Genomic DNA, 57671 nt, shown 5'->3' with positions numbered 1-57671 from the left:
CGTGATCCTGAAATATGTCTGATCAAATGATTGAGCTTCAATATTGCTTCCGAGGTTTCCGGAGCCAGTTCAAAATGAAGTTTTGCGCTGAAACGAATGGCTCGCAGCATCCGTACGGGATCTTCCTTGTAACGTGCGCTTGGTTCGCCAATCATACGCACCAGGCGTTGCCGTACGTCGTTCACACCTCCGGTAAAATCCACAATGGAAGAATCTTCCAGGTTGTAGTAGAGGGAGTTAATAGTGAAATCACGCCGCCACGCGTCTTCGTCCAGGGAGCCATAAATGTTATCCCGCACGAGCATCCCTTGTTCGTTTCTTTGATGATTATTGTCTATAATTTCGCTGGTTTCATTGCCCCGGAACGTTGCGACTTCAACAATATCCCTGTGGAAAATAATGTGAACCAGCTTAAATCGACGGCCAATAATACGGGCGTTACGAAATAATTTTTTGATTTGATTCGGTGTGGCATTGGTAGCCACATCGAAATCCTTGGGTGATTTACCAAGTAAAAGATCCCGTACGCTGCCGCCAACCAGGTACGCCTCAAATCCCGCGCCGTTCAGGCGGTTAAGAACTTTTAGCGCGTTGGCGCTTATGTCTGCCTTGGATAAATTATGGCGGTTGCGTGGAATGATGTAGTTTGCATCAGCAGGAACGTGTCTTGTCCTGTTTTTACGTAACAGCTTTTTGATTAGCTTAATGATTGTCGTCACCCAATATCTGTTGATTACCGCGCGTTATTATAGCTAATATAAAACTCGTTGTGAATCATCCTGATGGAGCCTGTCGTTTCTTGCGGGATATTTATACCAAAATATTTACCTGATTGTCATGATCATGGAAAATGGCGGCTTATTGGAAGGTTGGATATCGTAAAAATGGATATAGTGGATATTATTCTGAGTTTGCTAGCACTCATTATTTTAGAAGTCGTTCTGGGTATAGACAATCTGGTTTTTTTATCTATTCTGACCGAGAAATTACCGGTTGAGCAACGTAAAAGGGCACGCCGTTGGGGCTTGACCTTTGCCTGGATGTCTCGTCTTGCTTTATTGGCTTTTGCCTTCGCCCTGGTTAAATTAACCAGGCCGTTTGTCAGTTACGGTGATTTTTCCTTGTCGGTCAGGGATCTGTTTCTTTTGGCGGGCGGCGCTTTTTTGATTGGCAAGGCCACCCAGGAAATTCATCGTGAAGTTGGTGAGGATGAGACCGAATTAAGGGAAACAGCCGTTAAAGCCGTTTCCTTTAAAGCCGTGGTGACCCAGGTGGCGGTTATGGATATTATTTTTTCACTGGATAGTGTGTTGACCGCGATTGGTTTAACGACTCGATTCTGGGTGATGGCGGTTGCGATAACCTTTGCAATTATCATTATGATTTATGCCAGTGAACCGGTCAGCCATTTTATTGAAAAACATCCTACCGTGAAAATGCTGGCGTTGAGCTTTCTTATTTTAATCGGTATGGTTCTGGTCGCGGATGGTTTTTCATTTCATATCCCCCGCGCCTACGTGTATTTTGCCATGGGTTTTTCCCTTGGTGTCGAGGCGCTCAATATGCTGCGTCGTCATCGGAGCCGGAAAAAAAATTAAGGTTGTTGCATGCTGGTAATCAAAGCGTTTCATATTATTGCCATGGTGGCCTGGTTTGCGGGGTTGTTTTATCTTCCCAGGTTATTTGTCTATCATTCGGGAGCCAGGGACAAAATCAGCCTGGATCGATTTAAAGTCATGGAGAGGAGACTTTATTACGGGATCATGTGGCCTTCAGCCCTGATAACCATACTATTGGGAATCCTTTTATTGCATTATAACTGGCATTATTATTTACATGCCGGATGGATGCACGTCAAAATAACCCTTGTAATTCTGCTGGCCGGGTATCATTTAACCTGTGGGCATTTTGTTAAGACTTTTTCTTGTGATGGCAATACCAGAAGCGACACGTTTTACCGTGTTTTCAATGAAATTCCAACGTTGTTTTTGATTGCGATAGTGTTACTGGTGGTCATAAAACCATTTTAGGATAAGAGGTGACAGGGCGTCTGGTTAAAAGCAAATCAGATTCGTAGCCGCAAGGAGGCCTGCGGCCGTATGGCGGGTTTCATGGTTCAATATTGTTTCAGGGGAGCGGGTGGGCTGTTATCCCGCATTTCGGCTTCGCCTTCATGACGTGCTACAGGAAACACTGCAAAAAAGGGACAAATCACACCCTTTTTTGCAGCCATGCAATGACATATCAACAAGCCCTAATCTATTTCCACCATCTCAAAATCTTCCTTCCCGGCGCCGCAATCCGGGCAGAACCAGTTTTCGGGAACATCTTCCCAGCGAGTTCCGGGTTCTATGCCGTCATCAGGCCAGCCTTCTTCCTCGTCGTAAATAAATCCGCATATCACACAAATGAATCGTTTATAGGGTTGCATGGAAATTGCCTCGATATAAAAAGGAGGTAATTTAACTATTGCAATAGTTAATGTAAAGCCAAATTCTGATACAATTGCCGCCAGTCATTGTAAAAATGACATGGACTGATTTTTTTTGTTTTAGTTCCGGAGTGGTTATGACCAGGTCTCATCATTTATTCAGCGAAGCGCAAGATATTATTCCCGGCGGGGTTAATTCTCCGGTAAGAGCCTTTAGGGGCGTTGGTGGAGACCCTGTTTTTTTCAAGCAGGGGAAAGGCGCTTATCTGGTTGATGTGGATGACAGGCATTATATTGATTATGTAGGTTCCTGGGGGCCTTTGATTCTGGGGCACTGCCATCAGTCCGTGATTGAGGCGGTTGAGCAAGTGTTGCATAGCGGGATGAGCTTTGGCGCTCCTACCGAGCTGGAAGTGCTGCTCGCCAGAAAAATAGCATCTATTATGCCGGCTATTGAAAAAATAAGAATGGTTAACTCAGGGACAGAAGCGACGATGACCGCCATCCGTCTGGCTCGGGGATACACCGGCAAAAATAAAATTATCAAGTTTAATGGTTGTTATCACGGTCACAATGACAGTTTACTGGTTAAAGCCGGTTCCGGTTTGCTGACCCTGGGAATTCCTTCAACGCCCGGTATTCCGGCCAGCATTACCGAGCATACGTTGACGGCTGATTTTAATGATCTTGAGCAAACCGCTCGTCTCATGGAGGAATTTCAGGGAGATGTGGCGGCCATTATCCTGGAGCCTGTCGCGGGAAATATGGGTTTTGTCTTGCCGGAAGCGGAATTTTTACAGGGGTTGCGTGATCTTTGTGATGCTCACGGGTCTTTGTTGATTTTTGATGAGGTCATGACCGGATTTCGGGTCGCTTTGGGTGGTGCTCAGGCGGTATATGGCATCACACCTGATTTAACCACGCTTGGAAAGGTTATAGGCGGTGGCATGCCTGTCGGAGCCGTAGGAGGGAAAGCGGTGATTATGTCTTGTCTGGCACCGGAAGGTCCCGTGTATCAGGCTGGAACCTTGTCCGGTAACCCGTTAGCGATGGCTGCCGGTTTGGCCACTTTAAAGGAACTCGAAGCGCCAGGTTTCTATGAACGGTTGTCATCAATGACCCAGCAATTGATGCAAGGGCTTGACGATATTGCCTCGGAACTGGGGATCCCGTTTTGCAGCGCGTCACTGGGCGGTATGTTCGGATTTTGTTTTAATGATAAGGAACAGGTTTCCAACTATAGTGATGTGGCCTCGTCCAATGAAGCGATGTTCAAACAATTTTTCCACGGCATGCTGCAAAAAGGGATTTATCTCGCCCCTTCCATGTATGAAGCCGGTTTTGTTTCCGATGCCCACGATTGGGAAGAAATACGTCTGACCCATCTTGCTGCTGAAACCGTGTTGGCAAACTGCATGAAAGCGAAAGCCTGATTCCTGTTTTTGTTGATCGGGGGACAACCTGCAACACGCAGGCCGGTTCTCGCTCGACACATTTCAAATCTGTTTTGTGAAAGAGGCGAGTGCGCAGCCCTGGCAGGTAGGGGTTATTTTTGAAGTAACCCGGCAACTTCTTGAGCCATAAAATATTCCTCGTCTCCCTTAATGGTCAACACAGGATGCCCTTGCCTGGTGATGAGACGAATTCTTTGGTCAGAAGGGGCTTCATTTAATTTTTTGTCTATGTGAAATCCCAGGTGTTTTAAAGTAACCAGTACTTTTTCTCTGATAGCCGCTGCATTTTCTCCAACGCCTCCGGTAAAAATCAAGGCATCCAGGTTCCCGGACTGACTTAAATAAGCGCCGATGGTTTTTTGTACGCTATAGACATACATATCGATAGCCAGTGTCGCCTTGCTATCTCCCTCGCCATGGCGTGCCAGGAGATTACGCATGTCGTTATCCTGGGCAACGCCTTTAAGTCCGCTTTTCTTATTGAGCAATTGATCAATGTCACCTGCGCTTATTCCTTGTTCCAGTAAATACAATACAATCGCGGGATCAATATCGCCACAACGTGTGCCCATGATCAAACCGGGCAGAGGCGTCATGCCCATGGTTGTATCAGCGGATTGACCGTTTTTGATCAGGCAGGCACTGGCACCGTTGCCCAGATGCAAAGTGATAAACTGACAGCTATGAAACGGTTTTTTAAGAAATAAAGCGGCTTGCCGGGCGACGTACTCGTGATTTATACCATGGAAGCCATAACGCTTGATCCGGTAGCGGGCCGCAGTATCGGCATCAATGGCGTATTGGCTGGCATGTGGCGGCATAGTGTGGTGAAAACCGCTGTCAAAAATAGCGACCTGAACGGCGTTGGGGTAATGCCGTCTCGCAAAAACAATGCCCTGGGCGTTAATGGGGTTATGGATAGGAGCCAGATCCGCCAGTTGCCGGATGGTATCCAGAACGGAGTCGTCAATGATAGTGGGTTGAAATAACACACTTCCCCCATGTACTACTCGGTGACCTATGCCGTCAATGGGATATTGTTGTAAGTCCTCTTGTAATTTCCGGGCGAGGGCGTGAAAGGCTTGCTCATGATCGGAAAACTGGTATTCACCGGATTCTGAAGCGGTAAAACGGTGGTGCCAGCGCGTGACGGATTCACCTATGCCTTCTATTAATCCCGACAGAACAAGGTCGGGACGATGATTCCGTAAGGTAAAGGCTTTGTATTTTATCGAGGAGCTGCCGGCATTGATGGTCAAAATATTCAATGTTAATCTCCCTCGACCTGAATGGCGGTAATTAAAATGGTATTGATAACATCCTGTGGTGTACAGCCCCGACTCAGATCATTCACAGGTTTGTTTAATCCCAGCAAGACAGGACCAATAGCCATGGCGCCGCTTTCCCTTTGAACCGCTTTATAGGTGTTATTGCCGGTATTGAGATCAGGAAATATCAGAATGTTCGCGTCACCGGCCACTTTGGAGTTGGGGAGTTTTTTTCTGGCCACTTCCGGATCAACGGCCGCGTCGTACTGAATCGGCCCTTCGACAAGTAGATCCGGATGTGCCTGTTTCACCAGCTTCATTGCCTGCACCACCTTGTCCACACTGTCTCCTTTCCCTGAACTGCCGGAGGAGTAGGAAAGCAGCGCAACCTTGGGCTTGAACCCAAGGCGTTTGGCAATGATGACGGCTTGTGTCGTTATTTCTGACAGGGTAGCACTGTCCGGTTCAGGATTAATGGCGCAATCCCCGTAAATAAGAACCCTTGAAGGCAAACACATGATAAAAATGGAAGAAACTCTGGAAACGCCGGGTTTTGTTTTAATAATTTCCAGTGCCGGACGTACGGTATCCGCAGTCGTATGAGCCGCGCCTGAAACCATGCCATCGGCGTCCCCGGAATAGACCATCATGGCCGCATAATAATTGATATCAGTCATGCGTTCCAGCGCGATGGGAAGATTCACGTTTTTGTGTTGACGTAATTGAAAATATTGTTTTGCATATTGTTCCTTGCAGGGGTTGTTTTCAATGTTGATGATTCGGACATTGGGCAATTCCAGCTCCAGGCGTTTAGCCGCAAGGTGGATTTTTTCCGGATTACCTAGCAAGGTAATGTCGACAATATTACGTTTTAGCAAATAATCGGCGGCCACCAGGACACGCTTGTCGAATCCTTCCGGCAGAACGATATGACGTTTTTTCTGGCGGGCTTTGATAGTTAACTCATACAAAAATACGGAAGGACTCAAGCGATGGGAGAATTCGGGTTTCCGGTGCAGCAATTTTGTTATGGCCTGACTTATATAGGGTCGTATACTTTCAATCGCTTCCGTAACTTTGGCCGGATTGTCCTTGCTCAGGTTGTATTTTGCCGAATAAAGAATAGTAGCGGTTTCGTAAGTACCATATTGGGTCAGCAAGACAGGAAAATGGTTTTTGAGACCCCCGATGATTTCGCATATAAATGCACCAGGCATCTCTCCGCCCGTTAATACGATACCTGCAATTTTCGGATAATGGGCCGATTGATCAGCCAGCAGTGAACCAAACAGGATATCAATTCTGTCGGACGGCGTAATAATTAACATACCACTTCTTTCCAGACGTGATTCCAGGAAGTTAGCCACTGTTTTGGCAGCGACCGTCATTTGACGAACCGGTCTGTGTAACTCGTTATGCCCACATATAATTTTCGCGTTCAGTTTTTGCGCAATTTCTCGCACTCTGGGGTTAGCCAATGTTTCAAACTCGGGAACGGTGATAATAAAAGCTAAATGTCCATAGTCGGTTAACAAACGCTGTTGATAGTTATGATCCTCCTGTTCCGGAACGCGGTTGACTATAATTCCCACAATATTGGCATGGTGTTTCTTGCCCGTTTCCAGAGCGTTGTTGACCAGGGATAACGTGTGATTGATGCTGCGCTGATAGGCGGAAATAACCAGAATGACGTCGCAATCCAGTTTGGCGGCCAGGATTAAATTGAACTGATATTCAAAAACATCGTTATCACTTTCAAAATCAGTCCCCTCAAAGTAAGCGATTTCATCCTGGGTTTCGAACGGCGTTTTTTCAAATACCAGCGAAACCAGATCTTCCGGTTGATGTCTCATTAATAACATACCCTGATTGATATCCATTAAGGGCGTTATGGTGGAATGAGATATATCTTCCAGAAGAGGAACCTGATAATTATCGGATTCCGAGAAAAGTTTATGACATGTCATTTTGGAATATTGTTCTTTAAGGGCAGTCAAAATACCAAGCGAAATCAATGATTTGCCACATCTTTTCTCAATTCCGGTTACATAAATTTTTCTTTGCATCAGGATGTCCGGGTTTAGTGGTTAACAACAATGGCGCGTATGGTTGAATTTTGTTTCTGATTTATTATAGAAGATTGGACGCGTGGAATCCGCAAAATTGGAAGTAAAATTTATCACAGAGCCCAGGTTTGTTGACATGAGATTTTAGTGTGGCTTGATTATTGTAGTGTTTGTTTGTATTAAGATCATGTTGTATATTGTGCTGTTCTTACGGGCGGAGGAGAGCCTGGACACTGTAAAAATTGCGTGGCATAGTCGAATTGGGTTTGGTCAAATAAGGAAGACGATTAATGACGATAAAGGATAGCAATAAATCAAAATGGTTTAACGTACCTGAGGGAATTGTTGCCTTATTCTGTATCCAGATTTTTTCGACTTTGAGTTTTAGTGTTCTTTACTCAACCCTGGTGCTGTATATGACCGGTACCCTGGGATTGCCAGCCAAATTAGCCAATAATATTACAGGAATATTCGTCGCATTTAATTTTGCCCTGCATTTACTGGGCGGCTATTGGGGCGGACGCTTTTTTTCATACCGGGCGCTTTTTAGTCTGGGTATGGTTGCTCAAATAATAGGGTGTGTGTTTCTGGCAACGGTTGATAAAGCCTACCTTTACATAGGTCTGGCAGCCTTTCTAACCGGATGCGGCTTGAATGTCACCTGTATTAACTGCATGTTAACCCAACGGTTTAAACCCAATGACAACAGGCGCGAAACGGCCTTTTTATTTAATTATGCCGGTATGAATATCGGTTTCTTTGTCGGCTTCAGTCTAAGCGGCTATTTTCAATTATCGCATAATTATCAACGCCTCTTTCTTTTGAGCAGCCTCGGCAATCTCCTGGCTTTGCTGATTTGCTTATATTATTGGCATGCACTGGGCGATAATGATTCGGCTTACTCCCGATTGGGGAGGAAATCGCAGCGTCGGGCATCCGGTTTCGGTTTGATGATGGTGTGTTTATTGCCGCTGGTTTTAAGTCAGCTGCTGCATTTTGCCGATTTGGCAGGCAAGCTGGTGTTATTTACCGGTATGGTTATACTGGTTGTCGCGTATATGCTAGCCATTCGCCAGAACACCAGGGAAGCCCGCGATAAAATATTCGCTTTTATAGTGCTTATGGTGGTCAGTACGGTCTTTTGGATGTTGTTTCAGATAGGGCCTATGGGCTTGACTCATTTCATTGAGAATAATGTCCAGCGACATTGGCTGCTGATGACCATTCCGCCACAATGGTTTCAAAATATCAATACGATTTCAATAGTGATTGGCGGGCCATTATTAAGTATCGTCCTCAACAGATTGCGTACAAAAGGCGTTAATGTCAACATACCGTGCCAGTTTGCTCTCGCTCTTGTATTAATTGGGCTGGCGTTTGCTTTCCTACCGATAGGAATTACCAGGGCCGATAATCTGGGGCTGGTTTCTCCGGGGTGGGTTGTTTTGAGTTTTGTATTGCAAAGTATCGGTGAATTGCTGATTTCTCCCATTGGTTATGCCATGATCGGAGCTTTGGCACCATCGTCCCTGCAGGGAGTGATGATGGGCATGTGGATGTTGACCACGGGAGTTGGCGCGACTTTGTCCAGCTATAGTTCAAATTTGATGACGGCAAATCAGAATAGCGTGGATCCTTTGATAACAAATGCCGGATACAGCCAGGTGTTTTTATGCCTCGGCCTTATTTCAATTGCGGTCGGGATAATGTTGTATCTACTGGTTCCCGTTCTTAAAAGGTGGATAGGAGATCGTCCGGACGCTGCCGTTGAGCATGGTAATTTGGTAACTGTATAGTCGAGTGAATGATGTGAGTAGTCCTTTTGTTATTGTAAAAACGGCAGACCTGCGGTGGCGTCATGGTCTGCCTTATTCAGGCGACTTTGAAGATGTTTATTTTTCCGGACCGAACGGTTATAACGAGAAAAAACACGTATTTATTGACGGCAACAAGCTTAATGAACGATGGTCTCTCCTACAAAAAGATCGTGCCGAAACATTTGTGATTGCCGAAACCGGATTTGGTACCGGTTTGAATTTCCTCGTAACCTGGGAGTCCTGGCTCCGATCAGCGCCTTGTGATGCCCGACTGTTTTACTACAGCTGCGAGAAGTTTCCTTTAAAAAAAAAGGATTTGATGCAATGCCTCGCATTATGGCCCCAGCTGAATAAACAGGCAGGGAAGCTTCTCGAGCATTATCCTGTATTAACGCCCGGATTTCATTATTTAAAATTTGAGCATGGACGAGTTAACTTAATACTCATGCTCGGTGATGCCGAACAATGCCTGCAACAATTGTTAATCTGCGGAGACAAGGATCTGGAATTTCGCTTACGCCATAAATTTGTGGATGCCTGGTTTCTGGATGGATTTTCACCGACGAAAAATGAAGCGTTGTGGTCCGGGCGATTATTACAAATAATAGGATTGCTCTCTCGATCGGGCACAACACTGGCTACGTATTCCGCTTCTTCCCTGGTTAAAAACGGTTTACGCTCCGCGTCCTTTGCAGTTAAAAAAACAGTGGGCTATGGACAAAAGCGCCATATGGTTATTGCAGAGTGTCAGGGTGTTGAAACTGATCTGCCTAAACGATCCACGCCCTGGCATGTTGCTGTTGGAAAAAAAGTTCTTGAAAAGCACGCGATGATCATCGGCTCGGGGTTAGCGGGGTGTTTTTTGGCAAATGCACTCGCTGAACGGGGATGGCGTATAACGTTACTGGAGGCGGAACCCGCAATGGCAATGGGGGCTTCCGGCAATGAATACGCCATCTTGTACCCGAAACTTTCCGCCTATCGCTCTCCCCTGACGGATTTTATGTTAAGCGCTTATCTTTATGCTTGCCGGTATTACAGAAATCGAGTGGGTGTTTTGTTCGACGGGGAATTACATGGTCTGTTGCAATTGGCTTATGATGAGAAAGAAGCTTTATCACAGGAGAGTATGCGAAAATGGCTCCAGGCGTATCCGGATCTGGGCAGGCTGGTATCTTCCGAGCAAGCGTCACAATTGTCAGGGGTGGCCGTAAAGGATGGTGGTTTGTATATTCCCATGTCCGGATGGATCAACTGCAGGCAATTATGCGCGGCTCTTATTCAACATTCGGGCATAGATCTGATCACGAATACCCATGTTGAGCGGATTGTTTATGATGGAGAATTATGGCAGGCAGGGTCTTTTCGTGCCGACGTCGTGATCCTGGCCAACGGCTATCAGGCGAACAGCTTTGAGCAGACGACCTATTGTCCTTTAAAGCCAATTGGTGGACAGACTACCAGTTTGCAGAGCACAGACGTCAGCCGAATGTTACAAATGCCGCTTTGTGGAGATGGTCATATTTCAGTCGCCGTGGACGGCCATCATTCAGCAGGAGCCACATACCATCTGGGATCGACACAAGCTATCTGTACGCCGCAGGATGACTTGATCAATTTGAATAAAATAAAACCGCTGTCGCAGCAATTACAATTTTCCGAGGAATCGGTATGCGGAAATTGGACAGCCATTCGTGCCGCCACGCCGGATTACTTACCCCTTGCAGGGCCGGTTGTCGACAAAGATGTTTTTATGCGTCAATTTGCCTCACTGGCATCCAATGCGAAACGATATATTCCTTCACCGGCAATGGCTTATCCCGGGCTTTATATTTGTGCCGGATTTGGTTCTCGAGGATTAACGACAATCCCGTTGGCGACGGAATGGCTGGCGTCTCAGATCCATGGTGATCCGGTTTTTCTCCCCTCCGCTATGATTCAATCCCTGACGCCATCGCGGTTTTTGCTGCGAACGATTGTGCGTTCAAGGAATTATCATGCAAAAACAGATCAAGAGTGAGGCATCCATTGCAGGGGCATGTATATCTTGTTCACAGAGCCTGGTGCCTCGCCAACATGAGACAGGTTAAAAACCTAGTACCGTTTTATCCACATTTTCTGTGGATAATGTTGTGTATATACTGAAAATTACCGTGTATATACGTTGCTCTGAACAATGTATGGCAAGCAGACCCTGGCGGAGTAAATATTTTCGTGATGTGGTAATATCGCTGTTTTCAACAGGCCGGGTTTTTATTCACGGAACCTGGTAGTTTGGAATACGTTTCACGACATACATGGTTGTTTTAATCTTGGACTTTTACATGAGGTTTGCTGTGGATAATATAGAAATTTTTCAGATAGACGCGTTTACTGATAAAGTCTTTCATGGCAATCCCGCCGCCGTTTGTCTGCTTGATGAGTGGTTAAACGATGAGTTAATGCAGGCTATAGCGGTTGAAAACAACCTTTCCGAAACGGCGTTTATTATAGAGGATAAACAAGGATTTCATATACGCTGGTTCACGCCTAACGGAGAAATAAATCTGTGTGGGCACGCAACCCTTGCAGCAGGCTTTGTTCTTTGCGAACTTGGCAAAAACAAAGGGAATGTCATTGATTTTACAAGCTTAAGTGGTCAGTTAAAAGTTGTGAAAAAAGATGATTCCTACACCCTGGATTTCCCGTGCCTGTCTTTTCGTGAGTATGAAAAACCAGAGATGCTCGCCGCTCTTGTTGATCAACCGGTTCTGGGCTGTTATGAGAGTGAACTGGATTATCTGATCCAGTTGCCTGATGAACAAGCTGTTTTGAGCGCCCACGTAGATTTGGTCACACTGGAATCGTTGCCTAAAAGAGGATTAATTATAACCGCCGCCAGCAGTGACGCCGATTTTTATTCCCGATGTTTCTATCCCAGGCACAATATTGCGGAAGATCCGGTTACAGGATCGGCTCATTGTGTCCTTACCCCCTTCTGGGCCAGGCAGCTTGGCAAATCAGTGATGCGTGCTATCCAGGGGTCTCTTCGTAAAGGTCAACTCACCTGTGAAATGCGTGACGACAGAGTTTTGATATCAGGGTATTGCAGATGGTATTTGAAAGGGCATTTGGTGATATAAACGATATCAATCAAACAAAATTATTCTGTTAGTTATTGAAAAATAATAAAAAACATAAAATTTTTTAATGCTTGTGGCAAGACGCTGTAAATTGGGCTATTCTTGAAATTACTTAAGATTTCGCTTAAGTATTAATCAAGTTAACTTTTAACAAGGATAGTAATAATGAATAACTGGAATAGCGTTATATTCATGAAAACGGATAAAAAATGGTCTGACTTAATGCCCATGATGAAATGGGATGGTGTAGAAAGAATGTGGTCTACAACCGGTGACTGGGATTGGTGTATCAAATTGGATATGAAGTCATCAACACCGGAAAAAACCGAGGAATTTGTTAAGAAAATGCGTGAAGGCCACTGGGCCAGCGACACCAAAACCAACTGGTGGAAAGAAATGTCTGCCAATTAATCTTTAAGACCCGGGGTAACCCGGGTTGTCACCCGCAATCCTGAAAAAAGGCTCCTCCAGTCACTATTTTCTGCCTCGCATCATACACGGCCATCAGATTGTAATCCCTTGTTTTTCAGTTGATATCCTGTGAATTGCATGATACAAAGGCGAATCATAAGTGTAGGGAGAATTTTATGGCGCCATGCTTCATGGGAAAGAAATTCCGTCACCTGGTTGAGGAACAGGCTCCTTTGCAGATCGTCGGCACCATTAATGCCTATTCTGCCATGCTGGCCAGGGATGCGGGTTGCCAGGCAATCTATCTGTCCGGTGCCGGTGTTGCCAATGCGTCTTACGGGTTGCCTGATCTGGGTATGACCAGCCTGAGAGAGGTTCTTGAAGAAGCCAGGAAAATCACGGACGCCAGTCCGTTACCTATGCTGGTGGATGTGGATACGGGGTGGGGAAACGCCTTTAACATTGCCAGAACGGTACGCTTGATGGAAAGTGCCGGTGTTGCGGCGATTCATATTGAAGATCAGGTTCTTGCCAAGCGATGTGGCCACCGTCCCAACAAAGCCATTGTTTCCATACAGGAAATGGGGGATCGAATCAAAGCGGCAGTGGATGCGCGCCGTAGCCAGGATTTCGTTATTATGGCGCGTACCGATGCCTATGCCGTAGAAGGTATGGAGGCCGCTATTGAGCGTGCGCAGCGGTGTGTCGCATTGGGTGCCGATATGATTTTCCCGGAAGCCATGACAAGCCTTGCGGAATACCGGGAATTCTCCCGTCACGTCAATGTTCCGGTTCTTGCCAATATTACGGAGTTTGGTAAAACACCTTTGTTTACAAAACAGGAATTGGCTGAAGCCGGAGTCCGGCTTATCCTTTATCCGTTGAGTGCTTTTCGTGCCATGTCCCATGCGGCCATGCGTGTATATAAAACAATTATTCAGGAAGGTACGCAACGTGATCTTATTGATACCATGCAAACTCGTAACGAATTATATGACATTCTGGGGTATCACGATTATGAAAAGAAACTCGATCAATTAATGGAGGAAGAGGATGGTCAATAAAACAGCCGGATTGGCCGGTGTAGTAGCAGGTCAATCAGCCATTGCCACTGTCGGACAGGAAGGGGCAGGACTTAACTATCGTGGATATTCCATAGACGATCTGGCCCGTGACGCCACTTTTGAAGAAGTTGCTTATTTATTGCACTATGAACATTTGCCCACTCAAAATGAGCTTGAAAATTATACTGAAAAATTATCAAGTCTGCGCACCTTGCCTGCGCAGTTAAAAACCGTTTTAAAACTGATACCTAAAACGGCGCATCCTATGGATGTACTGCGTACGGCCTGCTCTTTATTGGGAACACTGGAGCCGGAGGATGATTTTTCCAGGCAGTATGAGATTGCCGATCGATTACTGGCTTTGTTTCCCGGGATAATGTGTTACTGGTACGCCTATCACTTTGAAGGCAGGGAAATTAGTGAGCATAGCAATGAAATGTCTGTCGGCGGGCATTTTCTGGCGCTTTTACATGGCCGTGAACCCGACGCGATGGAAAGGGATATGATGAATGTCTCGCTTATCTTGTATGCGGAGCATGAATTTAACGCGTCGACGTTTGCCGCACGGGTCACAGCCGCCACATTATCCGATTTTTATTCCGCCATCACCACGGCAATTGGCACGTTACGCGGTCCTTTGCATGGCGGAGCCAATGAAGCGGCTATGGAGTTAATTGAACAATTTACCGATCCGGACGATGCGGAACGGCAATTAGTGTCCATGCTGGCTAATAAAGCCAAAATCATGGGATTCGGTCATCGGGTATATAAAGATTGTGACCCACGTTCCGATATTATCAAATCCTGGTCAAAAAAACTGGCTGAAGCTAAAAACGACACTCGTTTATACCAGGTTTCAGAACGGATAGAAGCAGTCATGCGCCGCGAGAAAAAGCTGTTCCCAAATCTTGATTTTTACAGTGCGTCGGCTTACCACTTTTGTAATATTCCCACCATGCTGTTTACTCCGATATTTGTAATGTCACGGGTAACCGGATGGTCGGCACACGTCTTTGAACAGCGCGCCGATAATCGCCTGATCCGGCCGATGTCGGAATACATTGGGCCTCAACCCCAATCCTACATCCCAATTGCAGAAAGAGGTTAGTCAAGATGAGTTCTTATGTCGAAGATAATATCAAGCCTGATTATGATCAGGTTATGGTAGATATAGCCGATTACGTGTTGAACAAGGATATTTCCAGTCCGAAGGCGTATGAGACGGCACGGCTTTGCCTTATGGATACATTGGGTTGCGGTATGCTTGCCCTGAATTTTCCGGAGTGTACGAAATTACTTGGCCCCGTGGTTCCCGGAGCCACACTTGCAGAAGGCGCCAGAGTTCCCGGTACACCATACGAGCTGGATCCGGTGCAGGCGGCTTTTAACATTGGTACCATGGTAAGATGGCTTGATTTCAATGATACCTGGCTTGCCGCCGAGTGGGGGCATCCGTCGGATAACCTGGGTGCCATATTGGCGGTGGCTGATTACATCAGTCGACAAAATATCAAGAATGGTAAACCACCTCTTTCCATGCAGAGCGTACTTACGGCAATGATTAAAGCCCATGAAATTCAGGGCTGCCTGGCTTTGGAAAACAGCTTTAATCGTGTTGGACTGGATCATGTGCTTCTGGTTAAGGTGGCGAGCAGCGCCGTTGCGGCTTTGTTATTGTCTGCGGATCATGATCAGATGTTAAGAACGTTGTCCCAGGTTTTTGTCGATGGCCAAAGTTTGCGTACTTATCGCCACGCGCCTAATGCGGGTTCCCGAAAGTCATGGGCAGCCGGTGATGCGACAGCCAGGGCTGTACGTCTGGCGTTCATTGCGGCAAGTGGCGAAATGGGTTATCCCAGCGCTCTGAGCGCACCCGGGTGGGGGTTTTATGATGTATTGTTTAAAGGCAACCCGTTCCGGTTTCAAAGACCCTACGGCAGTTATGTGATGGAAAACGTGTTGTTTAAATTGTCCTATCCTGCGGAATTTCATGCTCAGACCGCGGTAGAGTGCGCGGTAAAACTTCATCCGCTCGTTATTGAAAGATATGATGATATTACACGAATTGAGCTTGTTACTCATGAGTCCGCGATACGAATTATCAGTAAACAAGGTGCGTTACACAATCCCGCAGACAGGGATCATTGTTTGCAATACATGGTGGCTATCGGATTGTTACATGGTGATTTGCGAGCTGAGCATTATGAAAATGACGTGGCCGGAGATCCACGTATTGATGAGTTACGATCAAAAATGTATGTGAGTGAGAACCGCCAGTTTTCGAAAGATTATCTTGATCCGGAAAAACGCTCTATTGCCAATAGCATCAGACTGGTGTTTAAAGATGGCAGTCAAAGTGATCTGTTTACGGTGGAATATCCTATCGGCCACCAACGCCGGCGTGAAGAGGGTATTCCTGTCCTGCTTGCAAAGTTTGAGCGTAATATCAAAACACGGTTTCACGATGAAAGGGCAGATGCCATATTGCAGGCTATGAATGACACCAATTCACTGGAGGCCATGAGCGTGACCGATTTTATGTCGCTTTGGCAAGTTTGACCTTGAAAATGTGGTTGTAGCCCGATCCTGTGCACGTAACGTTTTCGCCTTAACATGTAGCCCGTCATGAAGGCGAAGCCGAAATGCGGGGATCCGGTACAATTATTCCGCCATGAAACCCGCAATACGGCCGCAGGCCTCCTTACGGGCTACCACTCTGTTATTTACGGAACCTAGAATTTACGTTTTATGTTGGCTATGGCTAGAATTTTGGTGGCGATTTCTTCAATGGAGTAGCGAGTGGTATTTAAAAAAGGAATATTTTCACGTTTGTACATGGCTTCTACTTCAGATACTTCAAGTCGACATTGCTCCATAGAGGAATACTTGCTATCAGGGCGTCGTTCGGTACGAATTTGCTGTAACCGTTCAGTATCAATGGTTAAGCCAAATAATTTACTTTTGTAGGGCCGGAGAATATCCGGTAACCGGTAAGACGATAAATCCTCTTCGGTAAAGGGATAATTGGCGGCGAGTATGCCAAAATGAAGCGCCATATATAAACAACTTGGCGTTTTACCACAGCGGGATACGCCAATCAGGATAATATCCGCTTTGTCATAGCCGCGAATTTTTATGCCGTCATCATGAGCAAGGGCATAATCAACGGCTTCGATACGATGACTGTAGGATTGACTGTTGGAAACACCATGGGCGCGGCCTACGGTGTAGGATGATTTGATATTGAGCGCCTTTTCAAGAGGGCCGAGGAACGTATTGAACAGGTCGAAGACATTGGCGTTGGAGAGTGAAATTTTCTTCGCGATTTCCGTGTTAATCAGTGTCATAAAAACCAGCGGTTTCAGTCCGGTTTCTGTAAAACTGTCATTAATGCGCCGGATTGCCGCTTCCGCTTTTTCAAGATTATCGATATAGGGTATTGTCAGTTTTTCAAAATCAATGGCGCCAAATTGCGTGAGCAGGGTATTACCAAGGTTTTCCGCAGTAATGCCGGTACCGTCGGAGATCATAAATACATATTGTTTCATGGGTTGTCCATATGTCTTTAGGTAGGTTCTGTGCACTTATCTTTTATCGGCTGCAAATTGCGATTAATTTGCTCAAAATTCCGCTTGAATTCGTCAAATAGGGCTGGCTATTCTCCTCATTCAAACGAAATTTTGAGCTAAATTACCTCAATTTTCGCTTCGATAAAAGATAAGTGCACAGAACCTAGGTTAACAGGCCAATTTTTGCTTTAAAAACAAACACTGAAAAAACAATTACTTTTGCTTAAATCTCATTACCTTCTTATAATCATAATGCTACAGGTAAATAACCTGAAAATATAATCATTTATTTAACAGTACAGGGATAATATGGAACAGGATAGATTTAGTCAGAACAAAGGGCTTTTTATCTTTGGTATGGTTTCACTTGCCGCCTGTTGGGGACTGGTTGCGTTTGCCCTCTATATTCTGCCAATGCTGATATGGCAATGGAACTATGATGTGCCCGAATTTCTTTTTACCTGGCGTGAAAGCCTTCGGGAATCTTATGCTATTTCGGAAGCGGCGGCGGGAGGATTCATTGTTTCACTACTATTATTCCTCGCTATTGTTACGGGTTATATTGCCCACTACATTTCCAATTATATAGACAAACAGATCGTTGGGATAGTTGAGGAGGAAACACCTGAAAATACGGAGAATATCAGCAAAGAGGTAAAAGAGACATTCAGTTTTGGAGGGCAATTGTTTATTCTGCTTGTGCTGGTTATCGTTGCCGTATTGTTTATTCACTGGCTGGTCGCTATTCCTGAACCCCAATAACAGGAGTTATCATGATTATTTTTAAAGGTTTCAAAATTAAATCACTGACTAAAAAAATAAAGGCAATGCAACAAAATCGCGTGCATAACCAACCGTCTGATGATCAGATCGCCAGGGAAAAAGCCATGTATCATCAATTGTCTGATTTGTACAAGCAGTTAAAAGGTAAAAAGAAGTACCCGTTTGCTGAAGAAATGGTATGGGAAACACTCCGGGCGGCAACCAGTCTTGATGATTCTGAAGCGCAATATCAATTAGGCAGCCACTTGCTGGAAGAGGCGAAATTCAGGGAGCAACTGCAACAAGGCGGTGTTTTTGGAAGTACAAGCAATGAACGTCAGATGCGGCAATATTATGAAGAGGCACTGGCTTACCTTCAGGCGGCTGAAAATCTGGGCCATGTTTTAGCAAAACGTTTGCATGGTCTTTGTTATATCAATGGATGGGGTGTGGAACAGGATCGTGATAAAGGGTTTGAACTGGTTGTTGCCAGTATCGAGCAGGAAAACAGCTGGGAGAGAGTACCCCAGATTTTTGCCTCTATTGGATTAAACAAGCCGGAGTTTTTCTCCGCGCTGACCAAACACAGGAGTGGGAAGTAGTCCCTTGTGACGTTTTAAGGCCGGAACCATAGGGCCCAGTACCAATCAATGATATTTTGTCCGAAGAACAGTGAAATCAGGCTGGCCATGCATAAAAATGGTCCAAACGCAATGGGTGTATCTTTATGTTTTTTCTGAAATTTAAGGTAAATCAGGCCACTGATGGCTCCGGTAAAAGAAGCCAGCAACAAAATTAATGGTAATTGTGACCAGCCAAACCAGGCACCAAAGGCGGCAAATAATTTAAAATCGCCATTACCCATACCTATTTTTCCGGTAATGAGGTAAAAGAGTTTAATAAATAACCATAAAAACAAATAAGCCCCGGCAGCGCTAAGTACGGCATTGGGTAATGTTGTGAAGATATTTTGAGTGTTTGCGATTAATCCCATCCAGAGCAGGCTGAGAGTAAGGCAATCCGGTAATAATTGTTGATCGAGATCAATAAAAAATAATGGGATAATCAGCCAAAGATAGAGCAGCACGAAAACAAGCGGCAAGGTGAGTCCAAAATGCCATGTTGCCAGTAAGGAAAGAAGACAGGTCAGCGCTTCAACGAGCGGATAACGCAAGGATATGGCTGATCCGCAATAAGCGCAGCGCCCACGTAAAAACAGGTAACTGATAATCGGAATATTATGAAAAGCCTTAACCATTTTCCCGCATGATGGGCAGAAAGAACGTGGAACAAACAAATTTATACTGGCAGGTTCTTCTGATATTTTTATATTTAATAAACTACGACATTCATTAAGCCAGTCGGAACGCAGCATTAAAGGCAGACGATGGATCACGACATTTAAAAAACTTCCTGTTATGAGAGAAAATAAGCCGATAAACAGGTAGATATATACTATCGGCATGTCAAAAAATTCCATTTCCATTCCTGTGTCAGGTTAATACCACAGAATAAAATATCATTTTACCCTGTTTATACGGCGGAACCCAGTTTGAAAATAGGCAGATACATTGCAACTACCAATCCCCCGACCAGGATACCCAAAATTGACATGATAATAGGTTCCAGCAAACTACTTAAAGAGTCAACCGCATTATCCACTTCTTCCTCATAAAAATCAGCTACTTTACCAAGCATTTGTTCCAGGGCTCCGGACTCCTCGCCGATAGCGACCATTTGAATGACCATGTTGGGAAACAAATGAGTGTTGTCCATAGCAACCTGCATTTGCTGGCCTGTAGATACATCCTCCCTGATTTTATCAGTGGCCTTGGCGTAGAGAATGTTACCTGTAGCGCCGGATACCGATTTCAGGGCGTCAACCAGAGGCAAACCCGCTGCAAAGGTAATGGATAAGGTACGGGAAAAGCGTGCGATAGCCGCTTTTTCAAGAATGGGGCCAATAACCGGAAATTTAAGCATCGAGCGGTCAATCGTTTGCGCAAAATTTGGCGAATGATTTTTGGCATAGACAAATGAATAAATGAGGCCGCCCAGCACGCCGAATATAAGATACCAATACGCCTGGAAAAAGTGAGACAATTCCACAACCGCTTTGGTCATGGCTGGAAGATCCGCTCCGAATCCTTCAAATAACGATTGAAATTGTGGTACTACAAAGATTAATAACGCGGCTGTTACAATGAATGCCACAACCAGTACGGCCATGGGATATGTGAGCGCTTTTTTAATTTTTTTCTTGATGGTTTCAATTTTTTCCTTATAGGTGGCGACCTTATCAAGCATAATTTCCAGAGAACCTGATTTTTCACCGGCATCGACCAGATTACAAAACAGATCGTTAAAGTATTCGGGGTGTTTTTGCAACGCTTCCGCTAAAGTCAGCCCTGTTTCCACATCTTTTTTTACGCCATCAATCAAGTCGCGCATACGGTTATTACTCTGTCCCTTGGAAACAATATCGAACGATTGTACCAGGGGAATACCCGCCTCGATCATGGTAGCCATCTGTCGGCTAAAGACAGTGATGTCGCCCTGGGTTATTTTTTTGTTTTTTTTGTCAAACAGGGGTTTTCTTTTTTTAATCACTTTTTTAGTAATGATGCCTTGTTTACGCAAGTCCGCTTTTGCCAATGCCAGGCTTCTGGCATCAATGATGCCATTGACTTTTTCACCCGTTTTGTTGACGCCCTCCCATTGGTAGCTGATTATGGCGTTGGCATTTTTATTTTTATCCATGATCTCTTAATCAACGGTTACCCGATTGACCTCCTCAATAGTGGTCATGCCTTCCTGAATTTTTTTTAAGCCGGATTCGTGTATGGTTAACATCCCCTCGGATTGGGCTTGCTTAAGAATGTCCAGAGAGTTGCCGCCTTTCATGATCAATTCCCCTATGGCTTTTGACATGGGGAGAACTTCAAACAAACCGATACGCCCTCGATATCCGTTAGTGCACTGGCTGCATCCAACCGCTTTATAGGGTTTTAATGATTTTGCCTCTTCATTGCTGTACCCCAGCTCCATCAGGCTTTCAATGGTGAAATCATCACGTGGTGCCTTGCAACTTTCGCATAATCGCCTTGCCAGTCGTTGTGCTATGAGCAGAGTAACCGAGCTGGCAATGTTAAAGGAAGGAACGCCCATATTCAGCAGGCGGGTCAGGGTTTCAGCCGCGCTGTTGGTATGTAGTGTTGACAGAACCAAATGTCCGGTCTGTGCCGCTTTAACGGCGATTTCTGCCGTCTCAAGATCACGAATTTCCCCAACCATAATAATGTCCGGATCCTGGCGTAAAAATGATCGAAGTGCACCGGAAAATGTTAATCCCGCTTTAGGGTTAATATTCACTTGATTAATTCCGGGAACTTTTATCTCTACCGGATCTTCCGCCGTAGAGATGTTGGCTTCCTTGGTATTCAGGATATTGAGCGCCGTGTAAAGCGTTACGGTTTTTCCGCTCCCTGTCGGGCCGGTTACTAAAATCATTCCCTGGGGTTTTTCTATGGCGTGCAGGAAGTGTTTCCTTTGATCAGGATTAAATCCTAACGCTTCGATGCCGAGTTTGGTTGAACCCGGATCCAGTATACGCATTACTACTTTTTCTCCACCGACAGTAGGGCAGGTACTAACGCGAAAGTCTATGGCTCTGGTTCGCGATAACTTCATTTTAAAGCGCCCGTCCTGAGGGATGCGTCGTTCGGAAATATCAAGATTTGACATGATTTTGATGCGTGATGTAATCCGGCTGGACAGACTTACGGGAGGGGTGGCGACTTCCGTAAGAATGCCGTCTTGACGGTATCGTATACGATATTCTTTCTCATAAGGCTCAAAATGAATATCTGAAACGCCGTTTTTAATGGCTTCCACCAGAATCTTGTTGACGAATTTTACGACGGGTGCATCGTCGTTGGCCGAAGATGAGGCATCCATGTCCTGTTCTTCATCTTCCGCACTGATTTCAAGCCCTTCAAGATCACTGGAATCATCCACATAATCGGTTAAACCCTGACTTTCCTTTTCATTCAGCAGTTTGTCTATCAGTTTGCTTAGTTTGTTCGTCTCTACAACGATCGCATTGGAATGAAGACCCGTATGAAACTGGATTTCCTTTAACGAGGCTTGTTTGCTGGGATCGTCGGTAGCAAGATAAAGATGATTGCCCCGGGTGAATAGGGGAATAATGGCATGACGCCGTATTAATTTTTCATTCACGAGGGTGGTTGGCAAAGTATCCGGTTCTATGCAATCCAGGTCGATGAGCGGTACACCAAAATTATTTGCGACACTGAGCGCAATTTTTTCAGCGGACAAGACTTCGTTTGCCACAAGATATTGCAGCAAACTCTGTTTATTGGCTTGAGCCTGATTCTGGTATTCCATAGCCATCTCCTTATCCAGGAGATTCTCGTGGACCATGAGCTGGGCAATACCTTGTAAACGTTGTTCTTCTGCAGCAGTAGCCATCTTAAGGATATACCTTTATATTTTATGTAAAATATAGTCAAAAATTATGATTGTTGCACTATTGCGCGTCATCCCTGGTTTTTCTGACTGCAAAATATATCCATTTGTGCTAAGTGCTCCCGGGTTGAAGTTTTGCATAAACCTCACTATTGAATGGAGTGGACAAGCTTTGCTGATTGCCTATATATTGGGCTGTTGCTTGCTGTTGGGTTGAGCTCGTGGTAAAAAATAGATATTTTATCTAAATGCCCGGGGCGAAGATTTGTCTTACCAAGTGCAAATAAACAGTTTTTCCGCACTGGATGAATGGTTTGTGACCCCGTTGGGCAGAAATGTTGCCAAAGCGTTTGCAACGGAACTATCTCATCTCGGCCTGTTGTTACATGGTGATATCCTGTTGCAGTTGGGAAGCGGTGGTGAGAATTTGTGGCTGGAAAACCTGCTTTTCCAGCATAAATGGCTGGCGACGCCCCAATGGAATAGCCAGGTTACGACTGTTGCCTGCAAATTGAATCAGTTACCTCTGGACAGAAACAGTGTGGACTGTGTTGTGGCACCATTAACCATGGAGGCATTTCCCGCGTTTCAAAAACCATTGGATGAAATTGATCGCGTTTTAAAGCCTATGGGGCATATTGTATTTTTAGGTATTAACCCGATCAGTCTGTGGGGCGTATGGCTCAGGTACGCGCGAACTCATTGTTATGGGTTTGCTCATGGATATCCAAAATCCGTATTTTCCCTGAAGCGAGCCTTGTTGCATCGTGGATATATTCAGTGCCATTTAAACTCGTTTTTTTACATCCCACCGTTTAAAAATGAACGTCTGCTTGCCAGATTGGAAATTCTCAATGAAATCGGGAAAATGGTTTCGCTCATGCCGGCCGGATTCTATTGCCTGGTCGTGCAAAAATTTGTGGAACAGCATCCTGATTTCCTGTTACAGAGCAAGCAGGACATGTTGCCGGAGCCTGCATCAGCATTGTTTAAGCCAATATGTCGAGAAAAACATCATGACAGGCAATCGGATCGGTAAAAGATAAACAACGATATTTTTTATACAATGACCCACGGCAAAGCTATACTCAATTTACAGCCAAATAATCCCATGACGACAGCCTTTAGTTTCGGTATAATCTCCCCAAGCTGGATTTCCGGACATTGTTTATGTCAAAAAAACAAATATATCGAATTACGTTTGCCAATCAAGACGCGGTTTATGAGATTTACGCACGTAAAGTGAGTGAAAGTGAGATGTTTGGTTTTCTTGAAATTGAAGAGTTTGTTTTTGGAGAAAATACGTCGCTTGTTGTTGATCCGTCGGAAGAGCGTCTCAAGCTGGAATTCAGCCATGTAAAGCGTACGTTTATACCCATGCATTCTGTTTTCAGGATTGACGAAGTGGACAAACAAGGTGTCGCGAAGGTGAGAGATATGGCAGGAAACGATAGTAAGGTAAGTATGTTCCCTGTATCCGGAAAACGTAAAGAGAGAGAGTAGCCTTATCCTGTCTTGCATTACGGCTTCACCTTCATGACGGGCTACTGAGCGTCAGTATACTGACTTAATTAAATAACCCACACAGGATCTTCGATGGATGATATACCAGAAAAGATAAAAGATGTTTATCAAAAATCCACACTTCTCTTTACAACCAAAGAAGTTGAGGCCGCTCTTGATCGCATGGCGATTAATATACAGGAGCAATTACATGACAAAAATCCGATTATTTTATGCGTCATGATCGGAGGGCTTGTGCCCATGGGAAACTTGTTGCCGCGCCTGGATTTTCCTCTCGAAGTGGATTATGTTCACGCTACCCGATACCGGGGAGAAATTGCCGGCGGTGAGCTGGTTTGGAAAGTAAAGCCCAGTGTGGATATGACCAACCGAACGGTTCTGGTTGTGGATGATATCCTTGACGGTGGTGTGACGCTCGCGGCCATTATTGAAGAGATTAAAAAAATGGGTGCTGGTGATGTCTATTGCGCAGTATTGGTTGACAAACATCATAAACGAGTGCCGAACGGGCTTAAACAGGCTGATTTTGTCGGCTTACAGGTCGATGATCATTATATTTTCGGCTATGGAATGGATTATAAGGAGTATCTTCGCAACGCGCCCGGAATATTTGTTGTGGCACCCGAACATGAGTAGCGTGGTCATTTGATCATAACACATTCGAATCATTCAACGCATACGTGTCAGGTTGTCACATTGGCAGCCCTGACACGTAAAGATACTAGCGTTCGCGTAAGGCCGTCTGTTTGGCTTTGAGGATGGGTTTTAGGAGATAGTCAAGAACTGATTTATGTCCGGTCAGAATATCAACCGTAGCCAACATACCCGGAATGATATAGAGCGGTCTGGCTGGAGTGCCAAGGTAGTTTTTTTCGGTGCGTACCCGGATTATATAATAAGTCTCTTCTTTGCCATTGCTGTCGTCGGTGATGGTGTCCGCGCTGATTTGCTCTACATTTCCTTTCATTCCGCCATAAATGGAAAAGTCGTACGCGGTTATTTTAACCATAGCGGATTGCCCGGGTTTGATAAATCCTATATCCGCAGGTTTGATCCTTGCTTCAATGAGCAGGGTGTCATCAAGAGGAACGATTTCAATAATATCCATACCGGGCTGGATAACACCACCCAGGGTATTAATTTTTATCCGTTTTACAATGCCTTTGACAGGGGAACGCACTGTTGTACGATGCAATCTATCTTTATTCGCAATTTGTGTTTCCATTAATGCCGCCAGTTCTCCTTTCGCCTTATTCAGTTTTTCCAGCGCCTCTGATTTGAACTGGGAAATTTTACCTTTGATTTCGTTCACAGTACGCTGCAGCCTTAATATTTCAACTTTAGATACCGCGCCTTTGCTGATAAGCGGTCTGGATAAGTCAAGTTCCTGCTGTGCCAGATCCAGTGCGTTATTCAATTGTATTAATTCCTCCTTTTTTGAATGGTAAAGTTGTTCTTCCGCATGAACGAGCGTTTCATTACCTGGCAATAACGTTTCCGGAATCTGAAAGGGTTGATCTTTCATTTGAGCGTTTATACGCAATATTTCCAATTGCAATAAAATAATCTTTTTCTGATTTTCCTCAAAAGTGGACTTGAATCGTGTGTTATCTATTTGCATAAGTATTTGATTGGCTTTGACAATATCTCCTTCCTTTACAAACAGTTTTTCTACAATACCTCCTTCAAGGTTCTGGATAATTTGAATTTGACTGGATGGAATGACTTTTCCAGTACCGACGGTGACCTCATCCAATATGGCATAATGAGACCAAATCAGGGCGATTATTAAAAAAAGGGCGGTACTCCACAATATGAGGTGTGCGAATATACGCGGTTTTTCTCTGTATTTCACGTCGATTCCTTTTTAACAGGCAGGCCGGAACGTAATGCTGACAACACAGCGTCTTTTTTACCATCGGCAATAAGCAGGCCGTCGTCTAATACAATAATCCTGTCGACAAGTTCCAGCATGGAGATCTTATGTGTAATCAGGATGAGTGTGTGTTGATCGGTTAAGTGTTTGGTTAATTGTTGCTTGAACCGCTTTTCACTGTTGTCATCCATGGATGAAGTTGGTTCGTCAAGTATCAGAAGTTGAGGATTGCGTAATAATGCCCTGGCTATAGCCACAGCCTGCCTTTGTCCTCCCGATAATTCACCGCCTCTTTCACCCACCTGCCGGTCAAAACCATCCGGGTGTTTGTTGGTAAATGCACCGATACCTGCAATATTGGCCGCTTTAATCAACGACGCGTCATCAATAAAAGGTGCCCCGATGGAAATATTTTCCCGGACGCTGCCATAAAAAAGCGATACATCCTGAGGTACATAGCCAATCTGTTGACGCAGATCGTCGGGGTTAATCTGGCGATAATCCGTGCCATCCAGCAGGATTGTTCCCTCCGTGGGCAAGAACAATTTAAGAAGCAGGCGGGCAAGAGTGGATTTCCCCGAGCCGATACGTCCGATAATCGCTACTCGCTCACCGGGGTGCATTTTAAAATTAATGTTTTTGAGAACCTGTACCTGTTTGTCATCGTATGAAAACGAAACGTGTTGAAATTCAACATTGCCTTTCAGGGCGGGTCTGTGCAAAAAATGATTTTCTTCATTAACATCCAAAGGTAATTGCATAACTCGATTGAGAGATTTTAAGGCATTGACGGATTGGTAATATCTGGTAAACAGTGAGGCGACCTGAGTCATAGGGGCTAATGCCCGTCCTGTCAATATCGTACTGGCTATCAAAGCACCCATGGTGATGTCCCCGGAACTGATTAAATACACACCTGCGATAATGGTAAATATTGTTCCTGCTTGTTGGGCAAAAACACTTAAATGAATGCTTGAATTGGCAATCATCCGTAGTTTAATCCCATTTTTTGCAGCCAAATCAATCAATTGCTCCCAACGTGATTGCAAGCCGGATTCCGCACCAGTTGTTTTAATTGTTTCTATATTAGACAATGATTCATAAAGAGTAGCCTGTTTTTCAGCTGCGAACTGATACGATTGTCTTGTTAATTTTATTAATGGCAGTTGTAAAATAAACCCGATTACGAAAATTACAGGGATGATTGCCAGAGGGATCCAGAATAAGTTTCCTGCAATCAAATAAATAACAAAAATAAAAATAAGTGAAAAAGGCAAGTCAATCAACACGGTTATGGTGCTCGACGTTATAAAATCGCGAAATACTTCAAAAGATTGAACAGTATTAGCCAGGGCGCCAACTGATTTTGGTCGTTGAATCATGTTAATGCCGAGGATCTGTTGAAAAATGGAAGCGGATAATTCCTTATCACAATGCTTACTGGCAATATCGATAAAATACGCCCTGAGAGTTTTCAGTACGAGATCGAAGAAAAACACCAAAGCGACGCCACTGGCAAGAACCCACATCGTGCTGATAGCATGATTGGGAACGACACGGTCGTAAACATTCATGGTGAATAATGGTATAACCAAAGCGAAGAGATTAACGAGAAGCGAGGCAACCAGAACTTCGGAATAAGTAGGCCAGGCGTTGAAAATAACTTTCCAAAACCAGTTTTTAGGCGGTTGATTCAGCGTTTCCTCGGATCGGGTTGTGAACTGGTATTCCGGCTTCAGGTATATACTTTGTCCGCTGTATTCCTTTTCAATGGATATCCATTCTGACAGAGTGTCAGAGGATAATGGATTAATGATTTTTCGCGAGCCGTCCTTATCCTGTATGAGCAGACAGGCTTCCTTGTTTTTGAGTAATAAAATAACAGGAAGATCCTGGTCGCTAATTTGATCCGCCGGTATTTCTTTTATTTCCGTATGTAAAGAGGCTCGTGCGGCGGCACGAGATACTAATTCTGGTGTTAATTTGTTTGCGTGCAAGGGCAATCGGGCTGACAATGCTTTGGGTGAAAACGGATTACGGTAATATCGGGTCATAAGAACCAGGCATGCCAGCAGGGAATCATGCTGCGGCAAGGTAGTCAAATCAATAGTAGACCAGGATTGATTTTTGAAGTTGGACATAACTCGTTTTATGTTATTGTTTAATAACAGTATAGTTCTTATTTCTCAGAGTAAGGCAATAAGCGCGGATGAAAATCCTGTTTTTGTTCGATTACTTCAAGTTGATGTCATCCAACGCGAGGCGGGGGATAAAGTACGGCATTACAACAAAGCTGATTGGAGATCATTTAGACGACGCGTTTTTTTACGGGAAACGGTCGAAGAGCCGTTTCAATTTGCTTGTATAATTCGGGCAACCAGCGTGGTTGGGCAAAATTAGTGGTTGCCGGTTTTTCCTTGCGTAAATCATTAGGCGCGATAATTAATTTAATGTTATTAAGTCCGACTCGTCTGGACAGTAAAAAAAGTTGATCAATAGCGTGATTACCGACGGCCAGACAACCTACGGATAACGATTTGCCATGAATGAATATATTATTTCCCAATCTGCGCCGTCCGTCTTTACTGGCTTGCAACTTGTCGAAGTTGTTAGGGTAATCGATCATCATGGATAAGTGCATGGAACTAAAAGGATTAAAATTAACCAACCGGTAGATCCCTTCGGGGATTTGGCCGTCTCTTTCCTTTAATTTAGGTCCCAGACGTCCACTAAACGCCGTCAGAGGATATTTGTGAACAAGTCGCCATGGTTGATTATTGTCTTTAGCCCACATTTCAATATATCGTTCTTTTTTAAAGGCCAATAAAGCCACTTCCTTTGGTGGATAGGCCACCTTTGCCTTGTCAAACATTCGTACAAGCTCCGGTTCAGTACGGAGTCCGTAACGGATAATGGCATTGTCAACTGCTTTATTCCAATTTAACTTCGGTGCCATCCCGTAAGACAGGCAACAGATTAAAGAGAAAACGGCAAGGCAAATAGTACGCATAGAACCCATAAAATAAAAATTTTCACCATGTTATCAAAAAATATACAGTAGTACAAATTATCTACAAAAGCGTTTTTTTCTCCAGGCTTCAGGATTTATTATTCGTATTCGCCGCTTTCCGTTTACCGGATGACGGCAACTGTTTAATGACATAGAGCGGCGCTTTTTCCATAAGACCCTGTGAAGGTAATAAGCCATAACGGTTAGGGCACATATAATAAATTTTTCCCTGGTTATTGATCTTGTAGAAGACATATTTGTAGTTGCAATAATCAAGCTTTTGAAATGTTGCAACCTGTAATAAGGGCGTATCAGGCTTTTTGTCTGCCAGAAAATGAGCATTGAACCAAATATTGAATAATAATAAAAAGCCACCGGTTACAAGTGTTGCAGAGAATAACCCGATTATAAAGCGGGAACTCCTGCTAATAGTATCCGCTTCCAGCGTCAGGATTATGTAAAGAAGGGAGGTGAGCAATACTGCCAGATTAATGGAATAAATGGTTGCCTGGCCATAGTTAAAATAACTGCCCAGAATTTCACCGTTGGCTATCTGGTACTGAAATATAATAACTATCAGGCTGATCCACAACGCGGCTAATATCAAATTTTTACGACGTGAAAAAAGGCCGGCAACCAGCAAAAGTACTGTAAGAACCGGGAAGATAATTTGAAGATAATTGATGTAGTAGTACATTCTTATCCCTATTGAGATTGATATTTTCAATTAGTTTATCTGAGAGAAGCGGTATTGTCTCAGGTTCTGTGAACAAAATTTATTACCGAATGAAAAATAGTTGCCTGTAGCCTGTCATGAAGGCGAAGCCGAAATGCGGGACAACGTTCACTGAGGCGCTCACCTGTTTCCCTGCTGCAATATTGGATCATGAAACCCGCAATACAGACGCAGGCCTCTTTATGGGCTACCGGCTATGTTTAAAAAGTCCTGCAAATAAAATTTTTAGATGGGTCAGTTACACCGAACCTAGGCTCTGTGAACAAATTTTTTCCGATCGAAAACAAGGCAACTATTGTTGCGCAACAAATAATAATGTCTTGTAGCCCGTCATGAAGGCGAAGCCGTAATGCGGGAAAACGTTCATAAGGTGCACATCAAACCCGCAATACGGCCGCAGGCCTCCTTACGGGCTACTGTTTTTTCGCAAAAAATGGTGCGAAGAAAATTTTTGTTCACGGAACCTAGTGGTCTCTGGGAGATACCGCGGAGACATTCATTAATTCCTTTCCTGGAATTTCCTTGATTAATAATAATGTCGGCTCGACATTAAGAGGTATTTTCCCGATGTCATGAACAGGTAGTTTTAATTCACGCAGCATAAATTCTGACAGCGCCATTCGTACGTAAAAAAGCGAGGAGTGTGTTTCTTTTTTAGCGGTATGTTGCTGTTTTACGAGATGTTGTTCAATATTGCCGGGCGTTCCGGAATGTACGCTGCCAATCCAGACCGGTTGGCGATAATGTTTTAAATGATAATTGGAGCGCCAAAGCCGTAAAATCAATCGGGTTGAACCATTTTCAAGCTCGTAAGTCATGACCAGAACAGGTTTTCTGTTCAAATATAGTTGAGCCATTAATGGCAATCCCTGATAGTCGGGGCGCCCGCTTAAGCGACCGAGAATGGATTCATAGAAAGATTGATTTTGTTTATACCAGCCGAATGCGCGTAATGATGATTCCAGTCTGCTAATGGAACCTGCGTACTGGATATTAAACAGACTGATTGGGCGTCCAAAACGGTTGACCCTGTATATTGGTAATAAAGGTTTTTTTTGGTTCCACCATAGTTGATCAGTGAATACGTATTGAGCGAAATAGGGTTGGTGACTGCGAACAACCTGGTTAAAATTTAAAAAATTGCTTATCAGCCCGGCTGCGAAAAACGTGGTAGCAAAAACAATTACAAGACTGGCGGGAACAATTTTCTCTGCTTGATCACGACGGTAGAATAGCCAAAAAATCAGGCAGATACTCAAGCCGGCCAGGTAGGCGCCCAGGACATCACTTAACCAATATTCACCCAGGTATACTGCTGCAAAGCCTGCCAGAACAAGAGATATGAGAAAAAACAGATTAATTAGTATTTTGAATCGGGTAGCGGGGTGACTATTAAAATAAAACAGGATGGCTGTGAAAATAGACGTCGCATAAGTCAGTGTGATGGCCGGATACGAATTGCCAGGTTTGATATTCAGTATATCTGTTGGTCTTGGACTGGTAATCAACCAGTGAGTGGCAACCAGCATCAGGGTACAGCTTGCCATTAAGCCGCACCAGAAATACAGTGTGCGCCAATCCCTGTGATACAGGGCAAGAGAAATAACAATGATATTTAACAGAACAAGGATAATGGGGCTGCAAAACAGGGAAACCGCGGCAAAAAAGGCATCGAAAGCATCCGTTCTTATACTTTGTAAAACAAAATGAATGGGAAGATTAACATTATCGGCAATGAACGAATGCGAAATGGTCAACAGGGTGATGACCAGAAATCCGGACAGGCATAATAAAAATGATAATAACAAGCCGGCGGTAGCGTAGTGACTGGTTTCATTGCGAGGGGTGATTGCGGTGAACCATTTTGACAAGTGTGGGTGTTTGCTAGACCAAAACCAGAAATCATGAAGATGGGTTCGTAAAAAGGCGTTTAATTTAAGAAGCAGCCATTTGACGACAAGGGTGGCTAACCAGACTGCTCCAAGAATAATCAATACTAGAACGAACAGGCGTGTGGCAGTTTCAGGGGATAATTCATTACTGGCCGCTCCAATCAGGAAGCCGGGTAGTACATATAGAAATGACCAGGCAATAGCGGACACGACGTTGGCAAAATAAAAATGGAGATGTTTCATATGCATCATGCCGGCTATTACTGGAATAATAGAACGCAAAGGGCCAACGAAGCGGCCAATAAGAACACTTTTCCCGCCATGTTTGGCGAAAAATTCCTTACCATAACGTAACCAGTGAGGATAACGGCTAAATGGCCAGATATTAACCATTCTGTCGCTGAACATATATCCAATCATATAACTGGTGCTGTCGCCCGCTATCGCGCCCAGTGTGGAGGCAATCAGAGTCAAATCAATTCGCATAACGCCGGAGCCGGCCAGGATTCCAATGGCAGTCATCGTTACCGAGCCGGGGATAATGCTTCCGACTATGGCCAGTGACTCGGTATAGGCAATAATAAATGTTAAAAATAATGCCCAATGCGGATGAGTATGGAGCCAAAGAGTAACCGGTTGAATATAGTCGGAAAATAAATGCATGATCTGTTATGTGTTAAAATGTTCTAGGAAATATTTTTCAATCCTCCGCGATACTTCGCAAACCGTGGGGTTGTCGACATAGTCGCTGATCTGCGTCATTTCCAGTTTGGCAAATCCGCATGGATTAATATCATGGAATGGCAACAAATCCATATCCACATTAAGTGCTATTCCATGATAGGTGCAACCGTTTTTTACACGCAAGCCTATAGATGCGATTTTTTTGTCCTGCACGTATACGCCCGGAGCACCACAGCGAGTAGTGGCGGTAATATGGTACTCCCGTAACAGGTTTATTAAAATGGCTTCGAGAAGGCCGACCAGGGTTCGGATCCCCATGTTTCTACGCCGAATGTCCAGTAAGAGATAAGCGACGAGTTGTCCGGGACCATGGTAAGTGATTTGTCCTCCCCTGTCCGATTGAATAACCGGAATGGCGTTCGGATTTAACAGGTGTTCCGGTTTACCGGCTTGTCCCTGGGTGTAGACGGGCGGGTGTTCGAGTAACCATAACTCATCTTTTGAAAGCGGGTCTCTTTGCATGGTATACCGCTTCATGTCATCCCACACGGATTGATACGGTTGTTGTCCTAAATGTTTTATCGTAATCATCAGAGCACCATTTTGGTGGCGGGATGTTGAGTTAACTCGTGATAAAGCGCGTCCAGTGATGGTTTATCGACGACATAGACCGTAGCGGTGATGGAAAGATAGTTGCCATTTTGACTATCCTTGCAGGCGATGGCATCCTCTTTTGTCGCCGGAAAATGCTTGTTGATAATAGTCGTAATTTCAACTTTGAATTGAACGGTATTGGTTCCAATTATTTTTATGGGAAAATGGCAGGGGAATTCAATATACGTTTGTTTTTCAGTCATGATAGGTCAAAAACCAGTTGTTGATAATGATTATTAAGATGTTGCCAGACCGATCCGCCTGTTCCCTCTCCTATGATTTGATGATTGATGCGGGTTACGGGGCAAATTTCCTTGGTTGTGCTGGTAATCCATACCTCTCTGGCGGCAAGCAGGGCGTCGACAGGTATTGCTTCCTCGCTAAATGGCAAGCGTAGGGATTGGATCAGTTCAATGGTAATTTCCCGGGTGATTCCAGGCAGGCAAAATGTTCCCAGGGGCGGTGTTTTAATCAATCCTGAGGAGTCAACAAGAAACACGTTGCTGGAACTTCCCTCGGTTATAAAATCATTGCGTGACAAAATCGCCGTGTTTGCCCCTTGAGAGACGGCTTCATCATTAACCAGTACATGACCTAACATGGACGTGGTTTTAATGTCACAACGCTGCCAGCGTATGTCTTCCACGATGCAGGCACTGATGCCCTGATGTTTTTCCGGGAGGGTCGGGTAACGGTTATGCAGTAAAAAAGCGATAACCGTAGGCTCCAGACCGGCGGTAATGTCGTGTTTTCGTATACCCTGGTTACCACGGGTAATTTGTAAATATATTTGTATATCACCGTCACTATCGTTTTGCGCAATCAGTTCGGCAAATAATCCGGGCCAGTCCACGTCCGGATCAGGAATCCCGGCTTTTTTCAAACTGCTTTCCAGACGATGTAAATGTCTGGCAACTAAAAATGGCTGGCCATGGTAGACGGGGATGACTTCATAAACGGAATCTCCGAATAGCAAACCACGATCAAACACGGATATGCGGGCATCCCCGGACTTATAAAAATGACCATTGATATAAATCATGTCCATGATTAATCTTGCCTAGGAACCAAACCAGCGTTTTACCGTCAATCGCAAGGAGTCTTTCGTACGTTTGAAAAAACCGCCTTTTTCCACTGTATCCAGGGCATAAAGCGGGTGGGTGGCAATGATATTGTTGTCAAATTGAATAACAAGTTCGCCGATTTTATCCCCTTTCCGGATCGGCGCAATCAGGTTTTTGGGTATTTTGGTATTAACGCTCAGGCGCTGATATTGGCCGCTTGGGATGGTGATATATTGATCCCGAATGACTCCTACGCCTATTTTATTAGTCTGGCCCTTGTAGACAGACATTTCAGTAATGGCTTTGCCCGCTTTATAGAGTTCGTGCGTTTCAAAGAAGCGGAAGCCGTAATTCAGTAATCGTTCGCTGTCATCAGCCCGCGCCGATTCGCTGGGTGAACCAAGAACAACCGCAAGCAAACGCATGTCATCACGTTTGGCGGAAGAAACCAGACAGTATCCCGCATCCGAGGTATGCCCCGTTTTTATCCCGTCTACCTGACTATTTCGCCATAATAATCGATTACGGTTGGGTTGACGGATCCCGTTGAATGTAAACCATTTTTGTTTGTACCAATGATAATATTGAGGAAAATCCTTGACCAGCGCACTTCCCAGAATAGCCAGATCTTTCGCTGTGGTGTAGAGATTCGGATCCGGAAGACCGGTGCTGTCCGTAAAATGGCTGTTTTCCATACCCAAACTTTGTGCCTGCTGATTCATAATATCGGCAAATCCGGCTTCGCTTCCCCCAAGATGCTCAGCCATAGCGACACAGGCGTCGTTGCCTGAATCCACAATGATGCCTTTAAGTAAATCCTGAACGCTCACATCCTGTCCTTCCTTGACAAACATGCGCGAGCCACCTGTTTTCCAGGCTTGTCGGCTAATCCTGACCTGGTCGGTCAAATGGATCTGGTTGTTATGCAGAGCGTTTGATATGACATATAACGTCATCATTTTTGTCAGGCTGGCGGGAGCCAGTTTTTTATCGCTGTCTTTTTCGGCGATAATTTTACCGCTGTCCACATCGATGAGGATAAAGGCTTTGGCGTTGAGAGAGGGCGGTGACGGTGTAACCAGAGGTTTGTTATTTATTGATGCTGCGCGGGAAGCGCCATTGGTTAACAGGGATTCGGCATAAGCAGGTGAGTGAATACTTAATGCAATCAGTATCATTACCTTGAAAAAGATTCGAGCTATCGTCATGATTAATCTACTTTTGCTTTCAAAATGGCATCATCTTACCATGCTTGAATCACTCATCCAAATATCTGTGAGGTATTTTAATCAAACCGGGCATTGTATATATTAGGGCTTGTCGGGTTTTCATCTTGCGGTTGCAAAAAACAACTGACACAGATTGAGACTCTGGATAATAAATATCGGATATCATAATGCGTTTCGTATATCTCTTGCTGATGTTCGCGCTGACCGGCTGCTCCGAAAATGAGGCAGCCAGGGAGCGTGTACATGATGGTTATGCCACTTATCACTCTCGTTGGAAGTCTCCCGGAAACAGGGGTAATACCGATGTTAAAGACGGTGCTCCTGTAGGGCCTGTCCCCACTTCATTTAAAACGGTAGAGCCCAAATACGAACCATTAAGTCGTTATGGTAATCCGGAATCCTATGCCGTTGATGGTAAAAAATATCAGGTTATGCGTTCGGCAACCGGTTACAAGACCAAAGGCATTGCGTCGTGGTATGGTACCAAGTTTCATAAAAAGCGAACGTCCAGCGGTGATGAATATGACATGTATGCCATGACGGCGGCGCATAAAACATTGCCTTTGCCGTCGTATGTACGGGTTAGAAATCTGAGCAATGGCCGTGAAACGGTTGTGAAAGTGAATGACCGTGGTCCGTTTCATGCTGATCGAGTCATTGATTTATCCTATGCTGCGGCGAGCAAGCTGGGATTGTTGCCCAGAGGAACCGCGCCTGTGGAAATCGAAGCGCTAACCATCGATATACCCGGTAAAAAACAATTAGCCCGTTATTACATACAGGCCGGCGCTTTTAATTCTCGGGAGTTAGCCAGTCTGTTGCGGGATAAGCTGATGAAACTGACATCTTCACCGGTGCTCATCGAGAAAGAGCAACAGCGGTATCTGGTACGGGTTGGTCCCTTTGCGGATAAGACCATGACTGATAATCTGAAACGGCAATTAGCGGCGATTGGTGTCGATGGTTCTTTTTCTTACTTAAAATAGGGTAGACCCCGGGCTCTGCACACCAATTTTTTTGCAAAGCGAAAATGTGGATAATTTGAGCCCGACGTTATTGAATATTATCGATGACAACTCTTGTGCCTCTTAACCCGCCTCCCGGGACGTCCACAAACTCTTCATTGAGCCAGCGCGCATCTTCCGTAAACATTCTGACACAACCATGACTGGCCCGGTATCCCGGTACTTCCTCACTGCCATGCAAGGCGTATCCACGGTAGAAATGCATACAAAAAGGCATTTCGGCCCCCCCGTGTTCACCATTGGCCCGTCTGGGAAAAGCCGTTGAGACGCAATCGATATCCTGTTTGCGAATGACGCGATAGGAACCTGTGGGCGTGTTACATCCGCCATTGCTTCTGCAGTGATCTTTTCCTGACGATATAGGCCCCCACCATAGTAACTCACCATCCTCATCGTAGGCGGCCCAGGCTAATTTTCTTTGGCTCACATAGATGGTTTTTTCGCCGTTTGATTCAATATATCGTGGAAAAGGCGAAACATCGTAGATGGTTAATCGGTCGATGTTTTTAGGAATTGCTATGATCATTCCGGATTTCAGGCGAATATTCATGCGATTGATTCGTCTGACAATGTCATTTTCCTCCGGATTGGGAAACAGTTTGCTCCATGTTTCTCCTCGCTTGATTTTAATGCAAAAATAATCGGGATTATTGCATAGCGTTTCGCCATAACGTTGCTGGGCGCTCCAGGCTTGATTGACCAGGAGAAGCAAGAGACCTGTCATTAATATAGGTAATCTACTCATGATCACCTCAATTATAGTTATTGATATCCAATCTAGCGGCAAACAGAAATAAAACTTAACATCATGAGTTAAAAAAATACGTTTTTGGGTTCACGAAACCGGATTAATGGTCATCTGTTTTCATCTCCTGCCAGGCCTGATGAATATCGGCAAGCAGTAAATTCGCCTGACTGAGCAAATCGATATCGTTATCGAGGTTTGCCTTTAGCAACAGATGCTGTATGTATTCGTATAATTTATCCAGATTACTTGCTATTTCGCCACCTTGTTCATGATTGAGGCTTGTTCTCAAGCCTTCGATAATACTGATGGCTTTCCCGATATGCTCGCCTTTCTCACTGATTTGCTTGCGCTGAATATTACCCTGGGCGCTGGCAATGTGGGATCGGGCGCCTTGCAAAAGCAAATCAATTAACTGATGAGGCGAGGCCGATTCAATCCGGGTCTGTAACTCTATGGATTTATATTGTTGTACGGCTTGCTGATAGGGATTTTTCATAGCCTTGTCTCTTTAGTTAGGATTGCCTGTTATAATTTTGTAAGCTGGAAAGCTGTGTCGTTAAAAACTCACTGATGGTTTGCATGGAAGCGAGTAGGGCATCGAGTTTGGTAAATTGATTGGAAAAACGACGTTCGAGGCTCTCTGAACGGCTTTGTAATTGCAGGCGCTGTTCGGAAACATCCGTGATTTGTTCATTCAAACTTTTGCTGCGAGCGGTCAACTCACCCTGGTCGCCCAGATAGCTGGTGAGAATGTCGTTGAACCTGGTCGCCAGCCCGTCTCTTACAACAATATTACCTCGGGCGCCGGTGCCCCCGCCCAATATGTCCACCGACAGATTTTTAAATTCTCCGCTGCCTTTAAGCGTAAGACCATCCGTGGAAGTGGCAATAATGCCTCCGATGGAGCCGGTCAACGTGTCGCCGGGTATAAAACTGTCTACCACAAGACTATAAGTACCCGCTTTGACATCCGAACCAACGGTATTAATGCGTACGTTGCTGTCTGAAGCCGTTGCGGTTTTGGCAAACAGTGCGCCAATATCGTTGTAATGCTCATCGATGGCCTTGGTTAATTTATCATTGTCCAGGGTTAACAAGCCCTGTGAGTTGGTTTTAATCCCGATATCCGCCAGACTCTTTAGTGGAGACGCACTGTCGGATGCAGGTTGGCTGATGAGTTGGCTAAGGCTGAATTTCAGGTTTCTGATACCACTGTCACTTTGCAGGATACCTCCCTGTTTGGTGTCTTTATTATATCCGGTCAGGCTGTTGAGGGTGGCCATGGTATCGTTATATTGTTTAATAAAATCATTGATCTGGCCGGTTAACTGTGCCTGGTTGTTCTCGATTGAAAGATTAACAATAGTATCGGGATCAGCTTTTTTTAAATCAATCGTTACGCCTTCAATAGCATTTTTATATTGATTGCCGCTTTCCGTCAGGGTTAATCCGTTAATTTTTATTTCACTGTCCGAGGCTGCTACGGTTTGTTGCAGATTATTAATACCCCCGGTGGGATCATAAGCCAGGGCGGATAAGCCTGCGGAGTCTGAATCATTGGCGTCGTTATCATCAACGGTAATTTTCATGGCAAAATTTTTACCTGTTTCAGGACTGGACAAAGTCAGTCTGGCTCCCTGACTATCCTGAACAATCGATGCCTGTACGCCGGAATCGCTATTGTTAATAGCGTCTCTTATCGCAAGCAGACTATCTTGCCCGGGTCCTATATTAATGGTAACGGATTCTTTATCCGGATTTTGTGTAAACACGGAAAAATCCCCGTTATAGGAACCGAAATCAATAGTGATACTGCCTTGACCCACGGTATCACTTGACGAACCGAACGCGTTTGAAGCAAGGTTTTGTTTTGTTGCGAGCTGGCGAACATCGATCTGATAATTGCCTGCTGAGGCACCTTCTCCCGCGGTTGCTGAAAACGCGTTGGGATCACTGACTGTTGCCTTATAAGTATAGAATTTATTAATATCCGTCAGTTTTTCCATGGCTGATTGCAGTTTTGCCAGCGCACTGTTTACCAGACCAATTGCGGACAGTTCGGTGGAAATACTGGACTCCAGTCTGTCAAGGCGGTTTTTTGCCGGAGCGGTTTCAGCGGTAACCAGCGCGTCTACGATAGATTGTATGTCTAACCCTGAACCGACACCTGGAGATGAGATACCTGGCATGTGCTTTTCCTTAAAATGGCTGTTATTAAAATACGGCGTTTACAGAAAACGTACTGACATGCAAAACTCATACCCGATTATCTATGGTGCCGCTTATCATTTCATCCAGTAGGGATAGCAGCTTTAAATATTCGTCAGGAGGCATTTTACGAATCACATCCTGCGATAATTTATCGGTCACTACGGATTGCAACAGTCCGGTTATTTTATCAAAGGCGATACTGGCTTCCGTGTTGGGTTCAGCCGACGCTTTCGGAGTGATGTTATTGACTTGCTCCGCATTGTCGCCCGATAGTTTGTTTGCGGGTTCTACCGATGTGGATCGGATATTTTTTGTTCCTTCGATATTCATTATCTTTACTCCTTATGCCCTCCGGAAAATAAAAAATAAAGCGTGGGCATATGCAACAAACCATGCGGGTTACCCCGCATGGTTTTTATAGTGTTATCTACCAAGGAGAGACAGTACAGACTGCGGCAAGCTGTTTGCCTGGGCTAACATCGCTGTTCCAGCTTGTTGCAGAATCTGAGCCTTGGTTAAATCTGCCGTTTCCGCAGCAAAATCCGCATCCCGTATCCGGCTACGCGCGGCAGAGAGGTTTTCTCCCACGTTTTGCAGGTTGGAAATAGTAGACTCGAAGCGGTTTTGTATAGCACCCATTGCGGCGCGGCTGGAGTTGACTGAACTTAGTGCGGCGTCCAGTCGCAAAATAGCCGCTTGCGCGCCTGCGGCGGTGCTGACATCGATGGTATCAACCCCTTGTGTATCTTTGGCAATCGTGGCAGACAAACCGACGGTTGCTACGGTACCGCCGATAGCGATAGATTCTGTGGCGCTGATTGTCAGATTACCGCGTAATACACCATCAAAATCACCGCCTGTTACGGTAAGACCATCGGTACCGGCCGTGAAGCCTGTTCCACTTTCCGCCACATCAATGTTACGGCCATCACTGGCAGTCAAGGTCATATCGCCGCCATTCAAACTTGCGATAACACCGGTTTGATTACTGACCAGGTTGATAGCGTCACGTAATTGCGTATTGGTTAGGGCGGTAGCCACATCAGCGCCGGAAAACACACCAACACCATTGATGGTCAGCGTATAGGTATCACCCGCGGTACCACCGATAGGACCAACCGTTTGCGTACCGGATGTGGAGGCAGTGACCGACAGGCCGGTTATGCCGGCGTCATTGATAGCGGCGGCCTTGGCGTAGGCGGAAGTCGCATCTTGCTGGGCGTTACCGGTAAAGCTGGCACTGGATGTAATGGAAACCGCACTGGCGCCACCAAGGGCTATGGTGATGTCTGTTGCAGCGGCTGCGGTCACTTCCGTACCGGTTTCCGTGGCAATGTTACCGATTGCGGAACCCTTCACACTGTTAATGGCGAAATCAATAGTTTGATTTGCGTTGGCTCCAACCTGAAAGCTCGCTCCGGAGAAAGAACCGTCCAGAATGTTCTGACCGTTGAATTGGGTATTGCCGGCGATACGATCAATTTCATCCTGCAACTGGGTAATCTCTTCCTGAATAGCCTGGCGATCCCCATTGTTGTTCGTTGAGTTTGCAGCCTGCAGGGACAGCTCGCGCATCCGTTGCAGAATGTTGGTTGTTTCCTGCATGGCACCTTCCGCAGTTTGCGTCAGAGATATACCATCATTCGCGTTACGAACCGCCTGATTCATACCTCTGATTTGTGCCGTCATACGCTCGGAGATGGCCAGACCCGCGGCATCGTCTTTCGCGCCGTTAATTCTCAAACCGGAAGACAAACGCTGTATCGCGGTTTGCATCATTTTTTGTGAGCCGTTTAAGTTGCGCTGGGCATTAAGCGACATCACATTGGTATTTATTGTTTGTGGCATAATTGACTCCTCACCTGAATCCCTGGAAGCGGGATCTGCTTTATTATCGGTAAATTCTGTTATTGTTATTGAATTCACCGCACCCATTGCAGTTATCGGAGGCGGAGAAAAAAACTTTAGTTTTTACTGCTTTTTTCTTGAAAAAATAAAGGTTTTGTTCTAAGAATTTTTTCTGGGTGAAAGCAAGGAGACATTTGTTCAGCAATAAATTATCGCTTCCTGTAGCGCGTCATGAAGGCTTCGCTGTAATGCGGGAAAACCTGGGCGTTCTCCTGTTTTCCTGGTACCATATTGGGACATAAAAGTCGCAATACGGTCGCAGGCCCCCTTGCGGGCTACCAGAATTGCACGATCAGACCTGAAACGGTTGAGACTTCATTTTATAGTTACAAATCGAGATTAATTTGTTTATTTCTGTGAAAGATAAAGGAAGCCCTTCCGTTATTTTCAGGTTATACTATGCCTCGTTAAAACCATCATGGATTTTCGTTTATGAGTTGGCTTAAAAAATTACTACCATCGAAAGTCAGAACCGAATCGTCCCAAAAGAAGGGCGTTCCCGAGGGGTTGTGGGTAAAATGTCAGGGGTGTAATTCGGTTTTATATCGCTCCGAGCTGGAGAAAAATTTTTCTGTTTGCACCAATTGCAATCATCATCATCGTTTAAGTGCGCGAGCCAGACTTGCCCAGATTCTTGATGAGGACAATCAGGAAGAAATTGCTGAAAATCTGGAACCTGTGGATAGATTAAAATTCAAGGATTCCAAAAAATACAAAGACAGAATCAGTCAGGCACAAAAAGCCACCGGTGAGAAAGAAGCGCTCATCGTGGTTAAAGGAACTTTAAAAAAACAACCGGTCGTGATAAGCGCCTTTGAATTTAGTTTTATGGGCGGTTCCATGGGAGCAACCGTAGGAGATAAATTTGTCAGGGCGGTGAACGTGGCAACCTCCGAAAAGAGACCCTATATCTGTTTTACCGCCAGCGGCGGCGCCCGTATGCAGGAAGGGTTGTTTTCCTTAATGCAAATGGCTAAGACATCAGCGGCCCTTGCGAAATTTTCCGAAACGGGATTGCCGTTTATTGTGGTGTTGACCGATCCCACTATGGGAGGGGTTTCCGCAAGCTTCGCAAGTCTCGGCGACATTATTATCGCCGAACCCAATGCCCTGATTGGCTTTGCCGGCCCAAGAGTTATCGAACAAACCGTACGTCAGACTCTGCCTGAAGGTTTTCAGCGTAGTGAGTTTTTATTGGAGCATGGTCATATCGATATGATTGTTGAACGGAAACATCTGCGTGGGACACTTGCAGAATTAATTGCGAAATTGTCAAATCGTGTCTCACCAAATTGAATCATGTCGCCGGGAGTATCGAAACTGGCCGCTTGAAGTCTGGTTGCATGAGCTGGAGATCAGGCATAAAGAGGAAATACAGTTAGGGTTGTCCCGAATTACTGCGGTCGCCAGGCGGCTCTCGCTGCTTCAGCCCGAAGCCAGGATTATAACCGTTGCAGGTACCAACGGCAAAGGCTCAACCGTAGCGGCTCTCCAGTACATGTATCTCTGTGCCGGCTACCAGGTTGGCACATACACGTCACCCCATCTGGAGATTTTTAACGAACGCATTACTGTTAATGGCGTTCCGGTAAGCGATCATGCGCTGGTTGAGGCGTTTTCCGTCATTGAGGAAGCAAGGGCGGATGTTCACCTGACCTATTTTGAAGTGGCGACGCTCGCGGCGCTGTACCATTTTAACCATTATCCCCTGGATGTCATCATTCTGGAGGTTGGACTGGGCGGGCGACTTGACGCGACCAACATCATTGATAATGATTTGGCTATTATTACTACCATTGATTTTGATCATCAAAACTATCTGGGACATACGCTGGACCAGATAGGCCATGAAAAGGCTGGAATTTTAAGGCCGGGGAAACCATTCATTTACGCTGATAAAAATCCACCGGCGAGTGTCATGGAAAAGGCTCGGCAGTTGAAATGTCTGACGTTTATCAATGGGGAGCATTACCAATATCAAGACCGATCCGGCCAATTTGAGTTGATCTTCGGGCAGAGCATCACGGAGCTTGATTCTCCGAGTCTGCATGGGAATGCCGTAGGCGCTGCGATAATGGCTGCAAAAATTCTGCACCATGATTTGCCAGTAGCGCCCGGGCAACTCAGAGAGGGCTTGTCTATGGCGAAATTGCCAGGGCGATTGCAACTTATCGATAATATGCCGCATTCCGTGTTGCTTGATGTAGCCCATAATGCTCAGGCAGCAGAAAATCTGGCCAAATATATTGCAAAAACGTTTCCGGGCAGAACGATTCATGCGGTTTTTTCCGCCTTGAGCGACAAAAATATTCCTGCACTCATTGCTCCTCTGAAACCACTGGTCAATGCCTGGTATGCCGCACAATTACAAAATCAACGTGCATCAACTGTAAAACAACTTGAACTGGCTTTTGCCACCAATGAAATTTATAATGTTTTCTGTCATAATACGCCATTGGCTGCCTATCAGGCTGCCTGTGAACAATTAAACGAGGGTGATTTAATCGTTATTTATGGTTCATTTTTCACGGTAAGTAGTGTTTTACCTGCCATACGGGTCACCTTGAGTGAAAGGAATTAATATGAAATTAATTACAGACGAACGAGTGAAACACAGACTTATAGGTTTGGCGGTGATACTGTCTATCGCAGCTATTTTTACACCGGCAATAATGAAGAAATCGAGTCAGCGTTTTGATGAGAATGTCAGCATTTCCGTGAAATTACCTCCCAAACCAATCCCTCCTAAAGTCGTTATCCCTGAACAGAAGAAACTGTTTGAATCCGTTAAAGTGGCTCATGTGGACATTCCAGCGGTAGATGACGAGCCTCAGCCTGCTCCAACCATTGCCAGAGCGGAACCTTTAAGCCAGATGAATAAAGCTCGTATCACCACGACTATCTCAAGAGAAGTTCCCGCGACTATGCCGGCTTCTGCTTCAAATACGTCGACAGTTAAAGAAGCGTCAGCAAAAAAAGTCAGTGTTGCCAAGCCTGTGGCTGTTAAAACCAAGTCCGTACCAACCAGGAGTGTAACCGATAAAAAGATAGCCGCCACTAAAAAAACGGCTGCTTTTGCAAAGCCAATGGCTAAAGGCAAAAATAAATATACTGTTCAGGTAGCAACGTTCTCCAAACAGAATAATGCACTGGCTCTGATAGCAAAGTTGAAAAAGAAAGGTTATCACGCCAACATGAATAAAGTGTCCGATGAACATGGTACATTTTACAAGATTACGGTAGGCCGGGCGGATGAAAAACTGCAGGCGCAGAAGCTGCAGCAACAGTTAATCAATAGTATGCAGCTTCGGGGATTTATTGTCACAACCGAGGTTAGTTAATCATGCAATGGTATTGGGTTGATCTGGCCATTGCGGCAATCATTGCGCTCTCGGTTCTTACCGGATTGATTCGCGGATTTGTTAAGGAATTGATTGCCCTGTGCATATGGATATTGGCGTTATGGCTGGCTTATCGCTGCAATGATATGTTAAATCCCTGGCTGCAGCCCTATATTCAGGATAATACCGTCCGTAAAGGCGCCGGATTTGTTCTTATTTTGATGGCCACATTACTGGTTGGCGCTATCATCAACGCTATTTTCAGTTTTATCATGAAACGTACCGGATTAAGTGGTACGGATCGTATGTTAGGTATGGCGTTCGGATTTATTCGCGGTGTCTTTATCGTTTCCCTGATTATTCTCGTTGTTCAAATGACTTCCATGCCTCATGAGGAGTATTCACGTAATTCCCGTTTGTATTCCAGCTTTAATCCTGTTGTACACTGGCTAAATGGCCTGGTGCCTGAATTTATTAAACAGGCACAAATTATTGATAAACAAAACGGTATTATTGATATTTCAGACCAAAATGATCTGGAGTTGTCTTAAGTGTCATCACAGGAGCAAGATGAGATTGCGCGTCAATGAAAAATAAAAAGGCAAGGATTGCGAGGCATGTTGCCCTGTATGATGGATATCTGCAACTCGACAGGTACGATCTGGAGGTTCCTGGTCTGGATTCTGATCATCGTATACGAACATTGACCAACCAGGAAATGGTTCATAGCCCGGATTCCGTCCTTGTCCTTATTTATGCTGCTGATGTGGACTCCTTTGTGCTTGGTCGGGAGTTTCGAACCGGCGTATTTTGTAATCAGAACCATCATGATGATCCGGTTATCCTGGAATGTGTATCAGGGACAATTGAGACAAATGAAACACCGCAGGATGCGGCTAAAAGAGAAGTATATGAGGAAGCGGGGCTTAAGATTGATTGTTTGCAGACGATTGCACAAATATATAAAAGTCCCGGTATTTTAACGGAAAAAGCCTATATATTTTATACGCGGGTTGCGGGTTCTCCTCAAAGCGGCTTGTATGGTATCGATACGGAAGAAATAGTGACTCAAATTGAAAAACGCGAAAAAGTTTATGAATTAATGGATGCGATGAACATTATCGATTCTGCCTCGCTTCTGGCACTGAACTGGTTTCGTGCCCATGAAAAGAGTTTGACGAACTAGGCTCTATTTATGGCTGCAAAAGGGTGTGATTTGTCTCTTTTTGTAGTGTTTCCTGTAGCCTGTCATGAAGGCTTCGCTGTAATGCGGGAAAACGTTCACCCAGGCGCTCGCCCGTTATCCTGGAACAATGTTGTTCACGGTGCTCGGAACTTTATAGATAACCACTACCATTCTGATACAAGTTGTTTTGCCGGATGTAGTTTATAACGGAGTCTGGTGTTTTACCGTCAATGGACTCACCCTTGGCAAGCTGTTCTCGAATACAGGTAGACGAGATACGAAAATGTCCGGCGTTAAAGCGATGAATAATGCCGTGTGTCCGGGAACACAATGCTTTTTCTTCCCGATGCTCGTGCTTTTTGACAATCATCTGAAGCGTTTCCGGCATAACAATATTCGAGTGTTCCTCACGGTCAATAACCAGAAGATTGGCCAATTCAAAAAGACGTTGCCACTGATGCCATTTGGGTAACTGGGAAAAGGTATCCAGACCAAGCAATAGTGTGATGGACGTCTGCCAACCCAGTTTTTTCCGAAAATTTTCAAGTGTGGTTACCATATACGAAGGTGTCCGGCGGCGTAACTCACTGTAATCCAGATGAAAATTCCGGTTGGAAGGAAGCGAGTCAATAACCAGTTGAATCATATTGGCCCTATGCTGAGAGGAGGCATGGGTGCTGCCTTTTAAAACCGGAATCCTGCAAGGCAGAAAATAAAATGCTTGAAAATTAAAATGCTGCTGTACATTGAGCGCTGTGTTGATATGCCCATAATGGATGGGATCAAAGGAACCGCCGTAGATAATCAAGTTATTCAAGCGGACCTACCTGTTTGCCTGTGGCTAATGATAAAACAAGTAAGTCGAAAGAACGCCACAATTGTTCCTGTTGGCCGGTTTTAATCATACTATCCATCGTCTGGCAGATATTGAGCAGCGTTTTCAATCGTTTCTCATCGTGTTTTTTTAATGCCGTTTGATACAGTTTATTGCGCTGAGGCCAGATTTTTAATTGGGACAGGGCTGTTTGAAAACTGATATTTTGTTTGATAAATGTTTTAAGTTGCAATAAATTACGTATTTCCTGAGTAATGACCCACAATATGAGCGTAGGTTCCACCCCTTGTTGTGCCGCGTAACGTAACGTCAATAATGCCAGGTGGCTGTCGCCGTTGAGACAGGCGTCGCTCAATTCAAACAATTGATATTGCGATTGATCAAATAATTGTTGTTTCACGTCAGATGGTGATAATAGTTTGTCATCCCCATGTAACAAGGTGATTTTTTCTATGGCTTGTGAGCAGGCCAGCAAATTACCACAGGTGTATTGCTCTATCAAGTCTGGCACCAGGGGGTCAAATGGTATGCGATGATCACGCAACGTCTGTGCTATCCATCGCTTGATAGCCTGGCGAGCGGGTTGCTTTAACTGTATAACAAGCGCCTGTTCATCACGAATTAAAAATTGCAGCTGCTTGTGAGCAAGATTAGGAGCTCGAACAATCACCAGACAATCCTTCTGATCATTCTTGAGATAATCCTCAAAAAATAATTTTCCATGGGGATCCAGAGATTTTTTGTCGTAACGAACATCAAGGAGCATGGATTGTGAAAACAATGAATAGCTATGGGCTTCCGATATCAGTATGGACCAATGATTCGGAGTATCAATATCGATGATCTTCTCATCTAAATCGTCACTCCTTGTCTTCTGCCACGAATGCCTGATAGATCTGTAGGCAAGATCAAGCATAAATGGCTCCTGTCCGGTAAGGAGAACAAGCCCGGGAATATGACCGGGCGGTTTTATAGTCAAATCCTGATACTTTATCAGCATGGTTTGCTGCTCTGGTTAAGATTTACGGTTCAGTCTGTAAATGATCTGCATGGCGGCATCACGACGCATTTCCCTATGGATAGTTATTTCTTCAGAATCCGATCCTAGAATCCTGTCATTGTTTACCGTTAATTGCCTGGTTACCGTGACTTGTGAGCTTGGAATAATGACATTGCCATTATTGCTGACCAAACGAAACCATACCCGATAAAAAAGCTGGTATTGCCTGGGTGTTGTGCTGGCACTAACGCTGGTTATCTGTTGCTGGTTTTCATCCTTTTCGATAATCAGCAAATAACTGGCTTTGGCGGCTGAGGGCGATATGGTAACATTGTAAGCCTGCAGTTGATCTTTCAGTGTGGGCTCCAGATCGCGGTGGGCACTCTCAATAATTAAAGCCACATTTTTTAGCCAGGTTGGCATTTCTGCCACACCACGTAAATGAAAACCGCATCCAATCAATAGGCTGAACAGGCAAAAAAACAGGCTTTTTTTTATCATTAGCCTATACAACCAGATTGATTAACTGACGATGTCCAACGACTATGGCCTTTTTGACAGCTTTGTCCTTGATGTGTTCCTGGGCATGTTGCCTGGCAAGAGCTATTAATTCATCTTCTGCCAAATCACTGCTTGCACTGAATTGGGCTCTTAGTTTTCCGTTAACCTGAACCACATAGTCGAGTTCATCACTTTTAAGAGCGCTTTTATCCACTTTGGGCCAGGGTGCGTCGATAATAACTTTATCGTATTCCAGATGTTGCCAGAGATGATGGCAGATATGGGGAGTAACGGGAGCCAGAAGACGTAAAAGAATGCTCATGGCAGAGTTGGCAAAATATTTGTCATCTTCCGTTTCAATGGCATATGCGGATAACTCATTAAATAATTTCATACATCCTGATACGACCGTATTATACTGTTGTCGCTCGTAATCGTTTGATGCCTGGGCCAGTATTTGATGAACAATCATACGAGATTTTTTCAGACGATTTTCTGCAGCCTGCCAATCAACGTTTCCGTTACCGTCGAAAATCGCGGCGTTGGTTTCTTTAAATATATCCTGATGTTCATACGCGTAAGACCATATACGTTTCAGAAAACGATGCGCGCCTTCAACAGCGCTATCGGACCATTCCAGCGATTGTTCCGGAGGAGAGGCGAACATAATGAATAATCTGGCTGTGTCCGCACCATAAGTATCAATCAGGTGATTGGGATCCACGATATTGCCTAATGATTTTGACATTTTATGTCCATCTTTAAGCACCATACCCTGGGTCAGCAGTGATTTGAACGGTTCATCCGAGTTAACCAGGCCTTCATCCCGCATTAGCTTATGGAAAAAACGGGCGTACAGCAGATGCATGACAGCATGCTCAATGCCCCCGACGTATTGGTCGACAGGTGTCCAATATTTGGCACGATCATCAAGCATGGCATTATCCTGACCCTTACAGGCAAATCGCGCATAATACCATGAGGATTCAACAAAGGTATCGAACGTATCCGTTTCTCGCGTGGCATCCTGTCCGCATTTAGGGCATTGGGTTTGCAGAAATTCAATGTTTTTTTCCAATGCCGTTCCCTCGCCGGTCAACTCGATATTTTCCGGTAATGTGACGGGCAGTTGATCGTCCGGAACCGGAACAATGCCGCACTCGTCGCAATAGATCATCGGAATGGGTGTACCCCAGTATCGTTGTCTTGAAACGCCCCAGTCTCTTAAACGGTAATTGACAGTCATTTTACCGTGTTCCTGTTCCTCGAGAAACTGGCCTATGATTTTGATGGCGACCTGGGAATGCAAACCGTCAAATTGATAGGAATTAATCAGTTCACCTTCCCCGGTAAATGCCGATTTGGAAAAATCATGCGACTCATCACCGACAGGTTTGACAACTTCTTTTATTGGCAAGTGATATTTTCGGGCAAATTCCCAGTCACGCTGATCGTGACCCGGAACGGCCATGACGGCTCCAAAACCGTACTGCATGACGACAAAATTAGCTATCCAGACCGGGATTTCCTCTTCTGTCACCGGGTGTGTCGCCATAAAACCACTCGCAATCCCGCGCTTTTCCATCGTTGCCAGATCGGCTTCCGCCATGCGGATCCCCTGGCAATCGTTGATAAAAGCGGCAATTTCAGGATTATCTTTGGCCGCCTCTCTGGCGAGCGGATGATCAGGAGATACGGCCAGATAGGTTACACCCATTAATGTATCGGGTCTGGTCGTGTAAATTTTTAATTTTTTCGGATAATCCTTTACCTTAAAATAGATATCGCAGCCCTCGGAACGTCCGATCCAGTTGCGTTGCATTTGCTTGACCTGGGAGGGCCATTGATCCAGAGTGTCCAGATCTTCCAGTAATTCATCGGCGTAAGCGGTAATTTTTATAAACCACTGTGGTATTTCCCTTCGCTCGACAATGGCTCCTGAACGCCAACCGCGGCCATCGACAACCTGTTCATTGGCCAGCACGGTTTTATCAACCGGATCCCAGTTTACCAGGGCATTTTTTTTATAAACCAGTCCTTTTTCATATAATTTGATGAAAAACCATTGTTCCCAGCGATAATAATCGGGTTCGCAGGTTGTAATTTCACGTTTCCAGTCGTAGGCATTACCCAAACGTAAAAATTGCTCCTTCATGGAGGCAATATTTTTTTTTGTCCATTCGGCGGGGTGGATACCATGCTTGATAGCGGCATTTTCTGCAGGCAGACCAAACGCGTCCCATCCGATGGGTTGCAGTACGTTTTTCCCTAAGGCTCTCTGGTATCGGGCAATTACATCGCCAATGGTGTAGTTGCGAACATGCCCCATATGCAAGGTTCCGCTCGGATATGGAAACATGGACAGACAATAAAATTTTTCTTTATTTAAATCTTCTGTGACATTAAATGATTGTTTTTTTAACCAATATTGTTGAGCTTGTTCTTCAACGTCTCTTGGTTTATAGCTAATATCCATAGTCATTAAGTTATATTTCAGACAGGTTGGTAAGGATAACGCCTCTTATCCTCCGCAGCAATAGTTTCAATCGCCTCATTACTGTCTGGTTGTTTAATTAAAAAGCACATGAGACCGATTAATACTGAAAAAATCAGGATTGGCGTATCTCCCAGAGTAACCCACAATGTTGTTCCTTTCATGGGGTACAGGGATGTTTTCAGTATGCCGGAACGAAAGGCGGGTACGGATGAAATAATTTCCCCATGATTATCAATAATGGAGGACAGGCCGTCATTGTTTGCCATGACCTGGTAACGAGACGTTTGCAGGGAGCGTACCTGAGCCATTTGTTGTTGTTGATAAATGGCCAGGGAATGTCCAAACCAACCGTCGTCGCTGATGGAAACGAGCCATTCGGCTCGTGGAAGCTGGTTGCGCAAGAGATTGCCATACGCCAGTTCATAACAGATTAAACTGGCGACAGGCCTGTTCTGTATATGAATCAGTGGCTGATTTTTTTTACCGGACTGCATATTGGCGTCAGGTATTCCCAGCCATTCTACAAGTGAAACAAATGGCCCTGGTATGTATTCACCAAAAGGCACCAGATGTTGTTTCAGATAAGAGCCTTTTCCTTTTCCGAGCGTAATCAGGGCATTATAATAACGTTCTTCATCCATGTTTACAGGTTTGGGGATCCCCAATAATATCGCGCTTCCGGTCTGCCGGGCCTTCTTGCGTAACCTGTTTAAAAAATCACTGACGTAGGAAGAAGGTAATGGAATAGCGGATTCGGGCATAACAATCAGTTGTGTTCCGAGCAATTGTTCAGTCTGATGTTGATAGTAGTTCAATAATTGCTCGAATAACGACTCATCCCATTTATCCCGCATGGACAAGTTGGCTTGAATGATACCTACGCTGATTGCGCCGGCACTTTCCGTACTCCATGTTTTCGATTTCATTAAGGAGGGCGCCAACAGTAATGCCATACAAAAAACAAGGTATTTAACACGCTGCAAACCGTAATGTTTTAAACCGATAACCAGCAAGGAGGCCGAGAAGCAGGTCAGAAACCCCAGGCCATAGACACCTAAAACGGGCAAAAGATATCGGCTTGGTGCGTCAAACTGACCAAAACCGACCAACAGCCAGGGGAACCCGGTCAGAAAGGTTGCCCGGACAAATTCGCTGATAATCCACATGGCGCTGAACGCCAACCCTGAACGCACTGTAAACGGTTTCACCGGCAGGCGTCTGAAGACGAGGGCCATCAACGCCGGAAACAGTGAAAGGTATAAGATAAAAAACAGGGTAATAATCGTGGAAATCGCGGTATTCAGGTGTCCATATTGATGAATGCTGTTAAAAACCCAGGATACTCCAAATCCAAAAAAACCAAGGCCGAAGGCCAGGCCGTATCGGAAAGCCCTGTTTTGGGGAACAATCTGTAAAAAACAATAAAAAAGGGCTAGCGACAGAATGGCCATACCGGGTAAATGGAAGGGCGCAAAACCTAACGGAAGCAAAAGACCGGTTAAAAGGAAACGAAAAAACAATCGAACCGGTTTTTCATCCTCAGAAAATCGCAATATGGTTTTGATAGACGGCTTAACGGCTCTGCTCCGGTTTCCACTCATGGAATCCAACAATAAATCACTGGAAAATAAAGGTCAACAGACGAACGTGACGACCCTTGATGGATTAAAATAATATCATTTTGATGGGGTTTTGTCATCTTTGGTAAATTTATCATCCTGAAGGCGTCATTCAGGGCGGTGACATACAGGATTTCAGAATGACATCGACCTGAATTGATATCCTGATTTTCAGGAGTATTCAAGTAATCGGGTATTTGGTGTACGATGACGGCTCGATTTACAATGGAGATGGAATGTATGTATAACGTTATGATAACCGGAGCCGGGAAAATTGGCAGCCTGATCGCCTGTCTTCTGGCTGAAAGTAATGATTATCAGGTTCACCTGGCCGACTTGGAGTTTTCAGGAAGTGATGTAACCAGGTTGATGCAAAACATGCCTCAGATAAAAACCGTTGCAATTGATGTGACGGATGAAGAATCCACGATAGCTTATCTTAAGAATAATAATATTATCGCCGTTATTTCGAGTCTGCCTTATTTTCTTAACACTCACGTGGCAAAAGCGGCGAAATCAGCCCGGGCGCATTATTTTGATTTGACGGAAGACACATCCGTAACTGCGGCGGTCAAGGCCATCGCCGAAAATGCGGAAACCGCTTTTGTACCTCAATGCGGATTGGCACCTGGATTTATAAGTATTGCAGCGAACAGCCTCATGCAGGAGTTTGATGAATGTTATCATGCCAAACTGCGGGTAGGGGCTTTACCTCAAAGGGCCAGTAACGCACTGCATTACTCTTTAACCTGGTCAACCGACGGTGTTATTAATGAGTACGGCAATCCTTGCTACGGCATTGAAAATGGTGAAGCAGCGGTCATGAAGCCTCTGGAAGGGCTGGAAGCCATTCAAATTGACGGATGTGAATACGAGGCGTTTAACACCTCCGGTGGGGTGGGGAGCCTGGCTGAATTGTACGATGGGAAAATCCGATCGTTGAATTATAAAACCATGCGTTACCCGGGTCATTGTGAAAAAATGCGTTTATTGATGAATGACCTTAAATTGAACGAAGATCGAGACACTCTCAAACGTATACTGGAAAGGGCGATACCTAAAACGTATCAGGATATCGTAATTGTCTATGTAACCGTTGAAGGCATCAGGCAAGGTGAGTTAACGGAAAAAAGTTATGTTCGCAAGGTTTATCCCGAAACCATCTGCGGGCTGGAGTGGTCAGCTATTCAAGTCAGTACGGCTTCGGGTGTTTGTGCCGTCGTCGATTTGGTGTTAGGACAGGCCAATGAATATAAGGGACTTGTTTTACAGGAAAATTTCAATCTCACCGATGTTTTAGCCAATCGCTTCGGCCGACATTACGCTTAGGAGAAACAATATGGATTTATTAAGCAGACTCGGTATTTCAGAAACCAATCCGGGGGCTTTTAGCGGGCAGGGCTGGCGTAGCGAACTACACGCCAATCGTTTGACTTCTTACAATCCTGCCAGCGGTGAAAAGCTGGCGGAAGTGGCCACTTGTACCTGGGACGACTATCAGACCGTTATGGCCAGGGCTGAAAAAGCGGCGGATGAATGGCGTCAGGTTCCAGCCCCCAGACGAGGGGAAATCATCAGGCAAATGGGACAGGCTCTGCGTGATCATAAAGACTGGCTGGGTAGCCTCGTCTCTCTTGAAATGGGAAAATCCAAACAGGAAGGCGACGGTGAAGTCCAGGAAATGATAGATATCGCCGATTTTGCCGTAGGGCAATCGCGAATGTTGTATGGTAAAACCATGCACTCGGAGCGTCCAAACCATCGCATGTATGAACAATGGCATCCCTATGGCATTGTCGGGGTCATTTCGGCTTTTAATTTTCCGGTCGCTGTTTGGTCCTGGAACGCTTTTATCGCCGCGATATGCGGTAATGTCACTATTTGGAAACCTTCCGCAAAAACGCCGCTTTGCGCAATTGCCGTGCAACATATCTGCAACAAGGTATTGAAGGCTAATCATTGTCCGGAAATTTTCAGTCTGATTATCCCGGAATCGCACGATGTGGCGGAAGCTATGGTCAACGACGTCAAAATTCCATTGATTTCCTTTACCGGTTCGACGGCCGTAGGCAAGAAAGTGGCTGCCCAGGTTGCGTCACGTTTAGGGCATACCATTCTGGAATTGGGTGGTAATAACGCTATCATTCTGGATGAACACGCCGATTTGAATCTGGCGGTTCCCGGTATTGTGTTTGGTGCCGTCGGTACAGCCGGCCAGCGTTGTACGTCCACCAGACGTCTTTTTGTCCATCACACGATGTATCAGGATGTCATCAAGCGCCTGCAACATGCTTATGAACAAATTACCATCGGTGATCCCCTCGATACTAAAAATCTGATGGGCCCGTTAATCGATGAAGCTGCGGTACATCAATTCAAATCGGCTATAACCCATATAAGGGAAGCCGGAGGACAAATCGTCTTTGGCGGCGAGATCGTTCAAAAACCAGGTTATTTCGTTCAGCCTACACTGGTAACGGATGTGAAAAATGATTGGGATATTGTGCAGGAAGAGACATTTGCTCCTATTCTGTATGTGATGTCCTACACAACCCTTGATGAAGCCATTGCCTTGCAAAATGGTGTTCCCCAGGGATTGTCTTCCGCAATCTTTACCCAAAACCTCAAACATGCGGAACGTTTTTTAAGCGCGTTAGGCAGTGATTGTGGTATTGCCAATGTCAATATTGGTACGTCCGGTGCTGAAATTGGCGGGGCCTTTGGTGGAGAAAAGGAAACCGGCGGCGGTCGTGAATCGGGTTCGGATGCGTGGAAAGCCTACATGCGCCGGCAAACGAACACGATCAACTGGGGAGATGACTTGCCTTTGGCACAAGGAATACGCTTTAACTTGTCTTAAAGACTGTTGCACCGGCTGTTAACCGGTGCCTCTCTAAATTATAACTTTAAGGTGTGTCGTCAATTCGTATTTTCAGTTGCAAACCGCGCTGATTTCTTGCCTTTCCTCTCTGAAAGGGGATTGACGACACACCCTAGTACATAGGGAACCGTATCATGCAGGGAGATTTTTTCATTAAAAAAATCGCGGTACTGGGTGCTGGTGTTATGGGCGCGCAGATTGCGGCACATTGCGTTAACGCAGGCATAGAAACATTATTGTATGATCTTGCCGCCAGGGAAGGAGAACCCAATTCACTGGTTAATAAGGCGATTGGCCATTTAACCAAGCTGAAACCAAGCCCGATAGCGACACCCGATATCCCGGCTTTATTACAAGCTAAAAATTACGAGAACCATTTATCCGAATTAGGTCAATGCGATTTGATCATTGAAGCTATCGGGGAACGTATGGATTGGAAAACGGATCTTTACAATCGTATCAGCCCGGTTCTTCGCAAGGATTCCATTTTGGTCAGTAACACGTCCGGATTAAGCATTAATGAACTTGCCAACACGTTGCCTGAAGCGCATCGCGGCCATTTTTGCGGGGTTCATTTTTTTAATCCTCCCCGTTACATGCATCTGGCTGAATTAATTCCTGCCTCGACAACACATCCCGAGTTGCTGGATTATCTGGAAACCTGGTTAACCGGCACGTTGGGTAAAGGGGTTGTGATTGCGAAAGATACCCCTAATTTCATTGCCAACCGGATGGGTGTGTTTTCACTCATTGCGACCATGTATCATGCCCAGGCTATGAATATGGGACTGGATGAAGTGGATGCCTTAACCGGACCGCTGATCGGCAGACCCAAATCGGCGACCTTCCGTACTATGGATGTCGTTGGTCTTGATACCATGGAACATGTTATTGATACCATGCAAGAGCAGTTGACACAGGATCCATGGCATGCGTCGTTCCACTTACCGGATTGGCTGGGTCAATTAATCAAAGACGGCCATCTTGGGCAAAAATCGGGTCAGGGTATTTATCGCAAGAGAGGGAAGGATATAGAGGTCTATGATCTTGAGACCGGTGCTTATCGTAAAGCGGCAGGCACCGTGGATGATGAAGTGAAAGCTATTTTAAAAATACCGGATATACGGGAACGGATGACTCGATTAAGCCAGTCCGGACATAAACAAGCGAAATTCCTGATGGCTTGTTTTCGGGATCTGTTTCATTACTGCGCCTTTCATCTTGCTGATATTGCCTCGAATGTCCGTGACGTTGATTTGGCTATCCGTTGGGGATTTGGCTGGCAACAAGGGCCTTTTGAAACCTGGCAAAGTGCCGGTGTAGCCCCAATGCTGGCTATTATCAAGCAAGGCATCGCTCATAACGAAACAATGAGTAACACCGCCTTGCCGCAGTGGTTGACGGACGATTTGCTTTTTTATAAGGAAGAGGGGGCATTTCAGCCACAAACCAGACAATTTCAGCCGCGCAGCAAACTGGCCGTGTATGAGCGTCAGTTTTTCCCTGATCTGGTTTTAAAGGAAAAATGGCCCGATCTGATTGTCATTTACGAGAATGATGGTGTTCGCCTATCCCATCTGAAAGACGATGTGGCCATGCTTTCGTTCAAAAGCAAGGCGAATACGGTAGGGCAGGCGGTTCTTGACGGTTTGTCCGAGGCGATTGCCTTGACTGAAAAGCAATGTCGCGGTCTTGTTATTTATCAACAGGATGAAGGTAATTTCAGTTCAGGTGCGGATTTGCGTGGCGTGGCCTCTCTGATTCAGGCCAACCGTATGGATGCGCTTGAGCATATGATCGTACAGTTCCAGCAGGTTGCCATGCAATTAAAATACTGTTCGATACCCACGGTCGCAGCTTTGAGAGGCCGTGCTTTGGGCGGTGGTTGTGAGCTTATGATGCACTGCGACGCAGTGATCGCGGCTTTTGAATCCTACCCGGGACTGGTTGAGGCGGGTGTCGGATTAATTCCGGCCGGAGGCGGTTGCAAGGAAATGGCTGTGAGGGCGGCTCAACAGGCAGGTAACGCCGATTTGATGCTGTTTATCGAACCTTATTTCAGGCAAATAGCCACGGCGGTCGTGGCGGGTTGTGCGCCTGATGCCGCTCGCATTGGCTATCTCCGCAACACGGACCGTTGGGTCATGCATAAAAATGAGGTGTTGTACGCCGCCCTGGCCAAAATCAATGAGATGCAGGCGTTGAATTACCAACCGCCGCTTAAGAGGTTGTTTAAAGTGGCTGGTCGTGAAGGAAGTGCCCGATTACAGGCCGGGCTGGTCAACTGGCTGGAAGGCGGCTTTATTTCACAACACGACTATTATCTGGCTACAGAGCTGGCACAAACCATTTGCGGTGGTGATATTAATCAGGGAACACTGGTTGATGAATCATGGGTCTTAACAAGGGAAAGAGAAGCGTTTATGACTTTGGCGGCAACACCTTTGACGCAAGAAAGAATTGCTCATCTGTTAGAAACCGGTAAACCATTACGCAACTAAGCAAGGAATTTCAAAATGACTAATGTCTACATTGTTGATGTATTGCGAACCCCTGTCGGGAAAGCCCCCAGGGGGGTATTCAAACATACGTTACCAGATGATTTGCTGGCCCATACCATAAAGTCGATAAAAAACAGGAACGAGGGAGTGGATTGGGGGGCTATAGGCGATGTGGTTGTCGGTTGCGCCATGCCGGAAGCCGAGCAGGGCATGAATGTGGCGCGAATTGCCTCATTACTTGCCGGCATGCCCCAATCGGTTCCAGCTATGACCATCAACCGTTTCTGTTCCTCCGGA

At 45.2% G+C, this 57671-nt stretch carries 52 protein-coding genes (2 of these 52 cut by a window edge); 25 read left to right on the top strand and 27 right to left on the bottom strand.

Annotated features, from left to right (window positions below; genetic code table 11):
• Window positions 1-689, bottom strand: the 5' portion of a protein-coding gene (gene pcnB / locus CKW05_RS08130; RefSeq protein ID WP_058484496.1) for a polynucleotide adenylyltransferase PcnB. It extends 637 nt beyond the left edge of the window; the window shows 689 of its 1326 coding nt (coding positions 1-689); the start codon lies at window positions 687-689; its stop codon lies off the left edge, out of view.
• A gap of 195 nt (window positions 690-884) precedes the next feature.
• Between pcnB and CKW05_RS08125 the strand changes: the two genes are divergently transcribed.
• Window positions 885-1598, top strand: coding sequence for a TerC family protein (locus CKW05_RS08125; RefSeq protein WP_058484310.1), 714 nt, complete (start codon window positions 885-887; stop codon window positions 1596-1598).
• Window positions 1599-1607: 9 nt separating this feature from the next.
• On the top strand, window positions 1608-2030 hold the full coding sequence (gene hemJ / locus CKW05_RS08120; protein ID WP_058484311.1) for a protoporphyrinogen oxidase HemJ: 423 nt from the start codon (window positions 1608-1610) through the stop codon (window positions 2028-2030).
• 224 nt (window positions 2031-2254) lie between these two features.
• On the opposite strand, the gene CKW05_RS08115 is transcribed toward hemJ, so the two are convergent.
• The gene (locus CKW05_RS08115) at window positions 2255-2431 is read right to left on the bottom strand and encodes a rubredoxin (protein WP_058484312.1); all 177 of its coding nucleotides are present in this window, start codon (window positions 2429-2431) and stop codon (window positions 2255-2257) included.
• Window positions 2432-2568: 137 nt separating this feature from the next.
• Between CKW05_RS08115 and hemL the strand changes: the two genes are divergently transcribed.
• A complete protein-coding gene (gene hemL, locus CKW05_RS08110) occupies window positions 2569-3864 on the top strand; it encodes a glutamate-1-semialdehyde 2,1-aminomutase (RefSeq protein WP_058484313.1) in 1296 nt (431 codons plus the stop codon).
• A gap of 113 nt (window positions 3865-3977) precedes the next feature.
• On the opposite strand, the gene CKW05_RS08105 is transcribed toward hemL, so the two are convergent.
• Window positions 3978-5153, bottom strand: a complete 1176-nt coding sequence (locus CKW05_RS08105; RefSeq protein WP_058484314.1) for an acetate/propionate family kinase — start codon at window positions 5151-5153, stop codon at window positions 3978-3980.
• A gap of 2 nt (window positions 5154-5155) precedes the next feature.
• Entirely contained in the window at window positions 5156-7219 is a 2064-nt protein-coding gene (pta, locus tag CKW05_RS08100) for a phosphate acetyltransferase (RefSeq protein WP_058484315.1), read from the bottom strand.
• A gap of 290 nt (window positions 7220-7509) precedes the next feature.
• Here pta and CKW05_RS08095 point away from each other — a divergent pair, with 290 nt between their 5' ends.
• The 7 genes from CKW05_RS08095 (at window position 7510) to CKW05_RS08065 (ending at window position 16192) form a co-directional block, all read left to right on the top strand.
• Entirely contained in the window at window positions 7510-9015 is a 1506-nt protein-coding gene (locus CKW05_RS08095) for a peptide MFS transporter (protein WP_058484316.1), read from the top strand.
• A 13-nt stretch (window positions 9016-9028) separates the two neighbouring features.
• The gene (gene mnmC / locus CKW05_RS08090; protein ID WP_058484497.1) at window positions 9029-11056 is read left to right on the top strand and encodes a bifunctional tRNA (5-methylaminomethyl-2-thiouridine)(34)-methyltransferase MnmD/FAD-dependent 5-carboxymethylaminomethyl-2-thiouridine(34) oxidoreductase MnmC; all 2028 of its coding nucleotides are present in this window, start codon (window positions 9029-9031) and stop codon (window positions 11054-11056) included.
• Between the two features lie 316 nt (window positions 11057-11372).
• Window positions 11373-12158 carry a PhzF family phenazine biosynthesis protein gene (locus CKW05_RS08085; RefSeq protein ID WP_058484498.1) on the top strand — a complete coding sequence of 262 codons (786 nt, stop codon included), beginning with the start codon at window positions 11373-11375 and terminating at the stop codon, window positions 12156-12158.
• A 165-nt stretch (window positions 12159-12323) separates the two neighbouring features.
• Window positions 12324-12569 carry a hypothetical protein gene (locus tag CKW05_RS08080; RefSeq protein ID WP_058484317.1) on the top strand — a complete coding sequence of 82 codons (246 nt, stop codon included), beginning with the start codon at window positions 12324-12326 and terminating at the stop codon, window positions 12567-12569.
• 191 nt (window positions 12570-12760) lie between these two features.
• Window positions 12761-13633, top strand: coding sequence for a methylisocitrate lyase (gene prpB, locus CKW05_RS08075; RefSeq protein ID WP_274519688.1), 873 nt, complete (start codon window positions 12761-12763; stop codon window positions 13631-13633).
• Window positions 13623-14741, top strand: coding sequence for a bifunctional 2-methylcitrate synthase/citrate synthase (gene prpC, locus CKW05_RS08070; RefSeq protein WP_058484319.1), 1119 nt, complete (start codon window positions 13623-13625; stop codon window positions 14739-14741). Before prpB ends, prpC begins: the two co-directional genes overlap by 11 nt.
• A gap of 5 nt (window positions 14742-14746) precedes the next feature.
• Window positions 14747-16192, top strand: coding sequence for a bifunctional 2-methylcitrate dehydratase/aconitate hydratase (locus CKW05_RS08065; RefSeq protein ID WP_058484320.1), 1446 nt, complete (start codon window positions 14747-14749; stop codon window positions 16190-16192).
• A 173-nt stretch (window positions 16193-16365) separates the two neighbouring features.
• On the opposite strand, the gene ppsR is transcribed toward CKW05_RS08065, so the two are convergent.
• Window positions 16366-17181, bottom strand: a complete 816-nt coding sequence (gene ppsR / locus CKW05_RS08060; RefSeq protein WP_058484321.1) for a posphoenolpyruvate synthetase regulatory kinase/phosphorylase PpsR — start codon at window positions 17179-17181, stop codon at window positions 16366-16368.
• Between the two features lie 330 nt (window positions 17182-17511).
• On the opposite strand from ppsR, the gene CKW05_RS08055 reads away from it, so the two are divergent.
• The gene (locus tag CKW05_RS08055; protein ID WP_058484322.1) at window positions 17512-17964 is read left to right on the top strand and encodes a hypothetical protein; all 453 of its coding nucleotides are present in this window, start codon (window positions 17512-17514) and stop codon (window positions 17962-17964) included.
• 11 nt (window positions 17965-17975) lie between these two features.
• On the top strand, window positions 17976-18566 hold the full coding sequence (locus CKW05_RS08050) for an SEL1-like repeat protein (protein ID WP_058484323.1): 591 nt from the start codon (window positions 17976-17978) through the stop codon (window positions 18564-18566).
• A 14-nt stretch (window positions 18567-18580) separates the two neighbouring features.
• Here the strand turns inward: CKW05_RS08050 and CKW05_RS08045 are convergent, their stop codons facing one another.
• The 3 genes from CKW05_RS08045 to pilB are packed head-to-tail and all read right to left on the bottom strand — an operon-like array spanning window position 18581 to window position 22455.
• The gene (locus CKW05_RS08045) at window positions 18581-19444 is read right to left on the bottom strand and encodes a prepilin peptidase (protein ID WP_058484324.1); all 864 of its coding nucleotides are present in this window, start codon (window positions 19442-19444) and stop codon (window positions 18581-18583) included.
• A 53-nt stretch (window positions 19445-19497) separates the two neighbouring features.
• Window positions 19498-20724 (bottom strand): type II secretion system F family protein, encoded by a 1227-nt coding sequence (locus CKW05_RS08040; protein WP_058484325.1) that lies wholly within the window; start codon window positions 20722-20724, stop codon window positions 19498-19500.
• A 6-nt stretch (window positions 20725-20730) separates the two neighbouring features.
• Window positions 20731-22455, bottom strand: coding sequence for a type IV-A pilus assembly ATPase PilB (pilB, locus tag CKW05_RS08035; RefSeq protein WP_058484326.1), 1725 nt, complete (start codon window positions 22453-22455; stop codon window positions 20731-20733).
• A gap of 262 nt (window positions 22456-22717) precedes the next feature.
• Here pilB and CKW05_RS08030 point away from each other — a divergent pair, with 262 nt between their 5' ends.
• The 3 genes from CKW05_RS08030 to CKW05_RS08020 all read left to right on the top strand — a co-directional run bounded on the left by CKW05_RS08030 (window position 22718) and on the right by CKW05_RS08020 (window position 24612).
• Window positions 22718-23491 carry a class I SAM-dependent methyltransferase gene (locus tag CKW05_RS08030; protein WP_058484327.1) on the top strand — a complete coding sequence of 258 codons (774 nt, stop codon included), beginning with the start codon at window positions 22718-22720 and terminating at the stop codon, window positions 23489-23491.
• Between the two features lie 131 nt (window positions 23492-23622).
• Window positions 23623-23955 carry a DUF1820 family protein gene (locus CKW05_RS08025; protein ID WP_058484328.1) on the top strand — a complete coding sequence of 111 codons (333 nt, stop codon included), beginning with the start codon at window positions 23623-23625 and terminating at the stop codon, window positions 23953-23955.
• 93 nt (window positions 23956-24048) lie between these two features.
• Window positions 24049-24612: a hypoxanthine-guanine phosphoribosyltransferase gene (locus tag CKW05_RS08020; RefSeq protein WP_058484329.1), complete on the top strand. Its 564-nt coding sequence runs from the start codon at window positions 24049-24051 to the stop codon at window positions 24610-24612.
• A gap of 85 nt (window positions 24613-24697) precedes the next feature.
• Here the strand turns inward: CKW05_RS08020 and CKW05_RS08015 are convergent, their stop codons facing one another.
• The 9 genes from CKW05_RS08015 to CKW05_RS07975 form a co-directional block, all read right to left on the bottom strand.
• Window positions 24698-25831, bottom strand: a complete 1134-nt coding sequence (locus CKW05_RS08015; protein WP_058484330.1) for an HlyD family type I secretion periplasmic adaptor subunit — start codon at window positions 25829-25831, stop codon at window positions 24698-24700.
• On the bottom strand, window positions 25828-27993 hold the full coding sequence (locus tag CKW05_RS08010) for a type I secretion system permease/ATPase (protein ID WP_058484331.1): 2166 nt from the start codon (window positions 27991-27993) through the stop codon (window positions 25828-25830). Before CKW05_RS08010 ends, CKW05_RS08015 begins: the two co-directional genes overlap by 4 nt.
• Window positions 27994-28160: 167 nt before the next feature.
• Entirely contained in the window at window positions 28161-28862 is a 702-nt protein-coding gene (locus tag CKW05_RS08005) for a L,D-transpeptidase family protein (protein ID WP_095140612.1), read from the bottom strand.
• Between the two features lie 88 nt (window positions 28863-28950).
• The gene (locus tag CKW05_RS08000) at window positions 28951-29559 is read right to left on the bottom strand and encodes a hypothetical protein (RefSeq protein WP_058484333.1); all 609 of its coding nucleotides are present in this window, start codon (window positions 29557-29559) and stop codon (window positions 28951-28953) included.
• 503 nt (window positions 29560-30062) lie between these two features.
• Window positions 30063-32153, bottom strand: a complete 2091-nt coding sequence (locus tag CKW05_RS07995; RefSeq protein ID WP_058483561.1) for a VTT domain-containing protein — start codon at window positions 32151-32153, stop codon at window positions 30063-30065.
• A 6-nt stretch (window positions 32154-32159) separates the two neighbouring features.
• Entirely contained in the window at window positions 32160-32762 is a 603-nt protein-coding gene (gene lipB, locus CKW05_RS07990; protein ID WP_058483587.1) for a lipoyl(octanoyl) transferase LipB, read from the bottom strand.
• Between the two features lie 2 nt (window positions 32763-32764).
• A complete protein-coding gene (locus tag CKW05_RS07985; protein WP_058483560.1) occupies window positions 32765-33031 on the bottom strand; it encodes an HP0495 family protein in 267 nt (88 codons plus the stop codon).
• Entirely contained in the window at window positions 33028-33876 is an 849-nt protein-coding gene (locus tag CKW05_RS07980; RefSeq protein ID WP_058483559.1) for an aminotransferase class IV, read from the bottom strand. The genes CKW05_RS07985 and CKW05_RS07980 overlap by 4 nt, the downstream gene beginning before the upstream one ends.
• 12 nt (window positions 33877-33888) lie before the next feature.
• Window positions 33889-35100: a D-alanyl-D-alanine carboxypeptidase family protein gene (locus CKW05_RS07975; protein WP_058483558.1), complete on the bottom strand. Its 1212-nt coding sequence runs from the start codon at window positions 35098-35100 to the stop codon at window positions 33889-33891.
• A 188-nt stretch (window positions 35101-35288) separates the two neighbouring features.
• Between CKW05_RS07975 and CKW05_RS07970 the strand changes: the two genes are divergently transcribed.
• Window positions 35289-36107 (top strand): septal ring lytic transglycosylase RlpA family protein, encoded by an 819-nt coding sequence (locus CKW05_RS07970; RefSeq protein ID WP_058483557.1) that lies wholly within the window; start codon window positions 35289-35291, stop codon window positions 36105-36107.
• Window positions 36108-36174: 67 nt separating this feature from the next.
• Here CKW05_RS07970 and CKW05_RS07965 read toward each other — a convergent pair whose 3' ends face one another.
• From CKW05_RS07965 to CKW05_RS07945, 5 genes are all read right to left on the bottom strand, one after another.
• Complete coding sequence (locus CKW05_RS07965; RefSeq protein ID WP_058483556.1) at window positions 36175-36891, bottom strand: L,D-transpeptidase; 717 nt, start codon at window positions 36889-36891, stop codon at window positions 36175-36177.
• Window positions 36892-36994: 103 nt separating this feature from the next.
• Window positions 36995-37390 (bottom strand): flagellar export chaperone FliS, encoded by a 396-nt coding sequence (gene fliS / locus CKW05_RS07960; RefSeq protein WP_058483555.1) that lies wholly within the window; start codon window positions 37388-37390, stop codon window positions 36995-36997.
• A gap of 16 nt (window positions 37391-37406) precedes the next feature.
• On the bottom strand, window positions 37407-39083 hold the full coding sequence (fliD, locus tag CKW05_RS07955; protein ID WP_058483554.1) for a flagellar filament capping protein FliD: 1677 nt from the start codon (window positions 39081-39083) through the stop codon (window positions 37407-37409).
• 67 nt (window positions 39084-39150) lie between these two features.
• Entirely contained in the window at window positions 39151-39435 is a 285-nt protein-coding gene (locus CKW05_RS07950) for a flagellar protein FlaG (RefSeq protein ID WP_058483553.1), read from the bottom strand.
• A 93-nt stretch (window positions 39436-39528) separates the two neighbouring features.
• A complete protein-coding gene (locus CKW05_RS07945) occupies window positions 39529-40953 on the bottom strand; it encodes a flagellin N-terminal helical domain-containing protein (RefSeq protein ID WP_058483552.1) in 1425 nt (474 codons plus the stop codon).
• Window positions 40954-41445: 492 nt separating this feature from the next.
• Here CKW05_RS07945 and accD point away from each other — a divergent pair, with 492 nt between their 5' ends.
• The 5 genes from accD to CKW05_RS07915 are packed head-to-tail and all read left to right on the top strand — an operon-like array spanning window position 41446 to window position 45540.
• Complete coding sequence (gene accD / locus CKW05_RS07935; RefSeq protein ID WP_058483551.1) at window positions 41446-42309, top strand: acetyl-CoA carboxylase, carboxyltransferase subunit beta; 864 nt, start codon at window positions 41446-41448, stop codon at window positions 42307-42309.
• Window positions 42293-43594: a bifunctional folylpolyglutamate synthase/dihydrofolate synthase gene (locus tag CKW05_RS07930; protein ID WP_231950414.1), complete on the top strand. Its 1302-nt coding sequence runs from the start codon at window positions 42293-42295 to the stop codon at window positions 43592-43594. The genes accD and CKW05_RS07930 overlap by 17 nt, the downstream gene beginning before the upstream one ends.
• 1 nt (window position 43595) lies before the next feature.
• Complete coding sequence (locus CKW05_RS07925; protein WP_058483550.1) at window positions 43596-44354, top strand: SPOR domain-containing protein; 759 nt, start codon at window positions 43596-43598, stop codon at window positions 44352-44354.
• Window positions 44355-44356: 2 nt separating this feature from the next.
• Window positions 44357-44905, top strand: a complete 549-nt coding sequence (locus CKW05_RS07920) for a CvpA family protein (protein WP_058483549.1) — start codon at window positions 44357-44359, stop codon at window positions 44903-44905.
• A 35-nt stretch (window positions 44906-44940) separates the two neighbouring features.
• On the top strand, window positions 44941-45540 hold the full coding sequence (locus CKW05_RS07915) for an NUDIX domain-containing protein (protein WP_058483548.1): 600 nt from the start codon (window positions 44941-44943) through the stop codon (window positions 45538-45540).
• A gap of 151 nt (window positions 45541-45691) precedes the next feature.
• Here CKW05_RS07915 and nadD read toward each other — a convergent pair whose 3' ends face one another.
• From nadD to lnt, 5 genes are all read right to left on the bottom strand, one after another.
• Entirely contained in the window at window positions 45692-46357 is a 666-nt protein-coding gene (gene nadD, locus CKW05_RS07910; protein WP_058483547.1) for a nicotinate-nucleotide adenylyltransferase, read from the bottom strand.
• Window positions 46350-47375, bottom strand: a complete 1026-nt coding sequence (holA, locus tag CKW05_RS07905) for a DNA polymerase III subunit delta (protein WP_058483546.1) — start codon at window positions 47373-47375, stop codon at window positions 46350-46352. Before holA ends, nadD begins: the two co-directional genes overlap by 8 nt.
• Window positions 47376-47390: 15 nt before the next feature.
• Complete coding sequence (locus tag CKW05_RS07900; RefSeq protein WP_231950412.1) at window positions 47391-47798, bottom strand: LPS-assembly lipoprotein LptE; 408 nt, start codon at window positions 47796-47798, stop codon at window positions 47391-47393.
• An 82-nt stretch (window positions 47799-47880) separates the two neighbouring features.
• The gene (leuS, locus tag CKW05_RS07895; RefSeq protein WP_058483585.1) at window positions 47881-50352 is read right to left on the bottom strand and encodes a leucine--tRNA ligase; all 2472 of its coding nucleotides are present in this window, start codon (window positions 50350-50352) and stop codon (window positions 47881-47883) included.
• 17 nt (window positions 50353-50369) lie between these two features.
• The gene (gene lnt / locus CKW05_RS07890; protein WP_082642777.1) at window positions 50370-51974 is read right to left on the bottom strand and encodes an apolipoprotein N-acyltransferase; all 1605 of its coding nucleotides are present in this window, start codon (window positions 51972-51974) and stop codon (window positions 50370-50372) included.
• 258 nt (window positions 51975-52232) lie between these two features.
• On the opposite strand from lnt, the gene CKW05_RS07885 reads away from it, so the two are divergent.
• The 4 genes from CKW05_RS07885 to CKW05_RS07870 all read left to right on the top strand — a co-directional run.
• Entirely contained in the window at window positions 52233-53321 is a 1089-nt protein-coding gene (locus tag CKW05_RS07885; RefSeq protein WP_058483584.1) for a saccharopine dehydrogenase family protein, read from the top strand.
• 10 nt (window positions 53322-53331) lie between these two features.
• Window positions 53332-54852: an L-piperidine-6-carboxylate dehydrogenase gene (amaB, locus tag CKW05_RS07880; protein WP_058483544.1), complete on the top strand. Its 1521-nt coding sequence runs from the start codon at window positions 53332-53334 to the stop codon at window positions 54850-54852.
• 155 nt (window positions 54853-55007) lie between these two features.
• Complete coding sequence (locus CKW05_RS07875) at window positions 55008-57374, top strand: 3-hydroxyacyl-CoA dehydrogenase/enoyl-CoA hydratase family protein (RefSeq protein WP_058483543.1); 2367 nt, start codon at window positions 55008-55010, stop codon at window positions 57372-57374.
• 15 nt (window positions 57375-57389) lie between these two features.
• Window positions 57390-57671, top strand: the 5' end (the start) of a protein-coding gene (locus CKW05_RS07870) for an acetyl-CoA C-acyltransferase (RefSeq protein WP_058483542.1). It continues 906 nt past the right edge of the window; the window shows 282 of its 1188 coding nt (coding positions 1-282); its start codon is at window positions 57390-57392; the stop codon falls past the right edge of the window.

The sequence above is a fragment of the Legionella spiritensis genome (assembly GCF_900186965.1).
Taxonomy (GTDB): Bacteria; Pseudomonadota; Gammaproteobacteria; order Legionellales; family Legionellaceae; genus Legionella_C; species Legionella_C spiritensis.
The sequence above is the reverse complement of the archived record's forward strand: the minus strand, read 5'-3'. Positions and strand labels throughout refer to the sequence as shown.

What these genes read in the sequence shown, in the direction of transcription:
- CKW05_RS08125 (WP_058484310.1), top strand. Translation starts at nt 885, where the DNA reads ATGGATATAGTGGATATTATTCTGAGTTTGCTAGCACTCATTATTTTA.
- hemJ (WP_058484311.1), top strand. Translation starts at nt 1,608, where the DNA reads ATGCTGGTAATCAAAGCGTTTCATATTATTGCCATGGTGGCCTGGTTT.
- CKW05_RS08115 (WP_058484312.1), bottom strand. Translation starts at nt 2,431, where the DNA reads ATGCAACCCTATAAACGATTCATTTGTGTGATATGCGGATTTATTTAC.
- hemL (WP_058484313.1), top strand. Translation starts at nt 2,569, where the DNA reads ATGACCAGGTCTCATCATTTATTCAGCGAAGCGCAAGATATTATTCCC.
- pta (WP_058484315.1), bottom strand. Translation starts at nt 7,219, where the DNA reads ATGCAAAGAAAAATTTATGTAACCGGAATTGAGAAAAGATGTGGCAAA.
- CKW05_RS08095 (WP_058484316.1), top strand. Translation starts at nt 7,510, where the DNA reads ATGACGATAAAGGATAGCAATAAATCAAAATGGTTTAACGTACCTGAG.
- CKW05_RS08080 (WP_058484317.1), top strand. Translation starts at nt 12,324, where the DNA reads ATGAATAACTGGAATAGCGTTATATTCATGAAAACGGATAAAAAATGG.
- prpB (WP_274519688.1), top strand. Translation starts at nt 12,761, where the DNA reads ATGGGAAAGAAATTCCGTCACCTGGTTGAGGAACAGGCTCCTTTGCAG.
- prpC (WP_058484319.1), top strand. Translation starts at nt 13,623, where the DNA reads ATGGTCAATAAAACAGCCGGATTGGCCGGTGTAGTAGCAGGTCAATCA.
- CKW05_RS08065 (WP_058484320.1), top strand. Translation starts at nt 14,747, where the DNA reads ATGAGTTCTTATGTCGAAGATAATATCAAGCCTGATTATGATCAGGTT.
- ppsR (WP_058484321.1), bottom strand. Translation starts at nt 17,181, where the DNA reads ATGAAACAATATGTATTTATGATCTCCGACGGTACCGGCATTACTGCG.
- CKW05_RS08055 (WP_058484322.1), top strand. Translation starts at nt 17,512, where the DNA reads ATGGAACAGGATAGATTTAGTCAGAACAAAGGGCTTTTTATCTTTGGT.
- CKW05_RS08050 (WP_058484323.1), top strand. Translation starts at nt 17,976, where the DNA reads ATGATTATTTTTAAAGGTTTCAAAATTAAATCACTGACTAAAAAAATA.
- CKW05_RS08045 (WP_058484324.1), bottom strand. Translation starts at nt 19,444, where the DNA reads ATGGAATTTTTTGACATGCCGATAGTATATATCTACCTGTTTATCGGC.
- CKW05_RS08040 (WP_058484325.1), bottom strand. Translation starts at nt 20,724, where the DNA reads ATGGATAAAAATAAAAATGCCAACGCCATAATCAGCTACCAATGGGAG.
- pilB (WP_058484326.1), bottom strand. Translation starts at nt 22,455, where the DNA reads ATGGCTACTGCTGCAGAAGAACAACGTTTACAAGGTATTGCCCAGCTC.
- CKW05_RS08025 (WP_058484328.1), top strand. Translation starts at nt 23,623, where the DNA reads ATGTCAAAAAAACAAATATATCGAATTACGTTTGCCAATCAAGACGCG.
- CKW05_RS08020 (WP_058484329.1), top strand. Translation starts at nt 24,049, where the DNA reads ATGGATGATATACCAGAAAAGATAAAAGATGTTTATCAAAAATCCACA.
- CKW05_RS08010 (WP_058484331.1), bottom strand. Translation starts at nt 27,993, where the DNA reads ATGTCCAACTTCAAAAATCAATCCTGGTCTACTATTGATTTGACTACC.
- CKW05_RS08005 (WP_095140612.1), bottom strand. Translation starts at nt 28,862, where the DNA reads ATGCGTACTATTTGCCTTGCCGTTTTCTCTTTAATCTGTTGCCTGTCT.
- CKW05_RS08000 (WP_058484333.1), bottom strand. Translation starts at nt 29,559, where the DNA reads ATGTACTACTACATCAATTATCTTCAAATTATCTTCCCGGTTCTTACA.
- CKW05_RS07995 (WP_058483561.1), bottom strand. Translation starts at nt 32,153, where the DNA reads ATGCATTTATTTTCCGACTATATTCAACCGGTTACTCTTTGGCTCCAT.
- CKW05_RS07985 (WP_058483560.1), bottom strand. Translation starts at nt 33,031, where the DNA reads ATGACTGAAAAACAAACGTATATTGAATTCCCCTGCCATTTTCCCATA.
- CKW05_RS07980 (WP_058483559.1), bottom strand. Translation starts at nt 33,876, where the DNA reads ATGGACATGATTTATATCAATGGTCATTTTTATAAGTCCGGGGATGCC.
- CKW05_RS07975 (WP_058483558.1), bottom strand. Translation starts at nt 35,100, where the DNA reads ATGACGATAGCTCGAATCTTTTTCAAGGTAATGATACTGATTGCATTA.
- CKW05_RS07970 (WP_058483557.1), top strand. Translation starts at nt 35,289, where the DNA reads ATGCGTTTCGTATATCTCTTGCTGATGTTCGCGCTGACCGGCTGCTCC.
- CKW05_RS07965 (WP_058483556.1), bottom strand. Translation starts at nt 36,891, where the DNA reads ATGAGTAGATTACCTATATTAATGACAGGTCTCTTGCTTCTCCTGGTC.
- fliS (WP_058483555.1), bottom strand. Translation starts at nt 37,390, where the DNA reads ATGAAAAATCCCTATCAGCAAGCCGTACAACAATATAAATCCATAGAG.
- fliD (WP_058483554.1), bottom strand. Translation starts at nt 39,083, where the DNA reads ATGCCAGGTATCTCATCTCCAGGTGTCGGTTCAGGGTTAGACATACAA.
- CKW05_RS07950 (WP_058483553.1), bottom strand. Translation starts at nt 39,435, where the DNA reads ATGAATATCGAAGGAACAAAAAATATCCGATCCACATCGGTAGAACCC.
- CKW05_RS07945 (WP_058483552.1), bottom strand. Translation starts at nt 40,953, where the DNA reads ATGCCACAAACAATAAATACCAATGTGATGTCGCTTAATGCCCAGCGC.
- accD (WP_058483551.1), top strand. Translation starts at nt 41,446, where the DNA reads ATGAGTTGGCTTAAAAAATTACTACCATCGAAAGTCAGAACCGAATCG.
- CKW05_RS07925 (WP_058483550.1), top strand. Translation starts at nt 43,596, where the DNA reads ATGAAATTAATTACAGACGAACGAGTGAAACACAGACTTATAGGTTTG.
- CKW05_RS07920 (WP_058483549.1), top strand. Translation starts at nt 44,357, where the DNA reads ATGCAATGGTATTGGGTTGATCTGGCCATTGCGGCAATCATTGCGCTC.
- CKW05_RS07915 (WP_058483548.1), top strand. Translation starts at nt 44,941, where the DNA reads ATGAAAAATAAAAAGGCAAGGATTGCGAGGCATGTTGCCCTGTATGAT.
- holA (WP_058483546.1), bottom strand. Translation starts at nt 47,375, where the DNA reads ATGCTGATAAAGTATCAGGATTTGACTATAAAACCGCCCGGTCATATT.
- CKW05_RS07900 (WP_231950412.1), bottom strand. Translation starts at nt 47,798, where the DNA reads ATGCCAACCTGGCTAAAAAATGTGGCTTTAATTATTGAGAGTGCCCAC.
- leuS (WP_058483585.1), bottom strand. Translation starts at nt 50,352, where the DNA reads ATGGATATTAGCTATAAACCAAGAGACGTTGAAGAACAAGCTCAACAA.
- lnt (WP_082642777.1), bottom strand. Translation starts at nt 51,974, where the DNA reads ATGAGTGGAAACCGGAGCAGAGCCGTTAAGCCGTCTATCAAAACCATA.
- CKW05_RS07885 (WP_058483584.1), top strand. Translation starts at nt 52,233, where the DNA reads ATGTATAACGTTATGATAACCGGAGCCGGGAAAATTGGCAGCCTGATC.
- amaB (WP_058483544.1), top strand. Translation starts at nt 53,332, where the DNA reads ATGGATTTATTAAGCAGACTCGGTATTTCAGAAACCAATCCGGGGGCT.
- CKW05_RS07875 (WP_058483543.1), top strand. Translation starts at nt 55,008, where the DNA reads ATGCAGGGAGATTTTTTCATTAAAAAAATCGCGGTACTGGGTGCTGGT.